Origin of the sequence: Streptomyces sp. NPDC048338 (assembly GCF_043201055.1) — a bacterium.
In the GTDB taxonomy this organism is placed as follows: Bacteria; Actinomycetota; Actinomycetes; order Streptomycetales; family Streptomycetaceae; genus Streptomyces.
Map to the genome: position 1 here is coordinate 1 of NZ_JBICYQ010000013.1, position 57,671 is coordinate 57,671.

Genomic DNA, 57,671 nt, shown 5'->3' on the forward strand with positions numbered 1-57,671 from the left:
TAGGGGGTGTCTTGTCGATCAGGCCGGACGAGTGAGCGGTGTCCTGGGGCTTCGGATCCAAGGCGGAGGAGAGAGGCATGGCGGAGCCATGCCGACCGACGACAACGCCGGAGACGGAGTCTCAGGACACCGGGAGCCCGGCAAGATCGGCAAGACACCCTCTGGGGCCCTGTCCGGGCGATCCCCCGGGCCCGCGACGCCGCCCCTCACCCATCGGTCGAAGTTCCCGGACACCTGTCCATGTATTCTGGACAGGTGTCCATTACTGCGCATGTCCTCGTCGGCCTCGTCGCCGCCCTGCACGCCTACATCCTGGTTCTGGAGATGTTCCTCTGGGAGCGCCGACCGGGGCGCGAACTCTCCGGCTTCGACGCGGAGACCGCCCGCCGGACGGCCCCCCTCGCCGCCAACCAGGGCCTCTACAACGGCTTCCTCGCCGCCGGCCTGGTCTGGGGCCTGATCGCCGCCGACCCCACCGGCCGGCAGGTACAGGTCTTCTTCCTGTCCTGCGTGGTGATCGCCGGGATCTACGGCGGCCTGACCGCCAACCGCCGCATCCTGCTCGCCCAGGCCCTGCCCGGGACCCTCGCCCTGGCCGCCGTACTGTGGGCCGGGTGACCAGCCCGACCGAGGATCCCCGCACCGCCCGCACCCGCGCCAAGCTCCGCGCCGCCCTCCTGGAGGAGTGCGCCACGCGCCCCCTCGACGAGGTCGGCGTCGCCGCGCTGGTGCGCCGGGCCGGGGTCGGCCGCGCCACCTTCTACCTGCACTACCCCGACCTCCAGGCGCTCGCCGTCGACGCCTGCGCCGACGTCGTGCGCGAGGCGGTCGACGCCCTGCACGCCTGGCGCGGCACGCCCGACCCGGCCGTCCCGCCGCCCGCCCTGCCCGCCTTCTTCACCGGACTCGCCCCGCACGCGCCGCTCTACCGGGGCCTGCTGCGCCCGGGCGGCGGCGGCCCCCTCGGCGACCTGCTCCACCGCGAACTGCGCGCCTACAGCCGGCGCGAGCGGGAACTGGCCGGCGCCCCCGAGCCGGACCTGGTCGCGTCGGCGGTCTCGGCGGCCTTCGCGGGTCTGCTCGCCGACTGGCTGCACGGCCTGATCGACGCCTCCCCCGACCGGATCGCGGGCCGGACCTGGCGCCTCCTCATCGCCCTGCACCGCACCCCGCTGCCCTGACCCCCGCACCCGCGGCGCGGCCCTGGCGGGTTGGAGCCACGGCGCAAATCCGCCGCGCCTCCCGCGATCGACGGGTCCCGCCGTCTGCCAGGGTGTGACCACCGCGCGTGAGCGCGCCTCATGGGGTGGGGTGATCCGACATGGAGGAAGGCTCCGACGCGGCCGGACAGGCCGCGTTCCGGTCGCTCGTGCTGCGCAGGCTCGACGAGATCCGCGACGCCCAGCTGGCCGCCCGGTCCGTACCGGCCCCGCCCGGCGGCCCGCTCGCCGCCGGTACGGAGGGCGTCGAGGTCGCCGAAGGGACCGATGACATCGCCGCGCGCTACACCGCGATCCAGCGCTCCGCCCAGCGGGAGATCCTCGCCCTCGCCGCAGGCCCCGTGGTGGCCGTGCCCGCCGGCGCCAACAACGGCCAGCGGGAGGCGATGCGGGCCGGGGTGCGCTACCGGGTCGTGTACGAGCGGGACGCGCTCGACCTCGACGGCACCGACACCCCGCTCCTGCTGCACCACTGGTCCGCGCTCGGCGAGGAGATGCGGGTCGCCTTCGACGTCCCGATGAAGCTCGTCCTGGCCGACCGCGCCAGGGCGCTCGTCGTCCCCACCCCGCCCGACGGCGCCCCGCCACGCGCGCTCCTGCTCGACTCGCCGGCCCTGCTGAAGGCACTCGGCTGGATCTTCGACCGGGTGTGGGAGTCCGCGCTCCCGGTCCCCGCCGCCCTCGCCTCGGCCGTCGACGGCCCCCTGACGAGCGACGACCGGCAGCTCCTGACGCTCCTCCTGAACGGCTACACGGACCAGTCGATCGGCTCCCAGCTGGGCGTCAGCATGCGCACGGTGCAGCGCCGGGTCCGGCGGCTGCTCGCCCTGGCCGGGGCACAGAGCCGGCTGCAGCTCGGCTGGCACGCCGCCCAGCACCACTGGATCTGAGCCCCCGCACACTCCCGCGGCCGGGGCTCCCACCCCCCTGCGCACCACCGCGCCCCGCCCCTGTCGCCTTTGCGACAAGTCGCCAAACCGCCAGCACAGAAGCGGAGTTGGCGACCGGAACGCGTGGCACCGTTTCCGGCGTTCGCTCTCCCGGTCACCGGAAGGACACGCATGTCCCGTCGCAGATCCACCGCGATATCCACCGCCGTATCCATGGCGCTCGCGGCAGCCTCCCTCGCCCTCGGCGTGGCCCCGTCCGCCCAGGCGGGCCCCGCTCCCGCCGACCGGCTCGGCTCCCACGACCGGGCGCTGCTCGCCCAGTACGAGCACCGGCACTCCCTCGCCCGAAGTGCCACGCCCGACTACGCGACCCTGCTGATCGCCGTCGCCGACGGCCGTACCGCCGACGCCGAACGGGCTCTGGCCGGGCTCGGCGTCGAGACCGTCCGCAGCGAGGCCTCCGTCGGCTACCTCAAGGCGAACGTCCCCTTCGCCCTCGTCGAGCGGGTGGCGGCCCTCGACGAGGTCGTCGCCGTCGACCTCGACGAACTGCTGGAGGTCGAGGACACCCGCGTCGACGGGGACAGGACCGGGAAGAACCCGCCGGTGTCCCCCGCCGCCGAGCTCCCCGAGGCCCCGTCCGCCGCCACCCCGGACGACAACCCGTACATGCCGACCCGCGAGACCGGCTCCGTGGAGTTCAAGCGGGACCACCCCACGTACGACGGCCGCGGCGTCACCATCGGCGTGATGGACACCGGCGTCGACCCGACGCACCCCGCCCTCGCGAAGACCACCACCGGCGAGGACAAGCTGGTCGAGACCGTCACCGGCACGGACCCGCGCGACTTCATCGACCTGCTCTTCGACTCCAGCTGGTTCCTCATGGGCAACCGCCACACCGGCCCCGTGGTCACCGACATCCGCGGCAACCGCTGGACCACCCCGGACAGCCCCGGGCTGGCGGTCGCCTACAAGGCCGTCGCCCTGCCCGGCGGCACGCAGAAGCAGCTGGGCGTGCTGCACCGCGCGTCCGACGACGCGGTCTGGGTCGACACCGACGGCGATTTCGACTTCACCGACGAAGAACTGCTCCGCCGGTTCGGCGCCGGCCGCCAGATCGGGCACCTGGGCACGGACGACCCCGCCACGGAGGTCAACGAGCGGATCCCCTTCACGGTCCAGACGAAGGTGATCAGCGCGACCGTCGTCGGCGTGAACGTCAACATCATCACCGAGGCCCACGGCACGCACGTCGCCGGCATCACCGCCGCGAACGGCATGTACGGCGGTGCCATGGACGGCCAGGCCCCCGGCGCCAAGCTCGTCTCCATGAAGGCCTGCCACGCCGCCGGCTGCTCCTCGGCCGCGCTCACCGACGGCATGATCGACCTCGCCACGAAGTACGGCGTCGACGTGATCAACATGTCGATCGGATCGAGCCCGGAGTTCAACGACGGCCAGAGCGCCCGCGCGCTCGTCTACAACCGCCTGATCGACCAGACCGGCGTCCAGCTCTTCCTCTCGGCCGGGAACTCGGGCGCGGGCACCAACACGGTCGGCGACCCGACAGGGGCCGACAAGGCGGTCAGCGTCGGCGCCGCCGTGTCCGCCGGAACCTGGTGGGCGAACTACGGCTCACGGGTCAAGGACGAGCGGAACATCTTCCCGTTCTCCTCGCGCGGCCCCCGCGAGGAGGGCGGCTTCAAGCCCGACATCACCGCCCCGGGCGCGGCCGTCTCCACCACCCCGGACTGGATCGCGCCGAGCTACGTCCCCGAGACCGGCTACCGGCTGCCGCCCGGCTACTCGATGCTGAACGGCACCTCGATGGCGTCCCCGCAGGCCGCCGGGGCCGGCGCCCTGCTGGTCTCCGCCGCCCGGCAGGCGGGGGTGAGCGCCACCCCCGCCGAGCTGCGGACCGCGATCCACACCGGCGCGCGATGGAACGGCAAGGCCGACGCCGTCGCCCAGGGCCGCGGCCAGTTCGACGTCCCACGGGCCTGGTCGGTGCTGGAGAAGGGCAAGGCCACCGCACCCGCCCTCACCGTCTCCGCGCCCGTGTGCACCCCGCTCTCCGGCAAGCTCGCCACCCCGCACACCGGCAGCGGCCTCTTCAACAGCTGCGCCCCGGACGCCGGCGGCCAGGCCGTCGGCGAGGCGCGGACGTACGAGCTGACCGTGACGCGCACGAACGGTGCCGAAGGGCCCGTCCGGTACGCGCTCGGCCTCAAGGGAGACGACGGGACCTTCACCGTGCCCGACTCGCTGACCCTGGCGAAGGGCGTCCCGACCGTCCTGAACGTGACGGCGAAGCCCGGCACCCAGGGCACCCACAGCGCCGTCCTGACCTTCGACGACGAGGCCACCCGGGCCGCCGACCACGCCACGATGCTGGCGGTCGAGGCCGCCACGCCCCTGGTGCCGGGACAGCCGCTCGCGATCACCGGCACCGTGCACCGCAACGGGACCGTGCACTACACGGTCGCCGTGCCGGCCGGGGCCAAGAACCTGACGGTGTCGATGGACGGCCTGGACGACGGCAGCCAGACCCGCTGGTGGGCGTTCCGCCCGACCGGCGTCTCGGGTGAGAGGTCCGCCGCCGGAACGATCTACTGCTACAACGGCTACCTCGACGGATACGGCTGCGACCCGCGCACCCGGACCTACGACGCCCCCGCCGCCGGCGTCTGGGAGCTGGTCGTCGAGTCCCGCCGCACGTCCCCCCTGTGGGCGAACCCGTTCCGCCTGCGGGCGACGGTCACCTCCTAGGAGGTGTCACGGCCCCGCTCCCGCAAGTGAGCCTTACCTCACAGGAGCGGGGCCCCCGCCGCGTTCTACGCTGGAGGGCGCACCGCCAACGGAGGCGGTGCGCCGTCTTGCCGAGTGAGGAATGGCCCCCATGCCAGAGTTTGCGTACTCCGATCTGCTCCCCCTGGGAGAGGACACCACGCCCTACCGCCTGGTGACCTCCGAAGGTGTCTCCACCTTCGAGGCCGACGGCCGTACGTTCCTCAAGGTCGAGCCGGAGGCGCTGCGGCAGCTCGCCGCCGAGGCCGTCCACGACATCCAGCACTACCTGCGCCCGGCCCACCTGGCCCAGCTGCGCCGCATCATCGACGACCCGGAGGCGTCGGGCAACGACAAGTTCGTCGCGCTCGACCTGCTGAAGAACGCGAACATCGCCGCCGCCGGTGTCCTGCCCATGTGCCAGGACACCGGCACCGCGATCGTCATGGGCAAGCGCGGACAGAACGTGCTCACCCGGGGCGGTGACGAGGAGGCGCTGAGCCACGGCATCTACGACGCCTACACCAAGCTCAACCTGCGCTACTCGCAGATGGCCCCGCTGACCATGTGGGAGGAGAAGAACACCGGCTCGAACCTGCCCGCGCAGATCGAGCTGTACGCGACCGACGGCGGCGCGTACAAGTTCCTCTTCATGGCCAAGGGCGGCGGCTCGGCCAACAAGTCCTTCCTCTACCAGGAGACGAAGGCGGTCCTCAACGAGGGCAGCATGATGAAGTTCCTGGAGGAGAAGATCCGCTCGCTCGGCACGGCCGCCTGCCCGCCGTACCACCTGGCGATCGTCGTCGGCGGCACCTCCGCCGAGTTCGCGCTCAAGACCGCGAAGTACGCCTCCGCGCACTACCTGGACGAGCTGCCCGCCGAGGGCTCGGAGCTCGGCCACGGCTTCCGCGACAAGGAGCTGGAGGAGAAGGTCTTCGAGCTCACGCAGAAGATCGGCATCGGCGCCCAGTTCGGCGGCAAGTACTTCTGCCACGACGTCCGCGTGGTCCGGCTGCCCCGCCACGGCGCCTCCCTGCCCGTCGCGATCGCCGTCTCCTGCTCGGCCGACCGCCAGGCCGTCGCGAAGATCACCGCCGAGGGCGTCTTCCTGGAGCAGCTGGAGACCGACCCGGCCCGCTTCCTGCCGGACACCACCGACGAGCACCTCGCCGCCGACGGCGACGTCGTGAAGATCGACCTGAACCAGCCGATGGACGCGATCCTCGCCGAGCTGACGAAGCACCCGGTGAAGACCCGGCTCTCGCTGACCGGCCCGCTGGTGGTGGCCCGCGACATCGCGCACGCCAAGATCAAGGAGCGGCTGGACGCGGGCGAGGAGATGCCGCAGTACCTGAAGGACCACCCGGTGTACTACGCCGGTCCGGCCAAGACCCCCGAGGGCTACGCCTCCGGTTCCTTCGGCCCGACGACGGCCGGCCGGATGGACTCCTACGTCGAGCAGTTCCAGGCGGCGGGCGGCTCCAAGGTCATGCTGGCCAAGGGCAACCGCAGCAAGCAGGTCACCGACGCGTGCGGCAGCCACGGCGGCTTCTACCTGGGCTCGATCGGCGGCCCGGCGGCGCGCCTCGCGCAGGACTGCATCAAGAAGGTCGAGGTCGTCGAGTACGAGGAGCTCGGCATGGAGGCGGTCTGGAAGATCGAGGTGGAGGACTTCCCGGCGTTCGTCGTGGTGGACGACAAGGGCAACGACTTCTTCCAGAACCCGGCCCCCGAGCCGACGTTCACGCACATCCCGGTCCGCGGTCCGGGTCTCGGCTGATCCCGGTGGGACGCCCGAGACACGCCGTCGTCCCGGCCGCCCTGCTGGCGGCCGGGCTGTTGCTGACCGGCTGCGGCACGCAGCAGGAGCCGCTGCGGGTCAGCGAGCCGAACGCCCCGCGGCCGACGGAGTCCGCCGAGCCGGCCGGCGCCGCGGCGCGGGGTTCGCTCGGCGGGCCCGGCACCGCCTGCCCGCTTCCGGTGTCGTTCGGCCTCGCCGCGGACTGGAAGCCGAAGGCCGTGCGGGTCGGCGACGACGAGCTCTCCGCCGCGCTCGGCAGGCAGGGCCCGGCGACCATGGTCTGCGAGATCGACGCGAAGCCGGCCGGGAACATCGGCTACCTGCGGGTCTGGACCGCGGACGGGTCCGCGGCCCGGCCCGCGCTCGAAGGCTTCGTGAAGGCCGAGGAGAACGCCTCCGAGGTCGTCTACAAGGAGACCCGGGCAGGGGCGCTGTCCGCCGTCGAGGTGACCTACACGGTCCACAACGAGCTGATGGACGAGTCCAAGGAGGAGCGCGCGTTCGCGGTCTCCACGCCGAAGGGGACCGTGATCGTCCACCTCGGCGGCCTGGACACCGAGGAGCACCGCGAGATGCTCCCGGCGTACGAGCTGGCCCGCTCCAGCCTCAAGGCGCTCTGAGCGCCTCCGGCCGTCCTGCACGGTGACGTGGCCCCCGCCCCGCCCGGGGCGGGGGCCACGTCGTGTGTCCGCTGTGCCGCCCTGTCAGGCGAACCGCTGGTTCGCCGAGCCGTTGCAGGTCTGGAGCCGCAGCGGCTCCTTCACCGCGGCCTGGGTCAGGCACAGTCCGGTGGCCGCGGCCGGGCGGACGGTGGCGCCGTCGCGGACGAACCTCTGGTTGCCCGCGCCGGAGCAGTTCCACAGGATCAGCGCCGTACCGGCCTGGTAGCGGGCGCCTGGCACGTCGACGCACCGGTCCTGGGTGAGCTGGGTGTGGAGGGTCCGGCGGGCGGAGTCGTACCACCAGCCTTGGTTGCGGCCGCCGTGGCAGTCCCAGCCGAGGACGGCGGTCCCGTTGGCGCTGGCGGAGCCGCTGACGTCGGCGCAGTTGCCGGTCGCCTCGTTCCGCAGCGGGCGGTAGGCGTCGTCCCAGGCGAGCGGGAAGAGCGTCGGGGTGCCGGCGGAGTCGACGTCGGCACAGCCGGCCTCGCGCAGGCCCGAGGCGTAGAGCTGGGTGAGGCAGGAGGCGAAGGCGGCGTGGCCGCGGGCGTTGGGGTGGAAGGACTGGCGGACCGAGTTCTCGTCCGGGGTGCCGGGCTTGGAGAGGTCGATGTACAGGCCCCTGGCCCAGGGGTCCTCCATGCAGACCTCGTGTCCGTGGAAGAGGCGCGAGTTGTCGAGATAGGTGGCCCCGGTGTTCGCCGCGGCCCGGCGCATGCCGCGCTCGAAGGCGGGGACGGCGGTGTTGCGGCCCCAGACGGTGTCGGAGTCGTAGCCGAGGCCGCCGCAGCTGAGCTTTCCGGGGAAGTTCGGGTTGTCGCGGAAGTCGGGGCCGATGGGGCTCGGGTAGCCCATGACGACGAGCTTGTAGTCGCCGTCGGCGTAGCCGGCGTCGCGCATCACGGTCCTCAGGTCCCGCACGGTCTGCTCGACCTTCGGGACGAGGCCGTCGACGCGGGCCTGCCAGCCGGGGGCGTACTTGGGCTCACAGGCGCCCTGCAGGGTGAGGTAGCGGGTGACGCAGTCGGTCATGACCGGGCCGAACTGCAGGTCGTCGTTGGCGCCGGCGACGAGGAGCACCATCTTGATGCGGGTGTTGCGGGCCTTGACGGCGAGGTTGTCGCTCTGGACGAGTTCGTCGGCGTACTGCTTCGAGCCGCCGATCCTGATGTGTCCGCTGTAGGCACCGGAGCAGGACACGTTGAAGGTGAGGTCCGCGGGGATTCCGGTGCGGTGGATCGCGGCGTCGGGCGAGCGGTGACACCAGTTGTCGGGGCCGTTGGTGGGCGGCTCGTAGGTGCCCACGCCCTCGCCGGAGATCTCGCTGTCGCCGAGCGAGATCAACCCGGTCCTGCGTGCGGCGAGCGGGCGCTCGGCGGGGTCGCCGTAGATCCGGGTGGCCTCGGCCGCGCGGACCGCCTCCAGTTCGGGCGGGAGTGGGACGGAGGCGACGCGGACGGCGCCGCCGCTCGTGTCGGCCGCGCCGGCGGGGCTCGCGGCTGCCATGGTGCCGAAGGCCGCCGCCGCGGCGGCCGTGGCGGCGATCGTCCAGCGGAATCTGCGCCTGGTGCGCGTCATTGCGCCTCCTGGAGGTGGGGTTACCCACGGTTCTACTGGCCGGTACACGCCGGGGGAATAGGCAGAACAAGACAACTGCTCAACTTTTACAGGAGGTTGAGGAACATGACCGAGTACGAAGACCACCGGATCGAGCACGACTCCATGGGCGAGGTGCGGGTCCCCGCGCACGCCAAGTGGCGGGCTCAGACACAGCGCGCGGTGGAGAACTTCCCCGTCTCGGGCCAGCGCCTGGAACGGACCCACATCGAGGCCCTCGCCCGGATCAAGGCCGCCGCGGCCAAGGTCAACGCCGAGCTGGGCGTGATCGACGAGGACCTCGCGCGGGCCATCGAGGAGGCCGCCGGCGAGGTCGCCGAAGGCCGCTGGGACGAGCACTTCCCTGTCGACGTCTTCCAGACCGGATCGGGCACCTCGTCCAACATGAACACCAACGAGGTCGTCGCCACCCTCGCCGGCGAGCGACTCCCCGAGGGCCGCGAGGTGCACCCCAACGACCACGTCAACGCGTCCCAGTCGTCCAACGACGTCTTCCCGTCCTCCATCCACATCGCCGCCACCGCCGCCGTCACCCGCGACCTGATCCCCGCACTCGAACACCTGGCCGACTCCCTGGGGCGGAAATCAGCCGAATTCGCGGACGTGGTGAAGTCCGGCCGCACGCACCTCATGGACGCCACCCCGGTCACCCTCGGACAGGAGTTCGGCGGCTACGCGGCCCAGGTCCGCCACGGCGTCGAACGACTGCACTCCGCCCTCCCCCGGCTCGCCGAACTCCCCCTCGGCGGCACGGCCGTGGGCACCGGCATCAACACGCCACCCGGCTTCTCCGCCGCCGTCATCGCCGAGGTCGCCCGGACCACCGGCCTGCCGCTCACCGAGGCCCGCGACCACTTCGAGGCCCAGGGCGCCCGGGACGCGCTGGTGGAGACGTCCGGCCAGCTCAGGACCATCGCCGTCTCCCTCACGAAGATCTCCAACGACCTGCGCTGGATGGCCTCCGGCCCCCGCACCGGCCTCGCCGAGATCAACCTGCCCGACCTCCAGCCCGGCTCGTCGATCATGCCCGGCAAGGTGAATCCGGTCATCCCCGAAGCCGTCCTCATGGTCGCCGCCCAGGTGACCGGAAACGACACCACCGTGGCCGTCGCCGGCGCGGCCGGCAACTTCGAACTCAACGTGATGCTCCCGGTGATCGGCAAGAACCTCCTCGAATCGATCCGGCTGCTCGCCAACGCCTCCCGGCTGCTCGCCGACCGCACCGTCGACGGGATCACCGCCAACGCCGAACGCGCCCGCGAGTACGCCGAGTCCTCCCCCTCCGTCGTCACCCCGCTGAACAAGTACATCGGCTACGAGGAGGCCGCGAAGGTCGCCAAGAAGTCCCTGGCCGAACGGAAGACGATCCGCGAGGTGGTCCTGGAGGGCGGCTACGTCGAACGCGGCGCGCTCACCCTCGGACAACTCGACGAGGCCCTCGACGTCCTGCGGATGACACGCCCCTGAGACCGGGTCCCGGGCCCTCCCGGGCCCGGCCCGGCCCACCCGACGACGGCTGACTCATCCGTGACCTGTGCCGCAGCGGTGACGGGGCCACGGTCCTAAGATCTGCGCATGACAGGATCGGGCGGCCCCCAGCACTGGGCGCCTGGGGAGCACATCCTCTGGCGCTACCGCGGCAACGGCTCCGACGCCGTGCACATCTGCCGGCCGGTGACCGTCGTCCGCGACACCCCCGACCTGCTCGCCGTCTGGCTGGCCCCCGGCACCGAGTGCATCCGGCCGGTGCTGGTCGACGGCACGGCCGTGCACGAGGAGCCCCTCGCCACCCGCTACACCGCTCCGCGCACCACCGCCCGCGGGCACTGGTTCGGCACGGGCGTCCTCAAGCTGGCCCGGCCCGGGGACCCCTGGTCGGTCTGGCTGTTCTGGGAGCGCGGCTGGCAGTTCCGCAGCTGGTACGTCAACCTCGAGGAGCCCCGCACCCGCTGGTCGGGCGGTGTCGACTCGGAGGACCACTTCCTCGACATCTCCGTCTACCCGGACCACAGCTGGCTGTGGCGGGACGAGGACGAGTTCGCCCAGGCCCAGCGCTCCGGCCTGATGGACCCGGCCCAGGCCGCCCGGGTCCACGGCGCGGGCCGCGCCGCGGTCGAGGTGATCCGTTCCTGGGGCGCGCCGTTCCGCGACGGCTGGGAGGACTGGCGCCCCGATCCGGCGTGGACCGTGCCCCAGCTGCCGAGAGACTGGGATCGCACTCCGGCGCACACGGCACCGTGAGACCCTTGATGCGCCCCCGGGGTGCAAACGTAGGATCGTCCTCCGCAAGCCCGTGACCAACGAACGATGCATCAACCACTCAGAACCGCGCAGGACCTGACCACAAGTCATCCATGAGGGGGAGAGCAGTGCCGGACGTGCGCCCGGGTGTACCGACCCCCGTCACAGCCGCTGCTCGCGGGGCATCCAGATCCAGCGCCCGCCAGGGGTTTATCCCCGGCGAAGGCGCGGCATCGGCGAGAAGAGCGAGTGCATCGCACCACCGGCCCGGACGGACGGAACCCCACGCGTGACGGAGCATCCCACCTCCCACGAAGGCCGGCAGCCGCTGGCTGCCCGGCCGCAGGAACGCGCCCGCCCCCGCCCCGAAGCGGCCCCGGCGGGCCCGTCCGCCGCGGCCGTCCCGGGCCCGACGCCGGACGGCGGCCTGCCCCCGCAGCAGAGCGGCCCGGCCGCCGCCGCGGGCGACGCCCGCCGCAGGCCGGCACCCGATGGCGAACACACCGCCGCCGTGCCCGCCGGCCTTCCCGTGCCCGCCCAGGCCACCCCGCCCGCGGCCGCGGTCGCCGTGACCCCGTCCGGCGGCGGCGCGGCCCAGGACGTCGCCGAGGCGCGCCGCGAAGGCGACCGGCTGCGCTTCGTCGGGGCCGCGACCCGGCGCATCGCGCGCGGCATCGACCTCGACGAGATCGTGCTCGGCCTGTGCCGGGCCACCGTGCCGACCTTCTCCGACGCCATCCTGGTCTACCTGCGCGATCCGCTGCCGGTCGGCGACGAACGGCCGGTCTCCCCGTTCGTCCTGCGCCTGCGCCGCACGGACCGGCTCCGCTTAACGGACCAGGAGGGCGAGGAGCTGGTCCTCGTACCCGACCCCGACCCGACCCCCGCCGCCGAGCTGTGCGAGGTCCGCTCCGGCGGCGCGCTCGCCGAGGTGCTGCGCGGGGTGCGGCCGGTCTTCGGCGACTCCGCCGCCGCCCGCGCCGCGCTGCCCGAGCTGCTCGGCCCCGACCATCCGGTGCCCGGCGGCCATCGGGCGATACTCGCCCCGCTGCGCGGTCGCCGGCGGGTCATCGGCGCCGCGGTCTTCCTCCGCCGTCCCGAGCGGCCCGGCTTCGAACCCAACGACCTCCTCGTCGCCGCCCAGCTCGCGACCCACACCGCGCTCGGCATCGACAAGGCCGTGCTCTACGGCCGCGAGGCGTACATCGCCGACGAACTGCAGCGCACCATGCTGCCGGACTCGCTGCCCCAGCCGACCGGCGTCCGGCTCGCCTCGCGCTACCTGCCGGCCGCCGAGACGGCCCGGGTCGGCGGCGACTGGTACGACGCGATCCCGCTGCCCGGCAGCCGGGTGGCGCTGGTCGTCGGCGACGTCATGGGCCACTCCATGACCTCCGCCGCCATCATGGGCCAGCTGCGCACGACCGCGCAGACCCTGGCCGGGCTCGACCTGCCCCCGCAGGAGGTCCTGCACCACCTCGACGAGCAGGCCCAGCGGCTCGGCCAGGACCGGATGGCGACCTGCATGTACGCCGTCTACGACCCGGTCTCGCACCGGATCACCATCGCCAACGCCGGCCACCCGCCGCCCATACTGCTCCACCTGGGCGGCCGGGCCGAGGTCCTGCGGGTCCCGCCGGGCGCCCCCATCGGCGTCGGCGGAGTGGACTTCGAGGCCGTCGAACTGGACGCGCCGGCCGGCGCCACGCTGCTGCTGTACACGGACGGCCTGGTCGAGTCCCGGATGCGGGACGTGTGGACCGGGATCGAGCAGCTGCGCGAGCGCCTCGCGGCGACGGCCCAGCTGACCGGACCCGACCACTCGCCTCCGCTGGAGGCGCTGTGCGACGACGTCCTCGACATGCTCGGCCCGGGCGACCGGGACGACGACATCGCGCTGCTCGCGGCCCGCTTCGACGGGATCGCGCCCAGTGACGTCGCCTACTGGTTCCTGGAGCCGGAGGACGCGGCCCCGGGGCGGGCCCGGCGGCTCGCCCGCCGGGCGCTGGCCCGCTGGGACCTGGAGGAGCTCTCGGACTCGGTCGAGCTGCTGATCAGCGAGGTCGTGACCAACGCCGTGCGGTACGCGGAACGGCCGGTCACCCTGCGGCTGCTGAAGACCGACGTCCTGCGCTGCGAGGTCGGCGACGACTCCCCGCAGCTGCCCCGGCAGCGGCGGGCCCGGGACACCGACGAGGGCGGGCGCGGCCTGTTCCTGGTGAACCGGCTGGCCAGGCGATGGGGCGCGACGCGCCTGTCGGGCGGCAAGGTGGTCTGGTTCGAGCTGTCGACGCGGGTGTAGCGGGGCGCACGGGACCGGACGGGGCGGCCCGCCGCAGACGCGAGGACGGCCGGACCCCTCCCGGGTCCGGCCGTCCTCGCGTGCGGTGCGCCGCCCCCGTCAGCCCAGGGATCGGTTGTTGCCGTTGCTGCCGTTGCCGTCGGCGGGCGGCTCGATCGTCGGATCCGTCGTCCGCGTCGGCGTCGGCGGCGTCGGGAACGTGGCGGTGTCCGTCGGCTGCGGCGGCGTCGTCGCGGTCGAGGTCGGCGGCGGCGTCGACTCGGGGGTTCCGCTCGGGGTCGGCGCGGTCGGGTCCGGGGACTCGCTGGTCTCGGACGGCGTCGGGTCGGGCTCGACGATCGCCGTGTCGTCGGTCTCCAGGTCGAACTGCTCGTCGGAGCCGCCGCCCAGCGCCCGGGTGGTGTACGCGCCCCAGATCTGGGCGGGGGTGCGGCCGCCGTTGGCGCGGCCGGGGTTGATGGTGTCGGTCAGGGTGACCTGGTTGCCCTTGGCGTCCTCGCCGAACAGGGCGACGGCGGTGACCAGTTCGGGGGTGTAGCCGACGAACCAGGCGGAGCGGTTGTTCTCCGAGGTGCCGGTCTTGCCGGCCGCGGCGTAGTCGCCGGCGGCCCGGACGCCGGAGCCGCTCCGCACGACACCCGTCATCGCCTTGGTCACCGTGTCGGCGGCCTCGCGGGTGATGACCTGCTCGCCGATCGACTTCACCGGGTCGGCCTTGCGCGCCTTGTGCTCGGCGGACTTCACGATGGTCGGGGTGACCTTCCTGCCGTGGTTGTCCAGCGTCGCGTAGGCGCCGGCCATGTCCCAGGTGGAGGCGCCCATGGTGCCGAGCGACATCGCGGGCCGCTCGCCGAAGTCCGCGCCGTCCTTCATGCCGAGGTCGAGGGCGGTCTTCTTCACCTTGTCCGGGCCGACGTCGACGATCATCTGGGCGTAGACCGAGTTGATCGAGCTGTTGGTGGCCTTCTGGACGGTGACGGGGCCGTAGCTCCGGTTGTCCTCGTTCTCCGGGTTGAAGGGGACGTCGCTGCCGACCACGGGCCGCTTGCTGGTGCCGTCGTAGATCGTGCCGAGGCCGATCTCCCGGCCGTCCTGGGTCTTCGCGCCGTTCTCCAGCGCCGAGGCCAGCACGATCGGCTTGAAGGTCGAGGCGGGCTGGTAGTCGCGGCGCGTGGCGTTCGACAGCCAGTGCTCGGTGGCGCCGACGCCGCCGTACATCGCGAGGACGCGGCCGGTCTTCGGGTCGACCGAGGTGGCGCCGGCCTGGACGGTGGCGTCCTTCTTGTCCTTCTCCCGGTCGAGCTTGGCCTCCAGCTGCTCCTCGACCGACTTGACGAGGGCCTTCTGCTTCTTCTCGTCGATGTTCAGGGTGATCGTCCAGCCGCCGGCCTTGATGTCCTCCTCCCTTATGCCCTGGCGCATCAGCTCCTGGTTGGCGGCCTCGACCAGGTAGCCGGTCTGACCTCCCATGCCGGGGGCGGCCTTGGGCTTCTGCGGGACGGGGAACGTGAGGCCGGCGCGCTTGCCCGCGTCCAGCCAGCCCTCCTCGACCATGTTGTCCAGGGTGTAGTTCCAGCGCTCCTCGACCAGCTTCCGGCCGGTCGGGGTGGCCGAGGTCCAGTCGTACTGGTTCGGTGCCTGGAGCAGCGAGGCGAGGTAGGCGCCCTGGGCGACGTTCAGCTTGGCGGCGTCGACACCGTAGTAGGCCTGCGCGGCGGCCTGGATGCCGTAGGCGCTGCGGCCGTAGTAGCTGGTGTTGATGTAGCCGGCGAGGATCTCGCTCTTGGGGCTGTTCTGGTCGACCTTGAGCGCGATCACCATTTCCTTGAGCTTGCGGGTGACCGTCTGGTCCTGGTCCAGGTAGTAGTTCTTCACGTACTGCTGGGTGATGGTCGAGCCACCCTGCTTGCCCTTGCCGGTGATCGTGTTCAGCGCGGCGCGGACGGTGCCCTTGATGTCGACGCCGTGGTCCTTGTAGAAGGTCTTGTTCTCGGCGGCGACGAAGGCGTTCTGGACGTCCCTGGGGATCTTCTCCAGGCCGACGATCTCACGGTTGATCTCGCCCGTACGGGCGAGGATCCTGCCGTTGGAGTACTTGTAGATGTTGCTCTGCATGGTCGCCTGGGCGTTGGCGCTGGGCACCGGGACCATGAGGTACACGACGTAGAAGGCGCCCATGAGGAGCAGGCAGCCGGCGAGGAACGTGCCCAGGAGTTTCTTCCAGGTGAAGAGGCGGCGTATGCGCCCGCCGCCCTTCGTCCGGCGCGTGTCCGCTCGACCCATCGTTCCGTCGCTCCGCTCGTCGTGTCGTGGCCAGGTGTCGGCCGGATGTCTGCGCCGAATCAGCTCAGCAAGCTAACACCGACGATGCAGACAAAGGGCAACCGATCCGGTCTTTTCCGGACGTGACAATCAGCACCTGTCTCCCTGGGAACCGACGCGCCACGAGCCGGGATGGTTGTGCGACGCCCGTCACATTCCGTCCCTCTTTGGCTATACACCGTGCGTATACACAGGGTGTAGAGTGATCGGTATGTCAATCGGTCACACCCTTCTCGGGCTCCTGGAGTCCGGACCGCGCCACGGCTACGACCTCAAGCGCGCCTTCGACGAGAAGTTCGGCCACGACCGGCCGCTGCACTACGGGCAGGTCTACTCGACCATGTCCCGCCTGCTGAAGAACGGCCTCGTCGAGGTGGACGGCGTCGAGCCCGGCGGAGGCCCCGAACGCAAGCGGTACGCCATCACCGAGGCCGGCGTCACCGACGTCGCCCAGTGGCTCGCCCGGCCCGAGAAGCCGGAGCCGTACCTGCAGTCCACGCTCTACACCAAGGTCGTCCTCGCCCTGCTCACCGGCCGCCCGGCGGCCGGGCTGCTCGACGTCCAGCGCGCGGAGCACCTGCGGCTGATGCGCGAGCTGACCCGCCGCAAGAAGGACGGCGACCTCGCCGACCAGCTGATCTGCGACCACGCCCTCTTCCACCTCGAAGCCGATCTTCGGTGGCTGGAACTGACCGCCGCCCGCCTGGACCGGCTCGCCGAGGAGATCCGCCGATGACCACCACCGCCCTGCTCCGGGCCGCCGCCGTGGACAAGGCTTACGGCCCGACCCCCGCCCTCGCCGGCGCGGACTTCGCCATCCGGGCCGGCGAGGTCGTCGCCGTCATGGGGCCCTCCGGCTCCGGCAAGTCCACCCTGCTGCACTGCCTCGCCGGGATCGTCCGCCCCGACGCCGGCACCATCACCTACGACGGACGCGAGCTCACCGCCCTGTCGGACGGCGAGCGCAGCGCCCTGCGCCGCTCCGAGTTCGGCTTCGTCTTCCAGTTCGGCCGGCTCGTCCCCGAACTGACCTGCGTCGAGAACGTCGCCCTGCCGCTGCGGCTGAACGGCGAGCGGCGCCGGAGCGCCGAGGCCACGGCCCGCGCCTGGCTCGCCCGTCTGGAGGTCGACGACGTCGCCGGGCACCGGCCCGGCGAGATATCCGGCGGACAGGGCCAGCGGGTCGCGGTCGCCCGCGCGCTCGCCACCACCCCCCGGGTGGTCTTCGCCGACGAACCCACCGGTGCCCTCGACTCCCTCAACGGCGAACGGGTCATGGAACTCCTCACCGCCGCGGCCCGGGACACCGGCGCCGCGGTCGTCCTCGTCACCCACGAGGCCCGCGTCGCCGCCTACTCCGACCGCGAGATCATCGTCCGCGACGGCTCCGTGCGGGACGCGGAGTGGGTCGCATGAGCCTGCGGCTCCGGGCGCGCGACTTCGCCCTCGGCGCGCGCTTCGCGTTCGGCGGCGGCCGGCGCGGCGCGGTCCGCACCGTCCTGACCGCCACCGGCATCGGCCTCGGCGTCGCCCTGCTGCTGGTCGCCGCGTCCCTCCCGAACATGCTGTTCTCCCGCGAGGTGCGGGAAGCCCAGCGCAGCCCCGACGCCAGCGAGGAGATCACCGGGCCGAGCGCCGACTCCTTTCTCTTCTACCGCCACACCACCGTCTTCCGCGACGACACCGTCACCGGCCTCGTCCTGCGCCCCGAAGGCCCGGACGCGCCCGCTCCCCCGGGCACGGCGAAGCCGCCCGGCCCCGGCGAGATGCTCGTCTCCCCGGCGCTGCGGACCCTGCTCGACTCCCCCGGCGGCACGCTGCTCCGCGAACGACTGCCCTACAGAATCACCGGAACCCTCGGCAATGCCGGCCTCATCGGACCGTCCGAACTGCGGTACGTCGCCGGCAGCGACACCCTCACCACCGACAACTACGACGGACGCGGCATCCGCTACGGCTGGTCGGTGCCGGAGGAGCCGCTGAACCCCTTCCTCCTGCTGCTCGTCGTCATCGCCTGCGTCGTCCTGCTGCTGCCGGTCCTCGTCTTCATCGCGACCGCCGTCCGCTTCGGCGGCGAGCAACGCGACCGCCGGCTGGCCGCACTGCGCCTGGTCGGCGCCGACATCGCCATGACCCGGCGGATCGCGGCCGGTGAGTCCCTCGCGAGCGCACTGGTCGGACTCGCCTTCGGCGTCGCGTTCTTCGCCCTGGGACGGCAGCTCTCCGGCACCGTGACCGTCTGGGACGTCAACGCCTTCCCCTCCGACGTGGTCCCGCTGGCCCCGCTCGCCGTCCTCGTCCTCCTGACGGTGCCGGTCGCGGCCGTCGCCGTGTCCCTGAGCGCGCTGCGCAGCGTGGCGATCGAACCGCTCGGCGTCGTCCGCGACTCCACTCCGCGCCCGCGCCGCCTGTGGTGGCGCCTGGTCCTCGTCGGCGCCGGCACCGCCCTCCTCCTCCCGATGGCCGGACAGATCGAGATCGTCGGCGCCGGCATCGACATGTTCGGGATCACGGCCGGCTCCCTGCTCATGCTCGTCGGGCTCACCACCCTGCTGCCCTGGCTCGTGGAGGCCGTCGTGCACCGGCTGCACGGCGGTCCGGTGCCCTGGCAACTGGCCGTCCGCCGGCTCCAGATGAGCAGCGGCACGGCCGCGCGGGCCGTCAGCGGGATCGTCGTCGCCGCGGCCGGGGCCATCGCCCTCCAGATGCTCTTCCAGGCGATGCAGAACGACTTCATGAGCCGGACCGGCATGGAGAGCGCCCGGGCACAGCTCCAGACGAGCGTCGACGCCGAGGGCGGCGACGAGGCCCGCGAGATGATCGACAGGTTCTCGAGGACGCCCGGCGTCACCCACGTGATCGGCACCATCGACGGACATGTGTGGCGCCCCGGACCGATCCGTTCCGGCGAGGAGTACGCCCCCACCACCTCCCTCACCGTCGCCGACTGCCCCTCGCTGCGGGAACTCGCGAAGCTGCCCACCTGCAAGGACGGCGACGTGTTCGTCGCCCTCGCCCACGGCGCCCAGGGCACCCCGCCCGACGAACGGGTCCTGCAGGTCGCCCGGCCCGGCGCCGAGGTCGCCCTCCGGGACGTCGAGAAACTCCACGACGGGCCGATCCCGGCCTGGCGGATCCCGAGGACGGCACGCACCGTCGACTCGCGCACCGACCCCACCGGCCGGTACCAGCACGGGATCCTCGCCACCCCCGCCGCGTTCGACGCCCGCCGGCTGGACGCCCCGGAGGCCGGCGCCCTGATCCGGATCGACCCCGCCGACCCCGACGCCGCCGACCGGGTACGGAACACGGCCGCCGCGATCGACCCGCTGGCCTGGGTCCGCACCCTCCAGGACGTCGAAGGCGACCGGCAGTACGGCAGCGTCCGCACCGGCATCCTCGTCGGCGCGACCCTGGCCATGCTCCTGGTGGCGGCCTCGCTCCTGGTCACCACCCTGGAACAACTCCGGGACCGCAGAAGGCTGCTGTCCTCCCTGGTCGCCTTCGGCACCCGGCGGTCCACCCTCGGCTGGTCCGTCCTGTGGCAGACCGCCCTCCCGATCACCCTCGGCCTCGCCCTCGCCATGGCCGGCGGACTCGGACTCGGCGTGGTGCTGCTCCGCATGATCGACAGGACGGTCGAGGACTGGTGGGTCTTCCTGCCGATCGTCGGCGTGGGCGCCGGACTCATCGCGACGGTGACCCTGCTCAGCCTGCCGCTTCTGTGGCGCCTGATGCGGGCCGACGGCCTGCGCACCGAATGACGGCCCGCGACCGCGCCCCCGGGGGAGGCGCGGTCGCGGACCGCGCACAGCGGGCCCGCGCCGGTGGGCGCGTGGACCCGTCAGGTCCCGGCACCCACCACACGTACCGGCAGCCGCCTCATCGCACCCCGCAACGCCCCGGCCAGCTCCTCGAACTCACCCTGCCGCGCCGCCCCCGCACGCATCGCGAGCGCGACCCGCCGGGACGGGGCCGGGTCCGTGAAACAGCCCGTGAACAGGGCCGTGTTGCGCGCCGTCTCGACCTTGACCGCCGTACGCGGCAGCAGGGTCACCCCGAGACCGCCGGCCACCAGCTGCACCAGCGTGGACAGGCCGGCCGCCGTCGTCGTGACCGGCGCCCCCTCCGTACGGCCCGCCTCGCGGCAGATGTCCAGGGCCTGGTCCCGCAGGCAGTGCCCCTCGTCCAGGAGCAGCAGCTTCAGCTCCCGCAGCGCCTCGCGCGGAATGTCGTCCCGCCCCGCCAGCGGATGCCCCTCGGGGGTGACGAGCACGAAGTCCTCGTCGAAGAGCGGCAGTTCCACGACGCCCGGCACCCCGAGCGGCACCGCCAGCAGCAGCAGGTCGAGCCGCCCGGCCGCCAGCCCCTCCAGCAGCGACGAGGTCTGCTCCTCGTGCACCTGGAGATCGAGCTCCGGATAGCGCTGGTGGACCAGCCGCAGCACCGTCGGCAGCAGATACGGGGCCACGGTCGGGATCACCCCCAGGCGCAGCACGCCGGTGAACGGCGCCTGCACCGCCTCCGCCTCCTCCATCAGCTCCGCGACCGCGTCCAGCACCGCCCGCGCGCGCACCGCCAGCCGCTCCCCCGCGGGTGAGAGCAGGACCTTGCGCGTCGTACGCTCGAGGAGCTGGACACCGAGTGCCTCTTCGAGAGCCGAAACCGCGCCCGACAGCGCCGGCTGACTCATCCCGATCGACGCCGCCGCGTCCCGGAAGTGCAGATGCTCGGCGACCGCGGCGAACGCCCTGAGCTGCGAAAGACTCGGCTGCTTGCCACGGTGCGGGCCGTACGGGGATGCCACTGATAACCACCTTCGATCAACACGACCCAGTCTAGCTATTTCACTGATCAATGCACTCCGTGCCATGCTGAGCACACGTCCAACCCCTCACGGAAGCCCCCAAAAAGGACTTCCGCCATTGCAAGGAGAGCGCGTGCTCACTGTCGGTGACCAGTTCCCCACCTACGACCTGACCGCCTGCGTGTCGCTGGAGAGCGGCAAGGAGTTCGAGCAGATCGACCACAAGTCCTACGAGGGCAAGTGGCGTGTGGTGTTCTTCTGGCCGAAGGACTTCACCTTCGTCTGCCCCACCGAGATCGCCGCCTTCGGCAAGCTGAACGACGAGTTCGCGGACCGCGACGCCCAGATCCTCGGCGTCTCCGGCGACTCCGAGTTCGTGCACCACGCCTGGCGCAAGGACCACGCCGACCTGCGTGACCTGCCCTTCCCGATGCTCGCCGACTCGAAGCACGAGCTCATGCGCGACTGCGGCGTCGAGGGCGAGGACGGCTTCGCCCAGCGCGCCGTCTTCATCGTGGACCCGAACAACGAGATCCAGTTCACCATGGTGACCGCCGGCTCCGTCGGCCGTAACCCCAAGGAGGTCCTGCGGGTGCTGGACGCCCTGCAGACCGACGAGCTGTGCCCGTGCAACTGGAACAAGGGCGAGACCACCCTCGACGCGGCCGCCCTCCTGTCGGGCGAGTGATCTGACGTGGCTCTCGACGAACTCAAGTCCGCCATCCCGGACTTCGCCAAGGACCTCAAGCTGAACCTCGGTTCGGTGATCGGCAACAGCGAGCTGCCGCAGCAGCAGCTCTGGGGCACCGTCCTGGCCTGCGCGATCGCCTCGCGCTCGCCGAAGGTCCTCGCCGAGCTGGAGCCGGAGGCCAAGGCCAACCTCAAGCCCGAGGCGTACACGGCGGCCAAGTCCGCCGCCGCGATCATGGCGATGAACAACGTCTTCTACCGGACCCGGCACCTGCTGTCGGACCCCGAGTACGGGACGATGCGCGCCGGCCTGCGGATGAACGTCATCGGCAACCCGGGCGTCGAGAAGGTCGACTTCGAGCTGTGGTCGCTGGCCGTGTCCGCGATCAACGGCTGCGGCCAGTGCCTGGACTCGCACGAGCAGGTCCTGCGCAAGGCCGGTGTGGACCGCGAGACGATCCAGGAAGCCGTCAAGATCGCCTCGGTGATCCAGGCGGTCGGCGTGACCCTGGACGCGGAAGCGCTCCTCGCCGAGTAGACGGCACCGCACGACGGAAGGGCCCCGGAGTCACTCACTCCGGGGCCCTTCCGCATGCCTGTCGCCGGTGGTCGGCCGTCCCGCCCTCAGCCCTGGCGGACCGCCGCCATCAGCGCCTTCATGTCCTGCGCGAACAGCGCGTCGACACCCGACAGGTCGATCGCCTTCGGCTGCGGGACCGGCTCGTTCTTCTCGCCGTCCCAGCTCTGCAGCCGCTGCAGACTGATCTCGATCTCCACCTGCCCGTCGAGAACCCGCATCCAGGCACCCGAGTCACCCTCGTCACGGCGGAAGAACGCGACCTCCCCGAGCCCCTCGACCTTCTGGGCATCCGTCCGGAGGTCACCGAGCCGCGCCTCGAACTCGGGACCGGGATCGGTCACCTTGTGCAGTTCGTAGAGGACGTCGACGCTGAAACCGGTGTCCGGCGAACCGATGATCCCCGAGCAGGTGGCCCGCTCCAGCGCCGGATCCTCCTGCAGCACCCCGTTCCCGTCCCGCGACACTTCGCCCAGCTCTCCGGACAGCGCCTTCAGCTCGGCCTTCGGACACACGTCTTCGACCGAGCGGTACCCGCCGAGGTCGACGCCGCGGCCCGCCTCGTACCGCTCGTGGGCGTACAGGCCACCGCCCCACAGGGCCGACGCGACGACCGCGCCGCCCACCGCCCACAGCCACGGGCGCCGGGGCCGCGGCGGCTTCGGCGGCACCGGGTCGACGACGACCGGCGGCGTCCTGGCCTCGGAGAAGCCACCCCCGTCGACGAGTTCCGGATCCGAGATCACAGCCGCTCCCGGTCCTTCGAGCCGGGCGCCGGCGTCGGCGCCACCGCGAACGCCGTCGCACCACGGGGCTCGGGGGAGGTCCGCAGCGCCTGCTCGTGGCTGTACGCGCGCAGGTAGCCGACGACCGTGTTGGTGACGGCGACCAGCGGCACCGCCACGACCGCGCCGCCGATGCCGGCGGTCAGACCGCCGGCCGCGACCGCGAGCACGACCGCCAGCGGGTGGACCCGTACCGCCCGGCCCAGGATGAAGGGCTGAAGGACGTGGCCCTCGATCTGCTGCACCGCCAGCACCACGACGAGCACCATCAGCGCGGTGAACACGCCGTTGGTGACCAGCGCGACCACCACCGCGAGGGCACCCGAGATCACGGCGCCGACCAGCGGGATGAACGCGAAGAGGAAGATGAACACGGCCAGCGGCACGGCCATCGGCACATCGAGGAAGTACAGGCCGAGGCCGATGAACACCGCGTCGATCAGGGCGACGAGCACCGTGCCGCGCACGTACGCGGTCAGCGTCCGCCAGGCCCGCGGACCCGCGCCCGCGACTCCCGGCCTGGCCTGCGCGGGCACCAGCTTCAGCGTCCAGTTCCAGACCTTCTTCCCGTCGTAGAGCAGGAAGAGCGTCGAGAACATCGCGAGCAGTATCCCGGTCATCGCCTCCACGACCACGGTCACACCCTGGAGCCCGGCGGACGTGATCTGCTCGGTGTTGGCGCCGATGGTGTCGCTGAGGTTCTTGGCGATGTCGTTGATCTGCTGCTCGGTCACGTGGAACGGGCTGTCCAGCAGCCACCGCTTCAGCTCTTCGATGCCGTCCCGGACCCGGTCGGAGAGGTTGTCGATGTTGTCCATGACCTGCCAGACCACGAACCAGCCGACCAGGCCCATCACCACGAACCCGGAGACGGCCGTGACGGCCGTGGCCAGGCCACGCGGCAGACCCGCCTTCCGCAGCCGCGCCACCGTCGGCTGCAACAGCGCCGTGATGAGCAGCGCGGCGACGAACGCGAGGACGACCAGCTGCACGGAGCTGATCACCTTCATCAGCACCCAGACCGTGCCGGCGAGCACCAGCAGGCGCCAGCCGGCCTCGGCCGCGACCCTCATGCCCCACGGGATGGCGTCGATCGGTTCGGGCCTGGCGGCGACGGCGGGGGCGTAGTCGGGCGGCGCGGGCACGGCGCGGTCGACGGCGGAAGGGGCACGCCGGCCCGGCCACCGCGCCGCGGCGGCCGCTCCCGCCTTCGCCGCACCCGCCCTGACGGCGCCGGCGGCTCCACCCGCGACCGGGGTGCCCGGCGCGTGGTCCACCCCCGCCCCGTCCACGGTCCCGTCGAAGGCGTCGGTCCGGCCGGAGTCGTCGGTCCCGCCGGGAGACGTGTCCGCGCCGGCGTCGTCACCGGGCACACCGGCGGAGTCGTCGCCGCGCGCCTCGGCGGGCTCTCCGGCCGGGTCACCCGCACCGGGCACGCCGGCCGCGGTGCCGGAACCGGCGTCCGGCTCGTCGCCCGCGGCGCCGGGGGTCGGGCCGAGCCCGTCCCGCGCCTCCGCCTCCGCCCGGCGCTCCTCCAGGCGTTCGCCCATGTGACTCAGCCCGGCACCGATCCGGTTCAGCCATCCTGGCAGTCTCGACATCTTGTTCCCTCTCCCCCGCTGTCACCCCCCGGGTGCCCGTGGCTTCCCGAACCTACACGCACGGAGCCCCCCACCGTAGGACGGTGGGGGGCTCCGCGAAGTTGAGCGGGCCGGCCTAGTACCAGCGGTTGGCCTGCCAGAACGACCACGCGCCACAGGGGCTGTCGTAGCGGCTGTTCATGTAGTTCAGGCCCCACTTGATCTGGGTGGCCGGGTTCGTCTGCCAGTCGGCGCCGGCCGACGCCATCTTCGTGCCCGGGAGGGCCTGGACGAGACCGTAGGCGCCCGAGGAGGGGTTGGTCGCGCGGTAGTTCCAGCCGGACTCGTGGTCCACGATGTTGCTGAAGCACTGGAACTGCGAGGCGGGGATCATCTGCCGGGCGATCGCCTTGACCTCGGCGATGCTGTAGGACCCCTGGGCGGAGAAGCTGGACGCGTCGCGCAGCGAGGAGCGGTCGGCACGCTCGGCGGCGTCCTTGCGCTCCTGCTCCGCCTTGTCGGCGGCCTTCTTCTTCGACTCGGCGTCCTTGGCGGCCTGCAGGCGGGCGGCTTCCTCGGCGGACTTCTTCGCGGCCGTGTCGGCGGCAGCAGCCTGCACGTCCGCCTGCTCCGCGAGCGAGGAGACCTGTACCTGGGCCTGCTGACCGGCGGGGATGTCCGCGAGCAGAGTGGTGTCGGCTGCGGTGGCCTCGAAGTTGTCGTCCGCGGGCTGGGTGTTGCCCGAGGCAACACCGACGACGGCGCCGACAGTGGTGACCGCAGTGGCCGAAGCCACCGCGAATCCCCGGACCGAGATCCGGCTCACACGGTTTCCTTCCAGCATCACCCGCGCTGGTGACCAAGCGGGCGAAATCGTGCCCCTGGCGCTGGTCTCCGAACTGCTGGGTCACAGAAGACACGGGCCCGTGGTGCTGTGGGCGGCATACGGCGGACAGTTGTTGAGTTGTGTGGTGCCGCACCCCTGAGGGTGCACGTGTGCCGTATGCGGGGCCTGACGGAAGCAAGACTTTGCCGGACGGCGACGCCGCAAGGCAATTCCACGTTGCGTGTGGAAGCTCACACCCCGCCAGTCACAGGAGATTTGGCCGATACAGCGGACAGCGCGACGCCGCCCGGCTAAGCTCCTGCGCTCTGCCGGGCGGCGTCAACTCCCGTACGGGTACGGGAACGTGCTAATCCTGCCAATCCACTCAGATCTGGCCGTCCTCCAGCATTTCGGTCACAAGCGCCGCAATCTGCGAACGCTCGGAGCGGGTGAGCGTGACATGGGCGAAGAGCGGATGGCCCTTCAACTTCTCCACCACGGCGACGACTCCGTCGTACCGGCCGACCCGGAGGTTGTCCCGCTGCGCGACGTCGTGCGTCAGCACCACCCGGGAATTCGTCCCGATCCTGGACAGAACGGTCAACAGGACGTTCCGCTCCAGCGACTGGGCCTCGTCGACGATGACGAACGCGTCGTGCAGCGACCGCCCCCGGATGTGCGTCAGCGGCAGGACCTCCAGCATCCCGCGCCTCAGCACCTCCTCGATGACCTCACGCCCCGCCACCGCCGACAGCGTGTCGAAGACCGCCTGAGCCCACGGGCTCATCTTCTCGGCCTCGCTGCCCGGCAGGTAACCGAGCTCCTGCCCGCCGACCGCGTACAGCGGACGGAACACCATCACCTTCTGGTGCTGCCGGCGCTCCAGGACCGCCTCCAGGCCCGCGCAGAGCGCCAGCGCGGACTTGCCCGTACCGGCCCGCCCGCCCATCGAGATGATGCCGACGTCCGGATCGAGGAGCAGGTCCAGCGCGATCCGCTGCTCGGCACTGCGCCCGCGGATGCCGAACACCTCCCGGTCGCCCCGCACCAGCCGGACGTTCCCGTCCGCGGTCACCCGGCCGAGCGCCTTGCCCCGCTCGGACTGCAGGACCAGCCCGGTGTGCACCGGAAGCTCCGCGGCCTCCGGCACGTAGAGCCTCTCCTGGTCGTAGAGGATGTCCACCTGTTCGGCCGACAGGCCCAGCTCGGACATACCGGTCCAGCCGGAGTCCGTGATGGCGAGCTCGGCACGGTACTCCTCGGCGAGGAGCCCGACCGACGACGCCTTGATCCGCAGCGGCAGGTCCTTGGAGACGACGGTGACGTCGAACCCCTCGGCCTGCAGATTGCGCGCGACCGCCAGAATCCGTGAGTCGTTGTCCCCCAGCCGATAGCCGGCCGGAAGGACGCCCGGGTCCGAATGGTTCAGCTCGACCCTCAGCGTGCCGCCCAGCTCCCCGATCGGGAGCGGCGCGTCCAGCCGCCCGTACCGGACCCTGAAGTCGTCCAGGAGGCGCAGGGCCGCCCGGGCGAAATAGCCCAGTTCGGGATGGTGTCGCTTGGCCTCCAACTCGGTGACCACGACGATCGGAAGCACGACCTCGTGCTCCTCGAACCGGGACACGGCGTTGGGGTCGGCCAGCAGGACGCTGGTGTCGAGAACATAGGTGCGCCTGTCGGACAAGCGGCGCTTCGTACTGGTCACCACGGAAGGACAGACCCCCTTTGACGACCCTTGTGAGGTCGGGGCGCGACGGAAGCGGTGTCGCTGCGGGATGGGACCGGGCTCTGGCCACGACGCGCGGGCCGAGCTCCGGCCCTCCGCTTCGTCCGTACATGTCCTGCACGGTCGTCCTGGTGCAACGGGCCTCCCGGGTGGCGGTCTCCGTGCCGCTCACTCTGGAAGGGGTATTCCCTCGAACACCCGCCGCCATGCCAGGGCATATGACGACGCGTTCGTGAACGCCCGGTGACCCGCCCCGGTCCGCCGCCGGGTGCCGTGGTGACGCGGCCGTCAGGTGCCGTAGCGGCGGTGCCGGGCCGCGTAGTCGCGCAGCGCGCGCAGGAAGTCGACCTTGCGGAACGCAGGCCAGTGCACTTCACAGAAGTAGTACTCGGAATGGGCGCTCTGCCACAGCATGAAACCGGACAGACGCTGCTCGCCACTCGTACGGATCACCAGATCCGGGTCGGGCTGACCCCGCGTGTACAGGTGCTCGGAGATGTGCTCGACATCGACGATCTCGGCGAGCTCCTCGAAGCTCGTCCCCTTCTCCGCGTGCTCCAGGAGCAGCGAACGGACCGCGTCGGCGATCTCCTGCCGGCCGCCGTAGCCCACCGCCACGTTCACGAGTATCCCCGTGTTGTCGTGCGTGGACTGCTCGGCCTCCTTCAGCACCGACTGCGTACGCGCCGGCAGCAGGTCCAGCGTGCCCACGTGGTGCACCCGCCAACGGCCGTCGGCGGCCAGCGCGCGCACGGCGTTCTCGATGATGCCCAGCAGCGGGACGAGCTGCTCCTCCGGCCGGTTCAGGTTGTCCGTGGACAGCATCCAGAGCGTGACGACCTCGACGTCGGTCTCGGCACACCAGCCGAGCAGCTCCTGGATCTTGTCCGCACCGGCCTTGTGGCCCTGCTCGGGAGTCCCGCCGGACGCCTTGGCCCAGCGCCTGTTGCCGTCGAGGATGACGCCGATGTGCTTGGGCACCTGGGCATGGTCGAGGCGGCCTTCCACCCGGCGTGCGTAGAGCCCGTACACCAGGTCGCGCAGGTTCACTGTTCTTAACCCCTCCATGCTGCGGCGGTCCCCGAAGCCGACACACTACTGCGCACGGGTCAACGGCTCCCAGCCCGGGACTGTCACAAGTCCGTGATAAGCAGAGATACGTGACTGATTCCCCCCTGTACCGCGCCTCCACGGACCGCTACGACACCATGGAGTACCGCCGCACCGGCCGCAGCGGGCTCAAGCTCCCCGCCGTCTCGCTCGGCCTGTGGCACAACTTCGGCGACGACCGCAGCCTCGACTCGCAGCGCGCCATCCTGCACCGCGCCTTCGACATGGGCGTGACCCACTTCGACCTGGCGAACAACTACGGACCGCCGCCCGGCTCGGCCGAGCTGAACTTCGGCAAGATCTTCGCCCAGGACTTCGCGCCCTACCGCGACGAGCTGATCGTCTCCACCAAGGCCGGCTACCTCATGCACCCCGGCCCCTACGGCGAGTGGGGCTCCCGCAAGTACCTGATGTCCTCGCTCGACGCGTCCCTGAAGCGGATGGGCCTCGACCACGTCGACATCTTCTACTCGCACCGCTTCGACCCCCACACCCCCCTCGAAGAGACGATGGGCGCCCTCGCCTCCGCCGTCCAGCAGGGCAAGGCGCTGTACGTCGGCGTCTCCTCCTACAGCAGCGAGCAGACCGCCGAGGCCGCCCGCATCCTCAAGGAGATGGGCGTCCCCGCCCTCATCCACCAGCCCTCGTACTCGATGATCAACCGCTGGACGGAGGAGGACGGCCTCCTCGACACCCTGGAGGCGGCCGGCATGGGCTGCATCTCCTTCGTGCCGCTCGCCCAGGGCCTGCTCACCAACAAGTACCTGAAGGGCATCCCGGAGGGTTCCCGGGCCACGCAGGGCAAGTCCCTCGACCCGAACCTGCTCTCCGACGAGGTGCTGCGCCGGCTCCGCGGCCTCGCGGACATCGCCGAGCGCCGCGGGCAGTCGCTGGCTCAGCTGGCGCTGTCCTGGGTGCTGCGCGACGAGCGGATGACCTCCGCGCTGATCGGCGCGTCCAGCGTCGCGCAGCTGGAGGAGAACGTGGCCGCGCTCGCCGCGCCGCCGCTGACCGAGGAGGAGCTGAAGGAGATCGACTCCTTCGCCGTCGACACCGCGGGCACCAACATCTGGGCCGGACGGAACTGATCCGCCGGGTCACGGCGCATGGTCGCACGGGGGGCGCGGCGTGGGCGCGGCGACAAAAAACGGGCCGGTCCGTGGGGGGGATACGGACCGGCCCGAGGGGGGGTTTCCACCATAACCCTTCATGAGTGCCGGCGCGTGCCACGTGCGGCCACTGGTCCGATGCGGAATACGCGGATCCCAGTCAGGACAAGGGTCGTGGGGCCCCGTGGCGGGTTTGCGCCCCGGCGTGGCGGCGGGTTTCGTCCCTCCCAGGGGGGACCCTCGCCGACGGGCCTCCGGTTGACGCCGGAGCCGCGCCGGGCGCCGGCCGGCACGGCCGGCGGGGGCGCACCGACCGATGGGGCGTACCGGCCGGGCGGCCTCGTCACCGACCCGTCCCGCGGTTCGGGCCCGAGCCGCCCCGCCCACCCGCGCCCCCACGATCCGCCACCCGGTGCAGCAGCGTGATCCCGTCGCGGCGGGCGACCAGCTCGTACCCGTACCGCTGCCGGGCCGCCGCCAGCTCCGCCTCCTGCTGCTCGATCGGGTAGGGCCAGTGGCCGGGCTTGTACGGCCAGGCCTCGGGCGTCTCCCGGTCGTGGACGATCCACTCCGCGGTGGGCGGCGGCAGCTGCCCGCGCTCGTACCGGTAGAGCCGCCCGTCCACTGGGAACGTCGGGAAGAGGACGACGACGCACCGCGAGGTCAGCTGCGGAGCCAGCCGGTTGGAGGCGGCCACGGTGGCGCCGTCCGGGATCCGCGCCAGCAGCGCCCGGCCCGCCTCGACGTGCCCGGTGGTGCGCCAGGTGGCCCGCTGGGCGAGCTGGGCCAGCGGAAAGGACGGCAGCATGACCGCGGTCACGGCGAGCACGGTGGCGAGCGAGGCCCGGACATGACGGGCGGCGAGCGGGTGGTCGGTGCGGCGCCAGCCGGCGAGGGCGTCGATCAGACCGGCGAAGACGACCGGCATGAGGATCGCGCTGTAGTGGAAGGCGGTGCCCCAGTGGAAGCCGTTCTCCGAGACCATCCGCCATCCGAGGGTGGGTAGGGCGACGATCGAGAGCGGGGAACGCAGGGCCAGCAGCGCCGACGGGGCGAAGACCAGGATCAGGGTCATCGCCTTGATGTCGGGGCGCAGGGCGTCCAGCGGGGCGTGCGCCAGTGTCGCGAGCAGCGAGCCGTGGCCCGCGGTGAGGTTGGCGCCGTGGGCGTACTCCCCGCCCTGACTGAACGCGGGCAGCACGAGCCTGATCTCGATCAGGGACCCGAGCAGCCCGGCGCCGGCCGTCGCCAGACCGAGCCGCCGCGCGCGTCCCGGGCCGCCCTTCAGCGCGATGTACGCGCCGACCGCGGCGAGGGTGAGCCCCAGGTCCTCCTTCACCAGCAGGAGCGGCGCGGCCCAGGCGACGGCGTGGCCCCAGCGGCGGCGGCCCAGCGCCTCCAGGCCGAACGCGAGCAGCGGCACGCCGAGGCACACCTCGTGGAAGTCGAAGGCGGCGGCCGAGGCGATGCCCCAGCTGAGCCCGTACCCGACGGCGACGACATGGGCCGCCCGGCGACCGAGCGCGCGGGCCGCCCAGCGGGCGAGCGGCACGACGGCGAGAGCCAGCAGCGCGGACTGGGCGATCAGCAGACAGAGCGGGGACGGCCAGATCCGGTAGAGCGGGGCCAGCGCGGCGAGCAGCGGGTGGAAGTGGTCGCCGAGCAGATGGAACCCCTCCCCGCGCAAGGGGACGATCGGGGCGCGGAGTTCGGCGTAGGCGCGGACGGCTTGCTCGAAGATGCCCAGGTCGTAGCCCGTGGTCCGCAGGAGGAGATGGCGGCGGACGGCGACGGTCGAGTAGAGGACGCACAGGGCGCCGGCCCAGGCCCAGGGCAGAAGGGCGGACCTGCTCCGGAGTGGCCCGAAGGCCGTCGGCACCACACGCGGGCCTCGCAGGCTTTTGTCATCGATTGTCCGCATACGGCTGGATGCTAGGGGGTGTCTCGTCGATCAGGCCGGATCAGGGAGCGGTGTCCTGGGACCTCAAGGGGTGGCGGAGAGCGCGCCGAGAAGCAGACCGAGCAGAGCGCCACCGATCATGAACGGGCCGAACGGAATCGCGGACTTACGACTCCCCCGCCGCACCACGACCAGGCCGAGCCCGTACACCGCACCCGACAGGAACCCCGCGAACGTCCCCGCGAACAGCACACCCCAGCCGTACCAGCCGAGCGCGGCACCCAGCGAGAGCGCCAGCTTCACGTCACCGAAGCCCATACCGCCGGGATTGATGCGGAACAGCACGTAGTACGCGCCGCCCGCCCCGACCCCGCCCAGCAGCGCGTGCACCCACGAGCCGGCCTCGTACGGCAGCAGCGCGGCACCCCCCAGCAGCAGCGGTACCGCGCCGGCGAGCGGGAGCGTCAACAGGTCGGGCAGCCGGCGGACACGGACGTCGACACACGCCAGCAGCACCCCGAACGGCGCGTACAGCAGCCACACCGCCAACTCCGGACGCGGCCCGGTGGCGACGGCGAGCGTCGCACAGGCGAGGGCGGTGACCACGGGAGCCACCGCCCGGTACCGCACCAGGGACACCGAGGCCCGAACGGAAGCCCGCCCGGCACCGGGGGCGACGGAAGGCCCGGGGGTCACCGGGGCGCCGACCGCCCCCGGCCCCGGAACGGACGCCTCCACGACGCAGCCACGACAGCCCGGACCACCGAGCCACCCACCCGCGGGACCGGTGAAGCCGTGCCCCGCGGGACAACTGTCCCGCCAGCGCTCCTCCGGCTCCACCGACAACCGGTACGCGGCGCGTGGCACGAGCAGCCCGGTGGCCGCGCCCCACAAGGCGGCGACGACGATCAGCATCACGTCCACGCGCGCACCCTACCCATCCGCACCACTACCGTCTCCCCCATGCGGAGACAGGGGACATGGCGCGACGGCACCGGAACACTCACCGCCCCCGAGGCGACGGTCGCACTCGAGATCGCGGCCTCGTACCGGGCACGGCGGCGCGGACTCCTCGGCCGCGACGGCATCAGGGGCGCCCTGCTCATCACGCCGACCAACAGCATCCACACCTTCGGCATGCGGTTCGCCATCGACGTGGCCTACCTCGACCGCACCCTCCGCGTCCTCGACGTGGTCACCATGAAGCCGGGACGCCTCGGCCTCGTCCGGCTGCGCGGCCGGCACGTCCTCGAAGCGGAGGCAGGCACGATGGCCGACTGGGGACTGCGGCCGGGCGTCCGGGTCACGGCGGTCCCGAACCCAGCAGCGTGAACGCGCCGTAACCGGCGGAGGCCAGCGCCGCCACGGCCAGGACGAGGACCCGGTTGCGCATCCGGAGCCGCACCAGCGCCACCGCCGCCGGCAGCAACAGGCCGAACGCCGGCATCATCAGCCGCGGCCGGGACCCGAAGTACGCGGCTCCGACCAGCGAGACCACGACGACCCCGATCGTGTACACGAGCAGCGGCAACGGCTGCCGCTGCCGCACACACAGCACGACCAGCCAGCCGAGCAGCGCCAGCGCCGCACACAGACCCGACGCGGCCGGCAGCGGAAGACCGGCGATGAAACGGGCCAGGGCGACCCCGCCGTCGATGGAGTTCCCCCAGGCCGCCTGCACGTCGAAGTAGGCCGTGGCGGCCCCCTGCCGCACACCGACATAGACGATGTACGCCAGCCAGCCCAGCGGCGCGAGAAGCACCCCGACCGCCATGCGCAGCGGCAGCCGGCGCTCCCGGACCACCGCGACCAGCGCGGTGATCCCGATCGCGGCGACGAGCGCCACGGCGGTCGGCCGCGTCAGCCCGGCACCCGCGCACAACGCCCCGGCCAGGACCCAGCGCCCGCGCAGCACGGCGAACAGCGACCAGGCGGCGAAGGCGGTGAAGAGCGTCTCCGTGTACGCCATCGACTGCACGAACGCCGTCGGATACACACCCCACAGGACGGCGAGGGCGACCCCGGTCGGATGCCCGGCGACATGGGCGCCGCACCGGTAGATGCCCCAGGCGGCGGCGAGCGACGCGATCCAGGCGACGACCAGCCCGGCCGTCGCCGCGTCGACGGGCAGGACGGCGGACAGGGCCCGTTCGAGGGCCGGGAAGAGAGGGAAGAAGGCCAGGTCGGAGTGGACGCTGCCGTTGGGCAGCGTGACCTCGTATCCGTACCCGTGCTCGGCGACCCTGACGTACCAGACCGCGTCCCAGCGGCCGCTCAGCCGGTGCAGCCCGTCCTTGCCGGTGACGGCGGAGGCGACGGCGAGGACCACCAGACCGAGGAGCCGGGTCGCGGCGTACCCGCCGAGCGCGGACCAGGGCACGGCCGCGAGGACGGACCGCCGGGCGGCAGCAGGCTGAGCTGCGGCGGCAGGCTGAGCTGGGGACATGCGCTCGATTATGTCCGCGGGCCGGGGTGGGGGCGGAGGGGGGTGGGGCGGGGGCGGCGGAGACCAGGGGCCGCCCTGGTCCGCACCGGCTCGGCGGGCTTCCGCCGGCTCGCCCCCCTCAACCCCCCGGACGGATCCTGACGAACTTCGCCGCCATGACCGGACCGAGCTGCTCGACGATGCCGTGACCCGGCTCGTGGGGATACGGCAGATCGTTGAGGAACGAGGTGACGATGACCTCGTCGATGCCGAGGACGCCGCGCATGCTCTGCTCCTCCAGGAACGCGAGCGTGCGACGCCAGTCGGCGGCCCCCGGATCCTCACCGAGGAAGGACCTGACGGTGTCCTGCACCACGTCCCAGAAGAACACGTGCGGCAGGACATCGCCCTGGTTGAAGAGATGGGACTCGTAGGCGTCCCGGAACTCGGGAATCCGGGTGACGAGGTCACTGACCAGTTGCACGCTCGGCGTTGTCGTCGTCATCAGCAGTCCACTTCGGGGCTTGGGGCAGCCCTGGCACCGTTTTGAACCAGGATGCGGCATCAGCCCGGCAGTTATCCACAGGGGATGCGAACCTCGCCCCAGATAGGGATCGTTGGGGCATGCGGGACTTGCTGAGACTCACCCGGGGCGGACTGCTCCTGACGGTGTGGGCATATGCGGCGGGCTGGCCACCGGGACGACTCCGGGGGCTGCTGCGCCGCGAGAAATGGCAGTGGATCTGCCGCGGGGCGTGGGCCGTCCCGGGAAAGGAGGTGGACTGGGCGGTCAGGGCGAGAGTCGTCCAACTGCTCCGCCCTCCGCTCGTGTGCAGCCACGGGACGGCGGCACTGCTGCATCGCATCGAACTGCTGAACAGGGACTTCCCGGGGGTACTGGAGTTCACCACCCTCCAGCCGGGCGGAAGCACGGGAGGAGGCGACGGCCGCACGGAGCGGACGGACCGCGACGGGACCGCACGCGGCGGCAACGGGACCGGAAGAGGCGGCATCGACATACGTCTGCACCGAACCGTCCGACTCGAAGACCGGGAGGTGTGCCTGCGCTCCGGGCTGCGGGTGACGTCACCGGCGCGCACGGTCGGCGACCTGATACGGCAGTGCGGCACCCGCGAGGAGGCCGTGGTCGTGGCGGACTCGGCACTGTCCCGCCGCACGGTCCGGGGTGTGCGGCGCGAACCCCTCGTCCACCACGAGGAGCTGGCGACCGAACTCTCCGTCCGCCGCCCGGGCGCGCCCCTGGCGCGCCGCCGGCTCGCCCTGGCCGACGCGGCCTCGGGTTCACCGGCGGAGACGATCGCCCGCCTGCACCTGCGGGACGCGGGGCTGCACCCGGAGTGCCAGCCGCTGCTCCACACGTCGTCGGGCCGCGCGCTCCGTCCCGACTTCTTCTTCCGCCGCGCGGGACTGGCGGTCGAGATCGAGGGCTACGCGTTCCACGGCACCCGCGAGGCCCACGCACGCGACGTCGCCCGCTTCAACGCCCTCGCGGACTGCCCGGACATCCACCGGGTGCTGCGCTTCACGGCCCTGGACGTCTTCCACCACCCGGACCGCGTGGTGTCGACGATCAAGGGAGCACTGGGCCAACTGGCCTGAGGGGGAGGGAGGGGCGGGGGTGGGGGGGGAGGGCCCCCGGTGAAGGCGGGGAAGGCGGGGTGGGGCAGGGTCTTCGCGCTGGCGGGCTGGGAGGGGGGCGGGGACTTGGCGAAGGCGCTTGGGGCGGGCCGGTCTTCGGCGGCTTCTGGTGGTTGGCCGCCCTCTCTCCGAGTGTGGCGGGTTACGGCGCCGCTTCAAGGGCGCTCCTTCGTCGCGTCGCTGCGCGATGGGCTGCGCCCACCCTTGACCCGTCGCCTTCACCCGCCTTTTCACACTCGGAGGGCGGCCCGGGGAGGGGGTCCAGGCGGGGGGTCCGGGGTGCCCCGAGCGCCGTCGGCCCCCGTCGGGTCCGGGGGTGGCCTCCCGCACCCATTGAATGGGGCAGTCGGGCACGGCTTAGCGGGTGCCACTCGTTTCTCGGCGGGGATTCATGCCCCGCTGGTCATTCTCCGGTGGGGGTGAAGCCAAATCCGCAGCCGGCATTGCTAGGACGGGCCAGGGGCATGGGCCGCGCGGGGCGGCGGGCCGTGCGGATCGCATCCGTCCCACCAGTCTCATCTCCGGTCCGGGATCGGCTGCCCGATGACGCTGCGGCGTACATTAAGCACGCCGAGAGTCCGATATGCCCGCTGAGTCCCTTATCCCGCCCGGGTTACCGTAAGTAATGTACGCGCTAGCGTCATTCAGGCGAGGCGTGGGCATCAGGCGGCGGCGCCGAGGGCGAGGGCGCCGATGACCGGGGCCGCGTAGACCAGGGGGAACGGGACGTGTGCGTACACCCGCGCGCGGATCACGGTGATGGCAGCCCCGGCGAAGTACAGCACCAGACCGATCCCGGCGAGGATGCCGATGATCGGCACGGCAAGTCCGACCAGCAGGCCGACTGCCCCGGCGGCCTTGGCCACACCGAGCCAGACCCACCACGACTCGGGAACGCCGTACTCGGCCAGGGGTTCCACCACCCATGCGGCCCGGAAGAAGACGGAGCCGGCCGAGAATCCTGCCATCAGGGCGGCCAGAACAGTGACGATCACGTAGGCGATGAACATCGGAAGGGCTCCTCAGAAAGGGTGTCTTGAGTCCGTCACCCCTCTGACACCCCTCACGAAGGAAACGTGACAGCCGTACCGAGTTCTTTTTCCGGCGCCCGATTCACGCCCCTCGGGTGTCGGCTCACACCCACCGGAGAGTGACCAGCGGGGCATGAATCCCAGCCGAGAGACGAGTGGCACCCGCTAAGCCGTGCCGGGTCACCCCATTCAATGGCTGCGCTGAACCACCCCGAAAGCCTTCGGCCGCCTACGGCGCCCGGGGCCCACCGACCCCCCGCCCTGGACCCCCTCCCCGGGCCGCCCTCCGAGTGTGAAAAGGCGGGTGGAGGCGACGGGTCAAGGGTGGCCGTCAGGCCATCGCGCAGCGACGCGACGAAGGAGCGCCCTTGAAGCGGCGCCGCAACCCGCCACACTCGGAGAGAGGGCGGCCAACCACCAGAAACAAACCAAGACCGGCCGACACCAAGCGCCCAGGACCCGCACCCCCCAAGACCCCTCTCAGCGAAGTACCCGTGTCCTCGAACAGCCTCTCCCCCGGCGGCCCAGGGCGGTCCAGGTCGCGAGGGCGAGGAGCAGCGCCGTGCCCAGGCCGATCCCGCTGAGGCCCACGGTGCGCATCGTGTCCCGGTGGTCTCGTTGGTGGCCGGCCAGGCCGAAGACGGAGGCGTCGGTGTCGCCCGCGTAGGCCGGGCCGAGCTGCGGCGTCCCTCGGAGGGAGATGTTCAGCGCCAGGGGAACGGGGGTCGGGACGCGGCGGTCGAGGGTGAGCTGGAGGTAGTACGACCCCTGGAAGCGCATCGCGTTCACCGCGTCCGGGCCGGTCTGGGTGCGGTTGGCGTACGCGGCCGGGGCCGTGACGAGGGGGATGGTGGCGGGTCGGCCGGAGTAGAGGGCGGTGTGCTCCTCGACCGCGCCGCGGGCCGGGTTGTAGAGGGTGACGCGCAGGCCGTCCGGGGTGACGGTGTTTTCCGCCTGCTCCGAGTTGGCGAACTGCGCGCTGACGCAGAGCTGCTGCCCCCAGGCGACGGGCACCCGGTAGAAGCGGCTCTCCCCGGGGCGGAGGGTGTCGCGCCAGACTCCGTCGCCGACGGGGGCGGCGTCGTTGAACCCGGTTCCGCCCCTGGCCTGGTGCGGGGGCTGGGTGGGCGGCGGGGGTGCGGCGGTGCTCCACGCGGTGGGGGCGGGCGGTGGTGTGGAGCCGGCTCGGAGGCCGGGCTCGACGACGTACTTCAGCTCGATCGGCCGGCGTGCCGTGGCCGGGTCCTGGTCGCGGCCGACGCCCTCGACGACGAGCAGGTACTCGCCGGGTTGCTGGCAGTCGCGGCCGGGTTCGATGCGGCGGCTGACGTAGTCGGCGATGGGGCGGGCGGATCCGCCGTAGAAGCGGATGTCGTTCAGTTGCCCGCAGGCCAGGCCCGAGGGCGAGGTGAGGGAGAGGGTGATGCCGTCGACGACGCCCACGGCGCTGCCGGGCGTCGGGGCGAGGACGGCGGAGAGGAAGACGTTCGAGGTGCCGTCGAGCCGCACCCTGTACTGCTTCCGCTCTCCCTTCGCGATCGTGTCGGTGTACGTACCCGGCCCGGGGAGCATCGCCCCCTGGCCGCCGGAGGTGGCGCCGCTGACGGGTCGGGCGTCCTGGGCGGTCCGGTACGCGGGTATGGGGTCGGCGGGGGCCGACCCCAGGGGAACGAGGGCGAGCGCGAGGGCGGGTACGGCTGCCGCGGCGGCGGCTGTGAACATCTAGCCGCCCGTCGTCCGCGGGAAGGAGACCTCGACGCGCCGGTTCTTCTTGCGGCCTTCCTCGGTGCGGTTGTCGGCGATGGGGTAGTCCTCGCTGTAGCCGCGGATGTCGAAGGTCTTGCCGGGGTCGAGGTTCTTGGCGAGTTCCTGCTGTACGGCGTCGGCGCGCTGCTTGGAGAGCGTGAGGCCGTGTTCGTACGAGCCGAGGTTGTCGGTGAAGCCGAAGACGCGGACCTTGCCGGAGTTCTGCTTGTTGATCTCCACGGCGATGGCGGCGATGCGGGCGGTGGCAGCGCTGCCGAGTTTGGCGCTGTCCTTGGGGAACAGCACTTCGGCCTGGAGCGCGAAGGTCACGTCGACGTTGGTGTCCTCGCGTCGCTGTTCTCCGCCTTCCTCTTCGACGACCTGCTTGATGTCGAGGATCTTGGCGGGGGCGAGGGTGGCGCCGTCGGGGAGCATGAGTTCGGGCGAGTTCGCGTCGATCTCGGGGGGCGGCGAGGCGGAGGAGGTGGACCCGGGGGGATCGTCGGCGAGGGCGGGGCCGACGGTGAGGGTGGACACCGTGACGAGGGTGGCGGCGAGGACCGCGAGGCGGTGGGGAGTGGTGGTGGTCATGGCGGCAGCACCTCAGGAGAGTTTGATGGTGCCGGGGTCGAAGGTGGGGAGCTGGAGGCTGACTTGGGTGGTGCTGGCGGGTGGGGCGGGGAACTGCATGAAGACGGCGGCTGACTCCCCGGCTCCGATGATGCTCAGTCCGGTGGTCGTGAGAGGGCGTCCGTCTGTGTCACGTAGGACGTAGTAGCGCTTCTTCTCAGCGGAGTCCACGAGGGTCGCTCCACCGAGAGAGTTGCCGTGCTTCAGGACTTCCGTCTCGTTGCCCTGGACTGCCACAGGAACAGCACGGCTCTTGTCCGAGGCGTTCTTGAGCGATCCCTTGACGGTGACGAAGCCACCCGGATCACGCTGGGCCGAGTTGATGGTCAGCTCGAATCCCTCCGGCCCCTTGATGACGGCCAGCACTTCGGCCGGCTCCTCGGTCTGGGCTCCCTTGCCCTCTTCCGTGGGCTTCGGTGCGCTCTTACTAGCGGAAACCTTCTCCTTCGGGGGCTCGTCCTCGCTGCCGCAGCCGGCGACGCCGAGGACGAGAACCGCAAGGACGACGGCGATCGTCCCCCTGCGGGTCTGCGTTGCGTACCGAGCGCTCATGGGTCGGGATTCCTTCGCTTGTCAGTCGGCCAGTCGAACGGTGAAGAGATCGGCGGCGCTCGGCAGTCTCGGGTCCTCCGGGTCGATCTCCCAGGCGACGCCGTGACAGGTGAGTCCGAGAATGGGGCTGGGCTCCGTCGGGGTCGGGGTCGGGGTCGGCGTGGGTGTCGGATCCGGATCGGTGGGGTCCGGCGAGGGTTCTTCCGGCTCCGGCGTGGGCTCGGGCGCCTCGAAGGTACAGCGGGGTTCGATGACCGCCGAAGCCGTTGCGATGGCGTGTTGCTTCTCCGTGCCGGGGACGACGGACGCACCGACGGTGTTCAGGGTGCGGACTTCCACGCTGAAGCCTTCTTGGTCGGGAAGGGGCCCGCAGCCTTCGCCCGAGAGCGTTGCCTGGTTCTTGGTCGCGAAGGCGGCCGCCTGTTGGCAGGCGGCCGTTCCGTCGTAGCTTCTGCCGTCGATGAAGTCGTCCCAACGTGCGGGGTCGAGGATGACGTCGAGCCAGCCGTCCCTGAGCTGGTCGCGCGCGTCCTGGGCCGCCGCGAGAGCCGCGGCGTCGGCCGCGGTCTGGGCGCCGTTGCGGGTGGAGGCGGCCTGGCCGACGACGAAGTAGGCGAACGCGAGGAAGAGCAGGCCCGCCACCACCGTGATGTAGATGGGGAACGCCTGCCCTGAGTCCCCGCAGTCCGTTACTTGCTGGTCAACTCCGCGATCTTGTTGGTGATCGCGCCCTTGATCGTCTGCCCGATGTCCGTACCGGTGATCGCCACCACGATCGCCACCACCACCACGATGATCCCCAGGTACTCGACCGCCGTCTGTCCCCGGTCGGTGCCCTGTGCCCGTCGTCGTCCCCCGTGCCGCGCCGTGTCGCGCGCCCAGCTCGACAGGTGAACCTTGGCCTTGGTCACGGCCCTCAGTAGCGTGTCGTTCATCCTGACCTCCTCTGGGTTCCTGCTTGTCGGTGCCGTTGTCGGCTCCGGCACGGTATGCCCGGGGTCGCGGGGGCGAACAGGGTCCAGGGGCCCAAAGGTGGTGGGGGGTGGTCATGTTGCCGTCCTTGTGCCGAGCCAGGCTGCTATGGCTTCGCTGCGGGTGCGGCTGTGGAGTTTGGCGAAGATGCGGTTGATGTGGTTCTTGACCGTCTTCTCGCTGATGAAGCAGGTGTCGGCGATCTGGCGGTTGCTCATGCCCGATGCGATCAGGTCCATCACTTCCGCCTCCCTCACACTCAGTCCAAACTGTGCCACATTCCGTTGCGCTTGCGAAGATGGAATCCCAAAACGCAATGAATTCGCGATGCTTGGCAGGGGCAAACCGTGTGCAGTCGCACCCCTGACCACTCCGAGCAGGGCGTTGGCGGCCGTCGGGGTGAAGTGGGCGCGGCCGGCTCGGACGTCGCGGACGGCGGTCACCAGTTCCTCGGCGGTGAACTCGCCGTGGACCAGGTAGCCGCCTGCCCCCAGGCGCAGTGCCTCGCGGACCACGGCGCTCTCGCCGGTGTAGGTCAGCATCATCACCGGGGCGAGGCGGACCAGGCAGGGCAGGGCGGCGAGGCCGTCGAGTTCGGGCATGCGGACGTCGAGGAGGACGACGTCCGGGCGGAGGCGTTCGGTCTCGGTGACCGCGGTGCGGCCGTTGGTGGCCTCGGCGACGACCTCGATGTCGGGGCGGCCGCCGAGGAGGGCCGTCAGGCCCGCGCGGACGACCGGGTTGTCGTCCGCGACCAGCACTCTGAGTGTCATACGCCGACCGTCCTCCCTACCGGGAGCTCCAGGCGGACCTCCGTGCCCGTCGCGGCGGCGCCGCGTCCGATCCTGATGCGGGCTCCGACGCCGGCGGCTCGTTCCACCATGCCGACGAGGCCGAAGTGGCCGGTCCTGCGCAGGCCGTCGAGGGTGGTGCCGGGTGGGAGGCCGGGGCCGTCGTCGCGGACGCTGATGCGCAGCAGGCCGTCGTGGACGCCGGCGGTGACGTCGATGCGGGTGGGGTGGGCGTGCCGGCCGGCGTTCTCCATGGCTTCGGTGGCGATGGTGAGCAGTTGTCGTGCCACGGGGTACGGGACGGGTGGCGCGGTCTCGTGGCCGCTGCCGCGGTAGGCGGCGGTGATGCCGGAGCGGCGGGTGAAGTCGCGTACGCGGTCGGCGAGTTCCGCGGTGAGGTCGACGTCGCCGGTGCCGTGGCCGGTGTAGGACTGGCGGCGCAGGTCGGCGAGGAGTTCGCGGGTTTCGGCGGCGGCGCGGCGGGCGGCGCGGGCGACGAGGCCGGCTTGGTCGCGGAGGGCCGGGGGGCCGTCGGTGGCGGCGAGGCCGTCGGCCGCAAGGGCGAGGCCGTGGAGGGTGGTGGCCACGGAGTCGTGCATCTCGCGGGCGAGGCGAGCGCGTTCCTCTTCGACGGCCTGGGCGGCGGCGAGGCGGGTGCGGACGTCGGTGAGGGCCTGGCCTGCGGCGCCGAAGCGGAGGAGGAGGTTGCCGAGGGTGACGCCGAGGGCGCCGGTGATGACGCAGAGGCCGGGGAGGAGGGTGGCTTCGCCGAGGCCGACGCCGGTGTGGTGGGGGTCGGCGGCGTGGATGGCGAGCAGGATCAGGGACTGGAGGCTGGCGAAGACGGCGGCGCCTCTCCAGCCGTAGCCGAGGCCGGCGAGGAGGGGGGTGCAGACGCTGACGTAGCCGAGGGTGCTCTGCGGTCCTGCGGTGACGAGGAGCAGGGAGCCGAGGAGGGTGTCGGCGGCGAGGAGGGTGGGGTGGCGCAGGAGGAGGGGGCCGAAGCGTTCCCAGTCCCGGAAGAGGGCGTAGGAGGCCATGAAGGTGATGAGGACGGCGGCGCCGACGAGTTTCTGGGGGAGGCCGGGGGCGGCGTTGAGGAGGGCGGCGGGGGTGGCGAGGGCGATCATGGCGAGGCGGAAGCCGAAGACCTGGCGGCAGAGCGCCTGGAGGGCGTTGACCTGGATGTCGGGGGTGGGTGCCGGTCCCATGGGTGTCATTCCCCGGTGAGGGAGCCGAAGTTCGTGCCTGTTCCGAGGAACAGGCCGGCGCCGAGCAGGATCATCGTGGCGGGGACCATCAGGGTCGTGATGACCATGGTGGCCTTGGGTACGGCTTTGGCTGCCTTCCTGCGGGCGTTCTGGGCGTCGGTGCGTCGCATGTCGTTGGCGATCTGTATGAGGGTCTCGACGATGGGGGCGCCGAGTTCCTCGCCCTGCTGGAGTGCGGTGACGAACTGGGCGACCTGTTCGCTGTCGTTGCGGCGGCGGAGTTCGTCGAAGGCCTGGCGGCGGCTGACGCCCATGTCCATCTGGCGGAGGGTGATGCGGAGTTCGTCGGCCCAGGGGCCTTCGTACTTGTCGGCGACGCGGTCGAGGGCCTGGCGGAAGCCGAGTCCGGCGGAGACGACGACGGCGAGGACGTCGAGGAAGTCGGGGAGGGTGCGTTCGATCTGGTCCTTGCGGATGCGGATGGCGGACCAGATGCCGACCTCGGTCCAGAAGGCGGCGAAGGCGAAGAGGAGGAGGGCGACGAGGATGTCGCCGTTGGAGAGCATGACGAGGCCGCCGAGGCCGCCGAGGAAGCCGTAGACGGCGCGGCGGGCGCCGTAGCGGTCGATGGTGAGGCCGCCGGGGTTTCCGGCGAGGTCGATGCGGCGGCGGACGGCGTTGACGCGTTTGGGGCCCATGAGGCGGAGCACGGTGGCGGAGTAGCGCATGCCGAGGCGGTCGACGGCGGAGTCGACGGCGCCGGTGCGGGTGGCGCCGACTTCGAGGGCGAGTCGGAGGTCGCCGGGGAGTCTGGCGTCCGCGCGGTAGAGGCGGATGCCGTGGAAGATGCCGGCGACGGCGAGGCCGGCGGTGAGGGCGAGCAGCAGGTCCACGTCGTCCTCCTCCTCAGACGTCGATCTTCGAGAAGCGGCGGATGACGGCGAAGCCGACGACGTACAGGGCGAAGGCGATGACGACGGCGAACTGTCCGAGGCCGGAGCCGGTCATCCGGTCGAGGGCGCCGGGTTGCATGTTGTCGATGAGCAGGAGGGAGCCGATGCCGATCACGGGGACGGCGTAGGCGGTCATGCTGACCTGGGACAGCTGGGTGCGGACTTCGCGCCGGGTCTCCTTGCGTTCCTCCAGGGTCTCGGTGAGGTTGCGCAGGGAGGAGACGACGGTGCCGCCGGCCTTGTTGGCGAGGACGAGGGTGGTGACGAGGACGACGAGTTCGCGGGAGGGGAGGCGTTCGGCGAGTTCGCCGAGGGCGTCGTCGAGGGACGTGCCGACGGCGAGTTGCTGGGCGACCTTCTCGAGTTCGTCTCCGGCGGGGGCTTCCATCTCGTCGGCGGCCATGCTGAGGGCCATGCGCAGGGCGAGTCCGGCCTGGGTGGCGTTGGCGAGGATGCGGGAGAGTTCGGGGAGTTGGTTGATGAACTTCTCGATGCGTTTCTGTCGCTGCCAGCCGAGGAATCCGAGGGCGGCCCAGACGCCGAGGAGGCCGCACAGGGGGCCGAAGAAGGGGGACAGGAGTGCCTGTCCGATGGCCCACAGGGCGGCGACGGCGGCGGTCATGGCGGCGGCGAACTCGCCGGGGGTGAGGTCGAGGCCGGTGGCGGAGATCCGTCGTTCGAGGCGGCGGCCGAACCGGGTGCGGCGGAGGCGTCTGTCGAGGGTGCGGAAGCGGCGGCGGCGTCCGGTGGTGTGCGGGGTTCCGGTGTCGCTGAGGCGGGCGACCAGGGCGGCGCGCTGGGCGGCGCCGTCGGCGTACAGGCGCAGGCCGGTCACGCCGAGGAGGCAGGCGAGCAGCGTGACGCCGATCGTGAGCAGGGCCGGATCGTTCATCGTCGCTTCCTACTTCGCTTCTCGGGTGGCGAGCTGGTCGTCGGTCGCGGCGACGCCGAATGCCTGGGGGATGGGCTGGCCCGCCATGTAGAGCCGGTCGGCGACGCGGCGCGGGAGGGGGTGGTAGCGGAACTCGCCGTGGACCCGGCCGTCGGCGGTGAGCGGCTGGGCGAGGAAGCGGCAGACGGTGGCGATGGTGAACCGTTCGCGTCCGTGGGAGGCGAGGATGGCGATCTCGGTGATCCGGCGGGTGCCGTCGGGGTGGCGGGTGAGCTGGACGAGGACGTCGACGGCGCTGTTGATCTGGTCGCGGAGTGCTTCGAAGGGGACTTTCACCTCGGACATCGAGGCGAGGGTCTGGAGGCGGGTGAGGGCGTCCTCGGCGGAGTTGGCGTGGACGGTGGCGAGGGAGCCGTCGTGGCCGGTGGACATGGCCTGGAGCATGTCGAGGGTCTCGCCGCCGCGGACCTCGCCGACGATGATGCGGTCGGGGCGCATGCGCAGGGAGTTGCGGACGAGGTCGCGGATGGTGACCTGGCCGCGGCCTTCGATGTTCGGGGGGCGGCTTTCGAGGCGGATGACGTGGGACTGCTGGAGCTGGAGTTCGGCGGAGTCCTCGATGGTGATGACCCGTTCGCCTTCCGGGATGAGTCCGGAGAGGGCGTTGAGGAGGGTGGTCTTCCCGGTGCCGGTGGCGCCGGAGACGATGATGTTGAACTTGGCCTGGACGAGTCCGGCGAGCAGGAACAGCATCTGGTCGTCGAGGGAGCCGAGCGCGATCATCTCGTGGAGGGTGTACGCGCGGGGGAAGCGGCGGATGGTGAGGGTCGCGCCGGTGAGGGACAGCGGCGGGATGACGACGTTGACGCGCTCGCCGGAGGGGAGCCGGGCGTCGACCATCGGGTTGGACTCGTCGACGCGGCGGTTGACGGTGGAGACGATGCGTTCGATGGTCTGCATCAGCTGGTCGTGGGAGGCGAAGCGCAGCGGCAGCAGTTCGACGCGGCCGGCCCGTTCGATGAAGATCTGGTCGGGGCCGTTGACCATGATCTCGGTGATGGAGGCGTCTTCGAGGAGGGGTTCGAGGACGCCGAGGCCGAGGGCCTCGTCGACGACGCGGCGGATGAGCTGGGCGCGTTCGGCGGTGGAGAGGACGGGTCCCTCGCGGCTGATGATGTGGCCGAGGACGCGTTCGAGGCGGGCCCGGCGCTCGGCGGCGGCGAGCGCGGACATCTCGGTGAGGTCGATCTCCTCGAGGAGTTTGGCGCGGAAGGCGGCGACGAGGTGGCCGTCCTCGCGGCCGCCGGGGCCGGTCTCCTCGGGGGCGCTGATGCGGGACCGCAGACTCATGACGCGTCCTCCTCGGTCAGTGGCATGGTCGCGGACTTGCGTACGTCGCCGAAGGTCCAGAAGGGGACGACGGACGGGATGCGGACGGTGACGGAGGCGACGGTCTCGGTCGTCCCGGGGTCGACGGAGACGCGGCTGCGGTCGGCGATCCAGCCGCTCATGGCGGACCGGCCGGCGGATTCCGGGTCGAGGGTGGAGTCGTCCTGGGTGGCGGCGCGGGCGGCGGCGCGGGCGCCGGTGCCGGCCTGCTGGGCGGCGTAGGCGGCGAGTCCGAGCTGGATGCCGGCGAGCGCGACGAGGAGCAGGACCGGCAGGAAGCCGAGGTACTCGATCGCGACCTGGCCGCGGTCGCGGCGGCGGCCGGTACGGGTCGGGCCGCCGGGCGTGGGGGTCGGGCGGGCGTGGGTACGCCTCGGGCCGCCGGGTGTGCGGGTCCCCCCGCCGGCGGTCTCGGTCGCGGCCCCTGCACCGGGGGCCCTGTCGTGTGTCACGGCCGCTCCCTGTCCTCCCGTACGGCTCCGGCGTCGGCGTCGACGTCGAAGGGGAAGCTGATCGCGCCGGGGAAGAGCACCGGGACGCGCAGGGTGACGGTCGCGTGCACCATGCCGCCTTCCGGGGCGCACGTCACCTTCGCGCCGCTCGCCCAGGCTCCGTCGAGGTTCCGTGTCCCGGCCTCGTGGCAGTCGTCCCCGACCGCGTACGCCCGGACCGCCTCGTCCGCCGCGTTCCCGGCGAGCGAGAAGGTGTAGCCGACCAGGACGCACTGCCAGAGCAGCACCAGGGTGAGCAGGATGAGCGGCACCATGCCGAGGAACTCGATCGCCACCTGTCCTTCGTCGTCCCGGTACCGTCCGGTCATCGCTCCCGCCCTCCCGCGCGTCGGCGGAGTCCCAGCGAGCCGCGGTCGTTGCCCCGGGTGACGCGGGCGAGCTGCCCGCCCGGCTGGGTTCCGGTGCCGTCGGGGGCTTTGACCAGGCCGAGTTCCCCCGCGAGCGACCACAGCGCCTGCTTCACCGAGGAGCGGGCGTCGAGGTCGTGCAGGCGGCCCGCGTCGACGACGCCCTGGAGTTCCTTGAAGTTGGCCGGTACGGCGACGCCGGCCATCCGGGTGCCGGTGATCTTCTGGATGAGCGCGGGCTGGATCTCGGTGGAGCGGTGGTAGCGGTTCACGAGTGTGGTGCTCTCCTCGGCCTTGCGGATCTGGAGGCGGTCCCACATGCGGACGGTCCGCTTGGCCGCGCGGACCGCGACGACGTCGGGGGTGGTGACGAGGAGGGCGGTGTCGGCCGTCTCGACGGCGGCGGCGTTGGCGCCGGTCAGGTAGGTGCCGCAGTCGACGACGACGACGTCGTACCGCGTGCGCAGGGCGCCGATGATCTGGCGGGCGGAGCGGTCGGCGACCTCCTCGCCGCGTTCGCCGTCGCCGGGGGCGAGGAGGAGCGCGAGGCCGGTCTCGTGGGTGTAGACGGCGTCCTGGAGGACGCGGGGCGAGATGTCGTCGACGGCGGCGAGGTCGGCGAGGGAGCGGCGGAACTGGACGTCGAGGTAGGAGGCGACGTCGCCGCCCTGGAGGTCCATGTCGACGAGGGCGACGCTGCGGCCGGAGGCGCGGGCCGCGAGGGCGAGCTGGACGGCGGTGACGGTGGTGCCGACGCCGCCCTTGGCGCCGCTGACGGTGACGACGGTGCCGCCGGGGCCGGCGAGGGTCTCGGCGCCGCTGCCGAGGTGGCGGCGGACGCCGGCGGACCACTGGGCGGCGGCCTGGACGCGGCTGGCGAGTTCCTCGTAGTGGAGCGGGAGGGTGACGAGTCCGCGGGCGCCGGAGTCCATGGCGGCGGAGAACAGGACCGGGCTGGCGTCGGAGGTGATGAGGACGACGCCGACGGCGGGGAAGCGGAGGGCGACCTCGCGGATGAGTTCGAGGGCGGGTACGGGCCCGATGCGTTCGTGGACGAGGACGACCTCGGGGAGTTCGTCGAGGGAGGTGGCGGCGAGCCGGGCGAGGGTGTCGACGAGGTGGGTGGAGTCGGCGACGGGCGGGGCGGGTTCGGCGTCGGGGAGCTGGCTGAGCAGGCTGATGACGGACCGGGCGGCGTCGGGGTCGCCCACGGCCGGCAGGATCCTGGTGGTCATACCGGCCTCACTTGTCCTTGTCGAGCGTGTAGGTGCGGTCGCCGGGGGTGAGCGTGTCCTCGCTGCCGGGTGCGACGAGCGCGAGGCGTACGTGCTCGGCGAAGGACTCGGCGTAGGCGACGCGCTGGGTGTCGAGGGTGGAGAGGGCGAAGGTGATCGGGACGGCTTCGGTGGCGCGGTTGCCGCGGTCGTCGCCCTTGGCGTCGATCGGGGTGAGCGTGCCGACGTCCAGGACGCGGGCGTTGCTGACGATGACCTTGGACTGGGCGGGTGTGCCGCCGCGTTCGGCGGCGAACGTGGCGTAGATGTTGACGGTCGCGCCGGGGGTGATCTTGCCGGCGACGCCGGTGGCGGCGTCGATCATGATGGCGATCTCCTGCTGGCCGGGGCGGAGCGCGGGCCGCTTGACGATCATGTCGGTCTGCAGGAGGGAGCCGCCCTGGAGGGTGGTGACGGCGATCTTGCCGCGGATCTGGGAGAGGTCGGTGACGGCGTTGGCCGAGAGCCATCGCCGGGGCATCGAGATCTTCTCGAACTGGCCCTCGTCCAGAGCGGTGTAGGGCGCGACGTCCTTCTTGATCCGGTACGCCGTGACCTCGGGTCCGACCTTGGCGTTGGCGTCGCTGATCACGGAGAGGACTCCGGCGAACGCGCCGAGGGCGCACAGGACGGACAGCAGGAGCAGGAGGACGCCGCGGCGCTGGCGGGAGTTCATGGCCGTACAACCTCGATCGGATGGGTGTGACGCGGCGGACGGGGGACGCGGGGCGGGGACGGCTGGGGCGGCGGGGTGGTCGCGCGGTTACGGGACACGGCTCGCGGGGCCGTGGCGTCCGGCCGGCGGGGCGGCGGCCGTGTCGGGCGCCGTGGGAACGGGTGCGGAGCAGAAGCCGCAGCGGTCGCCGATGAGTTCCATCCGGCACCAGTGGCAGGTCTCGCGCCGTACGGAGGAGACCAGTTGGTGGAGGATGGCGATGTCCGGCAGGTAGGCGGCGAACTCCACGAGGCGCCCGGTGCCCCACCAGCGGGGCGAGTCGGCGGGCAGGGGGGCTTCCTGGACGCCCTGGACCTGCCAGTGGGGTACGAGGCTGCCGGCCGGCCAGTCGGTCTGCAGTTGGCCGCGGGCCAGGACGAGTCGGGTGACGAACTCGGGTCCGGCCGGTGGTTCGGCGCCGGGGCCGATCCGGATGAGCTGGGGTACGGGTCCGGCGAGGACGGCGAACTGCGCGCCGGGCATCCAGCCTTTGACGTGGGCCTTCAGGGAGACCGGGACGCGGTCGAGCTTGGCGACCGAGCCGAGGACGGCGCCGGCGTAGATGTAGTGGGCGAGCAGCCGGGCCGCGGTGGCGACGACGCCGGGGCTGAAGTCGCAGGCGGACAACTGGCGCAGTTGCCGGGCCAGTACGGCGACTCCCAGCGGTGGCAGGTCGGACTTCACCAGGGCGATCCGGTCGCTCTCCAGGAGGGAGCGGACGGCGTGCAGGCGGCGGGCGGTGGCGGTCGGCACCGAGGAGGGGCAGACCACGATCACATGGCCTTGGCGGTCGAGGAGAAGTTGCAGGTCGGCGACGGCGGAGGCGAGTGGCTGGGTCTCCGGGGCGGGGAGGACGACGGCGTCGGGCGTCTGCTGGTCGGTCGGTGGCAGCACCAGGCCGGCGCTGGTGACCGCGATCGCTGTCGGCACGTCAGGCTCCCCGTCGACGTCACTCTGCGTTCACCGCGCCATCGCGCAGCGCGGTTGCCTCTGCACTTTATCCACGAGGCCCGGGGTGGTGAACAGACAATCCGCTAAGCGAGGGGGAGTTTCTTGGGTCCGCGGTGGGCCCGTCCTGGGTCTTCGGTGGGTCCGGGCGTGGGCCCGCATGGGTCCGGCGGTGGGCCCTGCGCTGGGTCCGTGCGTGGGTCCGGGGACCTATGCGTCAACTCCCATTCCTTCCACAGGTCTTGACAACTCAATTGGTCTGGACCAACTTGTTCCCTCAGCGGTGGCCACCGTTCCGTACACCTCCCGTACGACCTCCCCGGACGACGACGTACGACGACGTACGAACCTCCACATCCCCGACTCCCCCACCGGAGGCTCCCAGTGGACCGCACCACCACACGCTCCCGCGCTCGCCGGCGCCAAGGGATCGGCGGCGTCCTCGCACTCGCCGTCGGCTCCGGTCTCGTGCTCGTCGGCGGGGCGGGCACCGCCCAGGCCGCGGACGTCAACGTGGCCAAGAACGCGGGCTTCGAGTCAGGGCTCACCAACTGGGCCTGTTCCGCCGGCAGCGGCGCCGCGGTCTCCTCGCCCGTACGGACCGGCGCCGGCGCCCTGCGCGCCACCCCGGCCGGCCTCGACAACGCCAAGTGCACCCAGACCGTGGCCGTGAAGCCCAACTCGACCTACACGCTGAGCGCCTGGGTTCAGGGCGGCTACGCCTACCTCGGCGCGAGCGGCACCGGAACGACGGACGTCTCCACCTGGACGCCCGACAGCGGCTCCTGGAAGCAGCTGACCACCACCTTCACCACCGGCGCGAGCACCACGTCCGTGCAGATCTACACGCACGGTTGGTACGGCACCGCCGCCTACTCCGTCGACGACGTGAGCGTCTTCGGCCCGGACGGGGGCGGCGGCCAGGACCCCGACCCGGTCGTCCCGGCCACTCCGGCCGGCCTCGCCGCGGGCACGGTCACCGCCTCCTCCGTGGCCCTCAACTGGGGCGCGGTCTCCGGTGCCACCGGCTACAACGTCTACCGCAACGGCACCAAGGTCCTCTCCGTCGGCGGGGCCTCGGCGACCGTCACCGGGCTCGCCGCCGACACCACCTACCAGTTTCAGGTCACCGCGACGAACTCCGCGGGCGAGTCGGCGAAGTCGGCCACCGTCTCCGCGAAGACCTCCAAGGTCACCGACCCGGGCCCCGGTCCGGCCGTGCCCAAGCACGCGCTGACCGGCTACTGGCAGAACTTCAACAACGGCGCGACCGTCCAGAAGCTGCGCGACGTGCAGTCCCAGTACGACATCATCGCCGTCTCCTTCGCCGACTCGACCGCCACGCCGGGCCAGATCACCTTCAACCTCGACCCGGCCGTCGGCTACGCCTCGGCCGCCGACTTCAAGGCGGACGTCGCGGCCAAGAAGGCGGCCGGCAAGTCCGTGATCATCTCGATCGGCGGCGAGAGGGGGAACGTCACCATCAACAGTGACGCCTCCGCGACCGCCTTCGCCGACAGCGCCTACGCCCTCATGCAGGAGTACGGCTTCAACGGCGTCGACATCGACCTCGAGCACGGCATCAACTCCACCTACCTGACGAAGGCGCTGCGCCAGCTGTCGGCCAAGGCCGGTTCGTCCATGGTCCTGACGATGGCCCCGCAGACCATCGACATGCAGTCGACCGGCACCGAGTACTTCAAGACGGCGCTCGCCGTGAAGGACATCCTCACCGTCGTCAACATGCAGTACTACAACAGCGGTTCGATGCTCGGCTGCGACGGCAAGGTCTACAGCCAGGGCTCGGTGGACTTCCTCACCGCGCTCGCCTGCATCCAGCTCCAGGGCGGCCTCGACGCCTCCCAGGTCGGCCTCGGCGTCCCCGCCTCCACCCGCGGCGCGGGCAGCGGCTACGTCGACCCGACCATCGTGAAGAACGCCCTGGACTGCCTGGCCCGCGGCACCGGCTGCGGCACCTTCAAGCCGGCGCAGACCTGGCCGAACCTGCGCGGCGCGATGACCTGGTCGACGAACTGGGACGCGACGGCCGGCAACGCCTGGTCCAACGCGGTCGGCCCGCACGTGCACAACCTCCCGTAGGGACGACCACCCCCGGGCGACCGGGCCGGCCGGACGCCTGACGCCCGGTCCGGTCGCCGGACCCCCTCAGGGGCGTCCCCCGCAGCGCCGCCGTTCCCCCGGCGGCGCTGCGCGCGTTCCCGGCCCCGCACGTCAGCGGGACCCGTCCGGGCCGGACCCCGTCCACCCCGGCATGCAGCGGTCGAGCACGAGCTCCAGCTGGGCGGTCCACTCGGTCACCCGCGCCGCCCGGCCGTTGATCTCGCAGGAGTAGGAACTGCCGTCGTACAGGTCGACGCGCACGGCCAGCTGCCGCCCCCGGTGGGCGGTCTCGTAGACCAGCGAGCCGATCTCGGCCCAGTCGAACTCGGCCTCCTCGCCGAACAGCTCGAAGACGACCCCGTCGGCGTCGGCGACCATCCCGCACTCCCCGTCGGAGGCGACCACGGCCGGCACCGGAAGCGGCGGCACCGCGGGCATCGGCGGCGGGACCACGTCCCGGACGGACGGCGCGGAGACGGGGGCCACGGGGGCGGGAGCGGGCAGCGCGGGAGCGGGCAGCGGTGGCACCGCGTCGCGTAGGGGCTCGGCCGGAGGCGGCACCGCGTCGCGCACGGACGGCTCCTCACCCTGCGGCACCGCGTCGCGCACGTCGCCGGCGCGGGCGCGGGCGATCCGCGGGTCGGCGGTCACCGTGGGGGCCGGGGAGTCGGCCGGGGCCGTCGGTGTCGGCACGTCCGCCGCGACCGGCGGAACGGCCGGCGAAGCCCCCTCACGTCCGGCCGGCGCCCCCTGCGGCGGGTGCGGCCGGGCCGGCTGCGCGGCCAGCGCGTCCAGGATCGCCTCCGGCGTCGGCCGCCGGGCTGGGTCCTTCGCCAGGCAGCCGCCCACCAGTTCCCGCAGCCCGGCCGGGACCGCCGCCAGGTCCGCCGACTCGTGCACGGAGCGGTACATGAGCCCCATGGGGGTGCCGTCGCCGAAGGCGCGCCCGCCGGCCGCCGCCACCAGCACGGCGCCGAGCGCGAACACGTCGGCGGCGCCCGTGACCTCCTGGCCCAGGGCCTGTTCGGGTGCGAGGTAGCCGGGGGTGCCGAAGGCCGTGCCGGTGGCCGTCAGCCGGGTCGACTCCAGGGCGCGGGCGATTCCGAAGTCGAGGACGCGGGGCCCGTCGGCGGCCATGACGATGTTGCCGGGCTTGAGGTCCCGGTGGACGAGACCGCAGGCGTGGATGGCCTCCAGCGCCTCCGCGAGCGCGGCGCCGAGCGCGCGCAGCCGGGGCTCGGGCAGCGGCCCCTCGGCGGCGAGCAGTCCGGAGAGCGTGGGGCCGGGGATGTAGGCGGTGGCGAGCCAGGGAGCCTCGGCGTCCGGGTCGGCGTCGACCACCTGGGCGGTGTGGAAGCCGCCGACCCTGCGGGCGGCCTCGACCTCGGCGCGGAAGCGTTCCCGGAAGGCCGGATCGGTGGCGAGTTCCGGCCGTGCGACCTTGACCGCGACCGCGCGTCCGCCGCGCGAGCGCGCCAAATACACGGTGCCCATGCCGCCTTCGCCTAGCTTGTGCTCGACCTCGTACGTGCCGATCAGCGTCCCCACGCGGACAGTATGGCCGAAGTCCGCGTCTTGACCGGTGCATGCCACGGCTTCACCATGTGGCCGGACACCCGCACCAGTTTCGTCGCACACCCCCACACTCCCCACCCAGGAGACAGCATGCGACTTCGCATTCGCGGAAGAAGGTCCGCCATCCTCGCGGCCTTGCTGGCGCTCGCCGTGGCGGCGCCGCTCTCCGTCAACGCGACACCCGCCGGGGCCGACCCGGCGCCGACCGCCGCCGCCGAGGAGGTGATCCGGCAGTACGAGATCGCCGGACCCGCCACCCCCGCCGCCCGCACCGCACTGGCGGCCACCGGGGTCTCGGTGGACGAGGTCGACGCCCGCTCGGTCGTGGTCAGCGCCAACGCCGAGCAGCTGCGGCGGCTCAAGGCCCTCGGCTACACCCCGAAGGCGCTGCCGGGCCCGCCCGCCCGCACCATCGACGGACTCGTCGCCGGGCCCCTCGACTTCCCGTCCGCCGACGCCCGCTACCACAACTTCGCCGAGATGAACGCGGAGATCGACCAGCGCATCGCCCAGTACCCGGGCATCATGAGCAAGCGGGTCATCGGCCGGACCTACCAGGGCCGGGACATCATCGCCGTCAAGGTCAGCGACAACGTCGGCACGGACGAGGCCGAACCCGAGGTCCTCTTCACCCACCACCAGCACGCGCGCGAGCACCTCACCGTGGAGATGGCGCTCTACCTGCTGCGCGAGCTCGGCGCGGGCTACGGCTCCGACTCCCGGATCACCAACGCGGTCAACGGCCGCGAGATCTGGATCGTGCCTGACCTCAACCCGGACGGCGGCGAGTACGACATCGCGACCGGCTCCTACCGCAGCTGGCGCAAGAACCGGCAGCCCAACTCCGGATCCAGCTACGTGGGCACCGACATGAACCGCAACTGGGACTACAAGTGGGGCTGCTGCGGCGGCTCCTCGGGCTCCAAGAGCTCCGAGACCTACCGGGGCACGGCACCCGAGTCCGCGCCCGAGGTGAAGGTCGTCGCCGACTTCGTCCGCTCCCGGGTCGTGGGCGGCAAGCAGCAGATCAAGGCCGGCATCGACTTCCACACGTACAGCGAGCTGGTGCTCTGGCCGTTCGGCTGGACCAACGCGGACACCGCCCCGGGCATGACCCAGGACGACCGCAACGCCTTCGCCGCGGTGGGCCAGAAGATGGCCGCGAGCAACGGCTACACCGCCGAGCAGTCCAGTGACCTGTACATCACGGACGGCTCGATCGACGACTACCTGTGGGGTGCGCAGAAGATCTTCGCGTACACCTTCGAGATGTACCCGACCTCGTCCTGGAACGGCGGCTTCTACCCGCCCGACGAGGTGATCGAGCGCGAGACGAGCCGTAACCGGGACGCCGTCCTCCAGCTGCTGGAGAACGCCGACTGCATGTACCGCTCGATCGGCAAGCAGAGCCAGTACTGCACCGCCTGACCCTCCCGCGCCGCGGACCGTACCGGTACGGTCCGCGGCGCGTCCATGCCCGCGGGCGGGTCTCGATTCCGTGAAGTCCCTGTCCCGGTCGTGTCCGGGACGATGAGGGCCATGGCCAGTGCGCCCGCGGCATGCCACTGTGGGTGACGGGACGGGTACCCACGGGGGAGGTACGGGATGACGGGGGCACGCCTTCAGCCGTTGGGCGGGGACGATCCGCGGCAGCTCGGCCGCTACCGGCTGCTCGGCCGGCTCGGATCGGGCGGCATGGGCCGGGTGTACCTCGGCCGCACCAGCGGCGGACGGCTGGTCGCCGTGAAGACCCTGCTCGCCGAGGGCGTCGTCGCCGAGACCGACCGCCGGCGCTTCGCGCGCGAGGTGGCGCTCGCCCAGCGGGTCGACAGCGTCTACACCGCGCGGGTCCTGGACGCGGACGCCGGCGCCGACCGGCCGTGGATGGCGATCGAGTACATCGCGGCGCCCGCGCTGTCCGAACTGGTCCGCGCCAAGGGCGTGCTGCAGGCGTCCGCCGTCCGATGGGTCGCCGCGGGGACGGCCGAGGCACTGGTCGCCCTGCACGGCATGGGCATCGTCCACCGCGACGTGAAGCCGCACAACATCCTGCTGCCGCTGGACGGGCCCCGGCTGATCGACTTCGGCATCTCGCACGCCAGCGACCTGACGCGGACCCAGCTCACCCTGGGCACGATCGCGTTCACCTCCCCCGAACAGGCCCGGGGCGAGGTGTCCACGGCCGCCGCCGACGTGTACTCGCTGGGTGCCACCCTCTTCCACCTGGCGGTGGGCCGGCCCCCGTACCCGGAGGACGGCGACACCCTGCGGCTGCTCTCCAGGGTCCAGCGCGGTGATCTGGACCTGGGCGGCCTGCCCAAGGAGCTGACCCCGCTGATCCGGCCGTGTCTGGCCGCGGATCCCGGCCGGCGGCCCGCACCGGCCGACGTCCTGGCGCAGTTCACCGCGTCGACGGCCGGACTGCCGCACTCGCCGAGCGGCACCCGGTGGCTGCCGCCGCGCTGGACCGAACTGATCGGCGCGTACGAGAGCCAGGGCCGGCTGTTCCGGGAGGCGGAGGTCCGGGACGCCGAGGCCCCGACCACGGACCAGCGGACCGGTCCCGTGCCGCCGCCCCCGCCGACCCGGGTGATCCCGGAGAACCGGCCGCCCGAGCCGCCGCCGGAGAGCCCCCGGGCCCCGCAGCCGCCCGTGAGGCCCCGCGCCGCCTCACCGCAGCCCGCACCCCGGCAGGCCCCGCCGCCCCGGCCCGCACCCCCGCCGCAGGCGCCGCCGCCCCGCACCCCGTCCACGGGCGGCGGCGGTACCGCCGGCTGGATCGGGGCGGCCGTCCTCCTGGTCGTCGCCTTCCTGCTCTACCAGAACACCCTCGACGACGGCGGATCGGGCAGTGGCGGTACGAGCGGCTCCCGCACCGGTGCGACCTCCTCCTACTCCCCTCCGACGACTCCCCCGACCCCCACACCGGACGCGCGGGACCAGGCCTTCCGCGCCGTCGACAGCGGCGACTGCCTCACCGCGTACGACGACGGCTACGACTCCTGGTCGACGACCACCCCGCAGACCGTCGGCTGCTCCGCCGCCAACGCCCACCTCCGGGTGACCTCGGCGAGCCGGGGCATCGACTTCGCCGACTGCCCCTCGGGCAACGGGCGCAGCTACTGGTACCACTCCGGATCGCGCTACGACTTCGCGACGACGCTCTGTGTGGAGCGCCAGTACCGCAAGGGCGAGTGCTTCGTCGCCAAGCGCAGCGGACGGACCATCACGTCCTCGCGGACCATGAACCTGTGGAGCTGCGAGGCGGACGAGGTTCCCCGCGGCTACGACACGATCCTCCAGATCACCGGCTACTACCGGGCCGAGAAGTCCTATCCGGCCGGCTACTGCTCGCGCGGCAGCGGGGACCGGAACGTGTACTGGACGTACGAGGTCGACGGCGGGCGGAACGTGCTGTGCACGACGGCGGTCTGAGTCCGCCGGCAACGGGTCCGGCCCGGCGCCGCCCCGCCGCGTGCGCCGGCACGGCGAAGGCCGGGCCCGTCCGCGGGGACGGGCCCGGCCGGACCGCGGGCCGTCAGACGGCGAGGCTGAGCGCGGCCGCGACGGCGAAGCCGGCCAGCGAGAGCACCGACTCCAGGACCGTCCAGGACTTCAGGGTGTCGCGCTCCGAGATGCCGAAGTACTTCGACACGATCCAGAAGCCGCCGTCGTTGACGTGCGAGGCGAAGATCGAGCCGGCCGAGATCGCCATGATGACCAGGGCGAGGAAGGCCTGCGAGTGGCCGGCGCCCTCGACCAGCGGGACGACGATGCCGGCCGTGGTGACGATGGCGACCGTCGCCGAGCCCTGGGCGACGCGCAGGACCAGGGAGATCAGGTAGGCGAGGACGATGACCGGCAGGCCGACGTCGCTGAAGGTGTCGGAGAGCGCCTGGGCCACTCCGCTGGCCTTGAGGATCGCGCCGAACACGCCGCCGGCGCCGACGACGAGCAGGATGTTGCCGACCGGCTTCAGCGACGAGGTGGACACCTGCTCCAGGGACTTGCGGGACCAGCCGCGCCGGATGCCGAGGAGGTAGTAGGCGAGGAGCAGCGCGAGGGTCAGCGCGACGAAGGGGCTTCCGAAGAACTCGACGACGGAGCGGGTCGTCGAGGGGTCGAGCGCGATGGAGGAGAACGTCGCGGCCAGGATGAGGATCAGCGGGGTGCCGATGATGAGGAGCACGGTGGACAGGGCGACCGGTGCCTCGGGGGCGCCCTGCCGTTCGGACTCCACCTGCGCCCGGGCGTCCTCGGCGGCCTCCAGCATGTCCTGCGGGACCTCGACGAAGAGGCGCTTGCCGATCCAGGCGGCGTAGCCCCAGGCGGCGAGGACGGCGGGGATGCCGACGGCGAGGCCCATGAGGATGACCCAGCCGAGGGAGACGTGGAACAGGCCGGCGGCGGCGACCGGGCCGGGGTGGGGCGGCAGGAAGGCGTGGGTCATGGAGAGACCCGCGAGGAGCGGCATGCAGTAGAGCAGGATCGATTTTCCGGACCGCTTGGCAGCGGCGTAGACGATCGGCGCGAGGACGAAGATGCCGACGTCGAAGAAGACCGGGATGCCGAAGACGAGTCCGGTGAGGCCCATGGCGAGCGGGGCGCGCTTCTCGCCGAAGAGCCCCAGCAGACGGCTGCTCAGCACCTGTGCGCCGCCGGAGACTTCGAGGATCGCGCCGAGCATGGTGCCCAGGCCGATGATGATGGCGACGTGTCCGAGGATGCCGCCCATGCCGGTCTCGATGACGGAGGTCGCGGCCGACTTCTGGACGGTGCCGAAGAGTTCGGTGACGGACAGGCCGGCGGCGAGGCCGACGGTGACGGAGACGGCGAGCAGGGCGACGAAGGGCTGCAGCCGGACCTTGATGATCAGCAGGAGCAGCAGGGCGATGCCGAGGGCGGCGACGGTCAGGAGTCCGGCGGTGCCGGGTATGAGGAGCAGGAGGCCACCGGTGTGGGGTGGCGGAGCGGTC

50 protein-coding genes (1 of these 50 running past the window's edge) are annotated in these 57,671 nt (G+C 72.0%); 20 read left to right on the plus strand and 30 right to left on the minus strand.

All coding sequences use genetic code 11. The annotated features are described in order from the left end of the window. The first annotated feature begins 255 nt into the window (after positions 1-255). The 6 genes from ACGFZF_RS27580 (at position 256) to ACGFZF_RS27605 (ending at position 7,321) form a co-directional block, all read left to right on the plus strand. Positions 256-618 carry a DUF1304 domain-containing protein gene (locus ACGFZF_RS27580; protein ID WP_393558396.1) on the plus strand — a complete coding sequence of 121 codons (363 nt, stop codon included), beginning with the start codon at positions 256-258 and terminating at the stop codon, positions 616-618. After that, a complete protein-coding gene (locus ACGFZF_RS27585; RefSeq protein WP_356606794.1) occupies positions 615-1,181 on the plus strand; it encodes a TetR/AcrR family transcriptional regulator in 567 nt (188 codons plus the stop codon). Before ACGFZF_RS27580 ends, ACGFZF_RS27585 begins: the two co-directional genes overlap by 4 nt. A gap of 140 nt (positions 1,182-1,321) precedes the next feature. After that, complete coding sequence (locus tag ACGFZF_RS27590; protein ID WP_393558399.1) at positions 1,322-2,110, plus strand: LuxR C-terminal-related transcriptional regulator; 789 nt, start codon at positions 1,322-1,324, stop codon at positions 2,108-2,110. 171 nt (positions 2,111-2,281) lie between these two features. Next, complete coding sequence (locus ACGFZF_RS27595; protein ID WP_393558401.1) at positions 2,282-4,882, plus strand: S8 family serine peptidase; 2,601 nt, start codon at positions 2,282-2,284, stop codon at positions 4,880-4,882. 130 nt (positions 4,883-5,012) lie between these two features. Next, on the plus strand, positions 5,013-6,680 hold the full coding sequence (locus ACGFZF_RS27600; RefSeq protein WP_393558403.1) for a fumarate hydratase: 1,668 nt from the start codon (positions 5,013-5,015) through the stop codon (positions 6,678-6,680). A gap of 5 nt (positions 6,681-6,685) precedes the next feature. After that, entirely contained in the window at positions 6,686-7,321 is a 636-nt protein-coding gene (locus ACGFZF_RS27605) for a lipoprotein (RefSeq protein ID WP_393558405.1), read from the plus strand. A gap of 84 nt (positions 7,322-7,405) precedes the next feature. Here ACGFZF_RS27605 and ACGFZF_RS27610 read toward each other — a convergent pair whose 3' ends face one another. Continuing rightward, positions 7,406-8,938, minus strand: coding sequence for a ricin-type beta-trefoil lectin domain protein (locus ACGFZF_RS27610; protein ID WP_393558407.1), 1,533 nt, complete (start codon positions 8,936-8,938; stop codon positions 7,406-7,408). Positions 8,939-9,043: 105 nt separating this feature from the next. Here ACGFZF_RS27610 and ACGFZF_RS27615 point away from each other — a divergent pair, with 105 nt between their 5' ends. The 3 genes from ACGFZF_RS27615 (at position 9,044) to ACGFZF_RS27625 (ending at position 13,520) form a co-directional block, all read left to right on the plus strand. Further along, positions 9,044-10,444: a class II fumarate hydratase gene (locus tag ACGFZF_RS27615; protein WP_393558409.1), complete on the plus strand. Its 1,401-nt coding sequence runs from the start codon at positions 9,044-9,046 to the stop codon at positions 10,442-10,444. Positions 10,445-10,552: 108 nt separating this feature from the next. Beyond that, positions 10,553-11,218: a DUF402 domain-containing protein gene (locus ACGFZF_RS27620; protein WP_393558411.1), complete on the plus strand. Its 666-nt coding sequence runs from the start codon at positions 10,553-10,555 to the stop codon at positions 11,216-11,218. Positions 11,219-11,507: 289 nt separating this feature from the next. Beyond that, on the plus strand, positions 11,508-13,520 hold the full coding sequence (locus ACGFZF_RS27625; RefSeq protein WP_393558413.1) for a SpoIIE family protein phosphatase: 2,013 nt from the start codon (positions 11,508-11,510) through the stop codon (positions 13,518-13,520). A gap of 99 nt (positions 13,521-13,619) precedes the next feature. On the opposite strand, the gene ACGFZF_RS27630 is transcribed toward ACGFZF_RS27625, so the two are convergent. Then, entirely contained in the window at positions 13,620-15,803 is a 2,184-nt protein-coding gene (locus tag ACGFZF_RS27630; protein ID WP_393558415.1) for a transglycosylase domain-containing protein, read from the minus strand. A gap of 250 nt (positions 15,804-16,053) precedes the next feature. Here ACGFZF_RS27630 and ACGFZF_RS27635 point away from each other — a divergent pair, with 250 nt between their 5' ends. Genes ACGFZF_RS27635 through ACGFZF_RS27645 form a run of 3 tightly spaced genes read left to right on the plus strand, consistent with a single transcriptional unit; the run spans position 16,054 to position 19,606 of the window. Beyond that, on the plus strand, positions 16,054-16,578 hold the full coding sequence (locus ACGFZF_RS27635) for a PadR family transcriptional regulator (protein ID WP_393558417.1): 525 nt from the start codon (positions 16,054-16,056) through the stop codon (positions 16,576-16,578). Then, a complete protein-coding gene (locus ACGFZF_RS27640) occupies positions 16,575-17,258 on the plus strand; it encodes an ABC transporter ATP-binding protein (protein ID WP_393558419.1) in 684 nt (227 codons plus the stop codon). Before ACGFZF_RS27635 ends, ACGFZF_RS27640 begins: the two co-directional genes overlap by 4 nt. Beyond that, positions 17,255-19,606: an FtsX-like permease family protein gene (locus tag ACGFZF_RS27645; protein WP_393558421.1), complete on the plus strand. Its 2,352-nt coding sequence runs from the start codon at positions 17,255-17,257 to the stop codon at positions 19,604-19,606. The genes ACGFZF_RS27640 and ACGFZF_RS27645 overlap by 4 nt, the downstream gene beginning before the upstream one ends. An 80-nt stretch (positions 19,607-19,686) precedes the next feature. Here the strand turns inward: ACGFZF_RS27645 and ACGFZF_RS27650 are convergent, their stop codons facing one another. Then, a complete protein-coding gene (locus ACGFZF_RS27650) occupies positions 19,687-20,649 on the minus strand; it encodes a LysR substrate-binding domain-containing protein (protein ID WP_393558423.1) in 963 nt (320 codons plus the stop codon). Between the two features lie 133 nt (positions 20,650-20,782). Between ACGFZF_RS27650 and ACGFZF_RS27655 the strand changes: the two genes are divergently transcribed. Next, on the plus strand, positions 20,783-21,337 hold the full coding sequence (locus tag ACGFZF_RS27655) for a peroxiredoxin (RefSeq protein WP_147980986.1): 555 nt from the start codon (positions 20,783-20,785) through the stop codon (positions 21,335-21,337). Between the two features lie 6 nt (positions 21,338-21,343). Further along, entirely contained in the window at positions 21,344-21,877 is a 534-nt protein-coding gene (locus ACGFZF_RS27660; RefSeq protein ID WP_147980985.1) for an alkyl hydroperoxide reductase, read from the plus strand. 86 nt (positions 21,878-21,963) lie between these two features. Here the strand turns inward: ACGFZF_RS27660 and ACGFZF_RS27665 are convergent, their stop codons facing one another. From ACGFZF_RS27665 to ACGFZF_RS27685, 5 genes are all read right to left on the minus strand, one after another. Further along, positions 21,964-22,662, minus strand: coding sequence for a hypothetical protein (locus ACGFZF_RS27665; protein WP_393558425.1), 699 nt, complete (start codon positions 22,660-22,662; stop codon positions 21,964-21,966). Further along, positions 22,659-24,302, minus strand: a complete 1,644-nt coding sequence (locus ACGFZF_RS27670; RefSeq protein WP_393558427.1) for an AI-2E family transporter — start codon at positions 24,300-24,302, stop codon at positions 22,659-22,661. The genes ACGFZF_RS27665 and ACGFZF_RS27670 overlap by 4 nt, the downstream gene beginning before the upstream one ends. Positions 24,303-24,417: 115 nt before the next feature. After that, positions 24,418-25,125 (minus strand): transglycosylase SLT domain-containing protein, encoded by a 708-nt coding sequence (locus ACGFZF_RS27675; protein ID WP_393558429.1) that lies wholly within the window; start codon positions 25,123-25,125, stop codon positions 24,418-24,420. Between the two features lie 367 nt (positions 25,126-25,492). Next, positions 25,493-26,815: a PhoH family protein gene (locus tag ACGFZF_RS27680; RefSeq protein ID WP_393558431.1), complete on the minus strand. Its 1,323-nt coding sequence runs from the start codon at positions 26,813-26,815 to the stop codon at positions 25,493-25,495. A gap of 306 nt (positions 26,816-27,121) precedes the next feature. Further along, entirely contained in the window at positions 27,122-27,883 is a 762-nt protein-coding gene (locus ACGFZF_RS27685) for an isoprenyl transferase (protein ID WP_137993617.1), read from the minus strand. 110 nt (positions 27,884-27,993) lie between these two features. On the opposite strand from ACGFZF_RS27685, the gene mgrA reads away from it, so the two are divergent. After that, a complete protein-coding gene (gene mgrA / locus ACGFZF_RS27690) occupies positions 27,994-29,031 on the plus strand; it encodes an L-glyceraldehyde 3-phosphate reductase (RefSeq protein WP_393558434.1) in 1,038 nt (345 codons plus the stop codon). A 364-nt stretch (positions 29,032-29,395) separates the two neighbouring features. On the opposite strand, the gene ACGFZF_RS27695 is transcribed toward mgrA, so the two are convergent. Both ACGFZF_RS27695 and ACGFZF_RS27700 read right to left on the minus strand, forming a co-directional pair. Further along, entirely contained in the window at positions 29,396-30,973 is a 1,578-nt protein-coding gene (locus ACGFZF_RS27695) for a DUF2079 domain-containing protein (protein WP_393558436.1), read from the minus strand. 63 nt (positions 30,974-31,036) lie between these two features. Further along, the gene (locus tag ACGFZF_RS27700) at positions 31,037-31,876 is read right to left on the minus strand and encodes a prepilin peptidase (protein WP_393558438.1); all 840 of its coding nucleotides are present in this window, start codon (positions 31,874-31,876) and stop codon (positions 31,037-31,039) included. Between the two features lie 39 nt (positions 31,877-31,915). Here ACGFZF_RS27700 and ACGFZF_RS27705 point away from each other — a divergent pair, with 39 nt between their 5' ends. After that, positions 31,916-32,284, plus strand: a complete 369-nt coding sequence (locus ACGFZF_RS27705) for a DUF192 domain-containing protein (protein ID WP_356779054.1) — start codon at positions 31,916-31,918, stop codon at positions 32,282-32,284. Here ACGFZF_RS27705 and ACGFZF_RS27710 read toward each other — a convergent pair. Beyond that, positions 32,256-33,398 carry a mannosyltransferase family protein gene (locus ACGFZF_RS27710; protein ID WP_393558440.1) on the minus strand — a complete coding sequence of 381 codons (1,143 nt, stop codon included), beginning with the start codon at positions 33,396-33,398 and terminating at the stop codon, positions 32,256-32,258. The two genes, ACGFZF_RS27705 and ACGFZF_RS27710, sit on opposite strands and share 29 nt — an antisense overlap. A gap of 118 nt (positions 33,399-33,516) precedes the next feature. Next, positions 33,517-33,882 (minus strand): hypothetical protein, encoded by a 366-nt coding sequence (locus ACGFZF_RS27715; RefSeq protein ID WP_356606751.1) that lies wholly within the window; start codon positions 33,880-33,882, stop codon positions 33,517-33,519. Between the two features lie 119 nt (positions 33,883-34,001). Between ACGFZF_RS27715 and ACGFZF_RS27720 the strand changes: the two genes are divergently transcribed. Continuing rightward, positions 34,002-34,997: an endonuclease domain-containing protein gene (locus ACGFZF_RS27720; RefSeq protein WP_393558443.1), complete on the plus strand. Its 996-nt coding sequence runs from the start codon at positions 34,002-34,004 to the stop codon at positions 34,995-34,997. A 701-nt stretch (positions 34,998-35,698) separates the two neighbouring features. Here ACGFZF_RS27720 and ACGFZF_RS27725 read toward each other — a convergent pair. The 16 genes from ACGFZF_RS27725 to ACGFZF_RS27800 all read right to left on the minus strand — a co-directional run bounded on the left by ACGFZF_RS27725 (position 35,699) and on the right by ACGFZF_RS27800 (position 48,981). Further along, entirely contained in the window at positions 35,699-36,046 is a 348-nt protein-coding gene (locus ACGFZF_RS27725; RefSeq protein WP_393558445.1) for a DoxX family protein, read from the minus strand. 501 nt (positions 36,047-36,547) lie between these two features. Next, positions 36,548-37,789, minus strand: a complete 1,242-nt coding sequence (locus tag ACGFZF_RS27730) for a hypothetical protein (RefSeq protein ID WP_393558447.1) — start codon at positions 37,787-37,789, stop codon at positions 36,548-36,550. Beyond that, a complete protein-coding gene (locus ACGFZF_RS27735) occupies positions 37,790-38,404 on the minus strand; it encodes an OmpA family protein (RefSeq protein WP_393558449.1) in 615 nt (204 codons plus the stop codon). It abuts the gene before it with no gap. A gap of 12 nt (positions 38,405-38,416) precedes the next feature. After that, positions 38,417-38,995, minus strand: coding sequence for a hypothetical protein (locus tag ACGFZF_RS27740; protein WP_393558451.1), 579 nt, complete (start codon positions 38,993-38,995; stop codon positions 38,417-38,419). Between the two features lie 21 nt (positions 38,996-39,016). Next, a complete protein-coding gene (locus tag ACGFZF_RS27745; RefSeq protein WP_393558453.1) occupies positions 39,017-39,637 on the minus strand; it encodes a pilus assembly protein TadG-related protein in 621 nt (206 codons plus the stop codon). 47 nt (positions 39,638-39,684) lie between these two features. Then, complete coding sequence (locus ACGFZF_RS27750) at positions 39,685-39,930, minus strand: Flp family type IVb pilin (RefSeq protein ID WP_393558455.1); 246 nt, start codon at positions 39,928-39,930, stop codon at positions 39,685-39,687. Positions 39,931-40,041: 111 nt separating this feature from the next. After that, a complete protein-coding gene (locus ACGFZF_RS27755; protein ID WP_393558457.1) occupies positions 40,042-40,740 on the minus strand; it encodes a response regulator in 699 nt (232 codons plus the stop codon). Then, entirely contained in the window at positions 40,737-41,978 is a 1,242-nt protein-coding gene (locus ACGFZF_RS27760) for a sensor histidine kinase (RefSeq protein ID WP_393558459.1), read from the minus strand. Before ACGFZF_RS27760 ends, ACGFZF_RS27755 begins: the two co-directional genes overlap by 4 nt. Further along, on the minus strand, positions 41,975-42,862 hold the full coding sequence (locus tag ACGFZF_RS27765) for a DUF5936 domain-containing protein (protein WP_393558461.1): 888 nt from the start codon (positions 42,860-42,862) through the stop codon (positions 41,975-41,977). Before ACGFZF_RS27765 ends, ACGFZF_RS27760 begins: the two co-directional genes overlap by 4 nt. Before the next feature lie 13 nt (positions 42,863-42,875). Further along, entirely contained in the window at positions 42,876-43,814 is a 939-nt protein-coding gene (locus ACGFZF_RS27770) for a type II secretion system F family protein (protein ID WP_393558463.1), read from the minus strand. A gap of 9 nt (positions 43,815-43,823) precedes the next feature. Next, on the minus strand, positions 43,824-45,164 hold the full coding sequence (locus ACGFZF_RS27775; protein WP_393558465.1) for a CpaF family protein: 1,341 nt from the start codon (positions 45,162-45,164) through the stop codon (positions 43,824-43,826). Continuing rightward, positions 45,161-45,655 (minus strand): TadE/TadG family type IV pilus assembly protein, encoded by a 495-nt coding sequence (locus tag ACGFZF_RS27780; RefSeq protein WP_393558467.1) that lies wholly within the window; start codon positions 45,653-45,655, stop codon positions 45,161-45,163. Before ACGFZF_RS27780 ends, ACGFZF_RS27775 begins: the two co-directional genes overlap by 4 nt. Beyond that, positions 45,652-46,023, minus strand: a complete 372-nt coding sequence (locus ACGFZF_RS27785) for a TadE/TadG family type IV pilus assembly protein (RefSeq protein WP_393558468.1) — start codon at positions 46,021-46,023, stop codon at positions 45,652-45,654. The genes ACGFZF_RS27780 and ACGFZF_RS27785 overlap by 4 nt, the downstream gene beginning before the upstream one ends. Next, positions 46,020-47,297 (minus strand): CpaE family protein, encoded by a 1,278-nt coding sequence (locus ACGFZF_RS27790; protein WP_393558469.1) that lies wholly within the window; start codon positions 47,295-47,297, stop codon positions 46,020-46,022. Before ACGFZF_RS27790 ends, ACGFZF_RS27785 begins: the two co-directional genes overlap by 4 nt. Positions 47,298-47,304: 7 nt before the next feature. Further along, positions 47,305-48,012: a Flp pilus assembly protein CpaB gene (gene cpaB / locus ACGFZF_RS27795; protein WP_147980970.1), complete on the minus strand. Its 708-nt coding sequence runs from the start codon at positions 48,010-48,012 to the stop codon at positions 47,305-47,307. Between the two features lie 87 nt (positions 48,013-48,099). Further along, positions 48,100-48,981, minus strand: coding sequence for a hypothetical protein (locus tag ACGFZF_RS27800; RefSeq protein WP_393558471.1), 882 nt, complete (start codon positions 48,979-48,981; stop codon positions 48,100-48,102). 402 nt (positions 48,982-49,383) lie between these two features. Here ACGFZF_RS27800 and ACGFZF_RS27805 point away from each other — a divergent pair, with 402 nt between their 5' ends. Further along, the gene (locus ACGFZF_RS27805; protein WP_393558473.1) at positions 49,384-51,099 is read left to right on the plus strand and encodes a chitinase; all 1,716 of its coding nucleotides are present in this window, start codon (positions 49,384-49,386) and stop codon (positions 51,097-51,099) included. A gap of 132 nt (positions 51,100-51,231) precedes the next feature. On the opposite strand, the gene ACGFZF_RS27810 is transcribed toward ACGFZF_RS27805, so the two are convergent. Beyond that, a complete protein-coding gene (locus ACGFZF_RS27810; RefSeq protein ID WP_393558885.1) occupies positions 51,232-52,614 on the minus strand; it encodes a protein kinase in 1,383 nt (460 codons plus the stop codon). Positions 52,615-52,785: 171 nt separating this feature from the next. On the opposite strand from ACGFZF_RS27810, the gene ACGFZF_RS27815 reads away from it, so the two are divergent. Continuing rightward, entirely contained in the window at positions 52,786-54,123 is a 1,338-nt protein-coding gene (locus ACGFZF_RS27815) for a M14 family metallopeptidase (RefSeq protein WP_393558475.1), read from the plus strand. A 177-nt stretch (positions 54,124-54,300) separates the two neighbouring features. Next, positions 54,301-56,130 (plus strand): serine/threonine-protein kinase, encoded by a 1,830-nt coding sequence (locus tag ACGFZF_RS27820; RefSeq protein ID WP_393558477.1) that lies wholly within the window; start codon positions 54,301-54,303, stop codon positions 56,128-56,130. A gap of 103 nt (positions 56,131-56,233) precedes the next feature. Here the strand turns inward: ACGFZF_RS27820 and ACGFZF_RS27825 are convergent, their stop codons facing one another. Beyond that, a protein-coding gene (locus ACGFZF_RS27825) for a GntP family permease (protein WP_393558479.1) crosses the window boundary here: on the minus strand, positions 56,234-57,671 show its 3' portion. The gene runs 8 nt beyond the window's last position; only the last 1,438 of its 1,446 coding nucleotides appear in the window; its start codon lies beyond the right edge, outside the window — the gene reads right to left on this strand; the stop codon is at positions 56,234-56,236.

Bases quoted from the DNA above. Each gene is read 5' to 3' on its own strand.
- ACGFZF_RS27590 (WP_393558399.1), top strand. From the start codon at position 1,322: ATGGAGGAAGGCTCCGACGCGGCCGGACAGGCCGCGTTCCGGTCGCTC.
- ACGFZF_RS27595 (WP_393558401.1), top strand. From the start codon at position 2,282: ATGTCCCGTCGCAGATCCACCGCGATATCCACCGCCGTATCCATGGCG.
- ACGFZF_RS27600 (WP_393558403.1), top strand. From the start codon at position 5,013: ATGCCAGAGTTTGCGTACTCCGATCTGCTCCCCCTGGGAGAGGACACC.
- ACGFZF_RS27610 (WP_393558407.1), bottom strand. From the start codon at position 8,938: ATGACGCGCACCAGGCGCAGATTCCGCTGGACGATCGCCGCCACGGCC.
- ACGFZF_RS27615 (WP_393558409.1), top strand. From the start codon at position 9,044: ATGACCGAGTACGAAGACCACCGGATCGAGCACGACTCCATGGGCGAG.
- ACGFZF_RS27620 (WP_393558411.1), top strand. From the start codon at position 10,553: ATGACAGGATCGGGCGGCCCCCAGCACTGGGCGCCTGGGGAGCACATC.
- ACGFZF_RS27630 (WP_393558415.1), bottom strand. From the start codon at position 15,803: ATGGGTCGAGCGGACACGCGCCGGACGAAGGGCGGCGGGCGCATACGC.
- ACGFZF_RS27635 (WP_393558417.1), top strand. From the start codon at position 16,054: ATGTCAATCGGTCACACCCTTCTCGGGCTCCTGGAGTCCGGACCGCGC.
- ACGFZF_RS27640 (WP_393558419.1), top strand. From the start codon at position 16,575: ATGACCACCACCGCCCTGCTCCGGGCCGCCGCCGTGGACAAGGCTTAC.
- ACGFZF_RS27645 (WP_393558421.1), top strand. From the start codon at position 17,255: ATGAGCCTGCGGCTCCGGGCGCGCGACTTCGCCCTCGGCGCGCGCTTC.
- ACGFZF_RS27670 (WP_393558427.1), bottom strand. From the start codon at position 24,302: ATGTCGAGACTGCCAGGATGGCTGAACCGGATCGGTGCCGGGCTGAGT.
- ACGFZF_RS27675 (WP_393558429.1), bottom strand. From the start codon at position 25,125: ATGCTGGAAGGAAACCGTGTGAGCCGGATCTCGGTCCGGGGATTCGCG.
- ACGFZF_RS27695 (WP_393558436.1), bottom strand. From the start codon at position 30,973: ATGCGGACAATCGATGACAAAAGCCTGCGAGGCCCGCGTGTGGTGCCG.
- ACGFZF_RS27705 (WP_356779054.1), top strand. From the start codon at position 31,916: ATGCGGAGACAGGGGACATGGCGCGACGGCACCGGAACACTCACCGCC.
- ACGFZF_RS27710 (WP_393558440.1), bottom strand. From the start codon at position 33,398: ATGTCCCCAGCTCAGCCTGCCGCCGCAGCTCAGCCTGCTGCCGCCCGG.
- ACGFZF_RS27715 (WP_356606751.1), bottom strand. From the start codon at position 33,882: ATGACGACGACAACGCCGAGCGTGCAACTGGTCAGTGACCTCGTCACC.
- ACGFZF_RS27720 (WP_393558443.1), top strand. From the start codon at position 34,002: ATGCGGGACTTGCTGAGACTCACCCGGGGCGGACTGCTCCTGACGGTG.
- ACGFZF_RS27725 (WP_393558445.1), bottom strand. From the start codon at position 36,046: ATGTTCATCGCCTACGTGATCGTCACTGTTCTGGCCGCCCTGATGGCA.
- ACGFZF_RS27730 (WP_393558447.1), bottom strand. From the start codon at position 37,789: ATGTTCACAGCCGCCGCCGCGGCAGCCGTACCCGCCCTCGCGCTCGCC.
- ACGFZF_RS27735 (WP_393558449.1), bottom strand. From the start codon at position 38,404: ATGACCACCACCACTCCCCACCGCCTCGCGGTCCTCGCCGCCACCCTC.
- ACGFZF_RS27740 (WP_393558451.1), bottom strand. From the start codon at position 38,995: ATGAGCGCTCGGTACGCAACGCAGACCCGCAGGGGGACGATCGCCGTC.
- ACGFZF_RS27750 (WP_393558455.1), bottom strand. From the start codon at position 39,930: ATGAACGACACGCTACTGAGGGCCGTGACCAAGGCCAAGGTTCACCTG.
- ACGFZF_RS27755 (WP_393558457.1), bottom strand. From the start codon at position 40,740: ATGACACTCAGAGTGCTGGTCGCGGACGACAACCCGGTCGTCCGCGCG.
- ACGFZF_RS27760 (WP_393558459.1), bottom strand. From the start codon at position 41,978: ATGACACCCATGGGACCGGCACCCACCCCCGACATCCAGGTCAACGCC.
- ACGFZF_RS27770 (WP_393558463.1), bottom strand. From the start codon at position 43,814: ATGAACGATCCGGCCCTGCTCACGATCGGCGTCACGCTGCTCGCCTGC.
- ACGFZF_RS27775 (WP_393558465.1), bottom strand. From the start codon at position 45,164: ATGAGTCTGCGGTCCCGCATCAGCGCCCCCGAGGAGACCGGCCCCGGC.
- ACGFZF_RS27785 (WP_393558468.1), bottom strand. From the start codon at position 46,023: ATGACCGGACGGTACCGGGACGACGAAGGACAGGTGGCGATCGAGTTC.
- ACGFZF_RS27790 (WP_393558469.1), bottom strand. From the start codon at position 47,297: ATGACCACCAGGATCCTGCCGGCCGTGGGCGACCCCGACGCCGCCCGG.
- cpaB (WP_147980970.1), bottom strand. From the start codon at position 48,012: ATGAACTCCCGCCAGCGCCGCGGCGTCCTCCTGCTCCTGCTGTCCGTC.
- ACGFZF_RS27810 (WP_393558885.1), bottom strand. From the start codon at position 52,614: ATGGGCACCGTGTATTTGGCGCGCTCGCGCGGCGGACGCGCGGTCGCG.
- ACGFZF_RS27815 (WP_393558475.1), top strand. From the start codon at position 52,786: ATGCGACTTCGCATTCGCGGAAGAAGGTCCGCCATCCTCGCGGCCTTG.
- ACGFZF_RS27820 (WP_393558477.1), top strand. From the start codon at position 54,301: ATGACGGGGGCACGCCTTCAGCCGTTGGGCGGGGACGATCCGCGGCAG.